This is a genomic window from Mesorhizobium sp. M1050 (assembly GCF_040318715.1).
In the GTDB taxonomy this organism is placed as follows: Bacteria; Pseudomonadota; Alphaproteobacteria; order Rhizobiales; family Rhizobiaceae; genus Mesorhizobium.
In genome coordinates, this window is sequence record NZ_JAMYMV010000049.1 from 1 (window position 1) to 47,710 (window position 47,710).

Here is a 47,710-nt window from a genome sequence, read left to right on the forward strand (position 1 = left end):
TCCTCGCCCTGATTGACGATGACCGTCTCCGCCAGATAGCGCTTCGGCGTGAATCCCAGCCTTTTGATTAGCGCCGCATCGTCGTAATTAAGCCCGACATACGAGGGTCGATCTTCGTCCCCGCGTAAAAATGGATGTGAAGTGTACGTCATTCAGAAGCAACCTCGCCCAACCACTGCCCGAACTACCTCCCTTGCTGAGATCCTACATTAAAATTGATGCGAAGAATATCCTCAATGGCAACAATCGATGGCATGGCGACGGCACTTTTTCGTTGAGAATTACAGGTCCCACCGCCTGGCCGACGGCGACAGGCGGCACGGCTAAGTGTTGTTCCTCTTGAAATCTTCTCGCATTGAATCAACTATTTCGCTGGCGATGAGGCAGCTGCGATTGTCCACTTGCTCGGCGGCATTTCGTAGCGTCGTCGACGCGTCCTTGAGCAGCCCTCTGATCTGTGATGCTGACAACAGCTCGGATGCTTCGAGCTCCAACAGCACCGATTCACTCACGTGCAGCGCAGCAAGCGCCACCGCTCTGGGCCTTGTAGCAAGCAGCTTTAGAAGGTCACCGCTGGGCTTGGCACGAACTTTTTTTTTGGCCATCATTGCGTCTCAACCGTTCGGACAAGAAGGTTCACGTCTCAAAGTTACAGCGCCTCGACGAATTAGCCGCATTCTTATGTTTGGGAGAGGTCGTTCAGTGCCTCTTCAGGCATTTTCCAGGAGCATACTATCCCGCTTTGCGGCCGCGACACAGAGGCAAGGGATACCGACTTCGCCTTAGCTACTAATTCCCTATCACCTCGGGTACCCTGCTCATAAGCGGCGCAGGAGAACGCAATCCTACGGCCTGAACCAAGTAGCATGATGGCAGGAATACGCATCTGCGGGGGCTAGCGCGGGCAATTTGCTTTTGGTGGTGAGCCGGCCTGGCTACTCCCTAAGGGTGTCTGGAGATAGACACACCCTCAGGTGATACTGCGGCTATGAACCGGACGTTCTACGCCAAGCTCTATCACATTGACGGCCTCGCGCGAGCCATCGGCTGGAAGAAACTGGTCTCAGTACTGCTTCGCCGCGCACTTGGGATCGAATCGCCGATGAAGGTTCGCTGTGGCAATCATGATCTGCTGATCAGGCCTACCGACAGCGACTTGTTTGTCATGTCACAGGTTTTTGGGCACGGCGAATATGAAATTGGAAAGCGTGGACAGAGCGCGCTCAACCGGCTCGCGGCAGGATGGAGACAGAGGGGGATCATACCCGTTATCGTGGATGCCGGAGCCAACGTTGGCTACTCGTCGATTTTCCTCAGAGACCAGTATCCCGATGCCATGGTGATGGCTATCGAACCGGATCGCCAAGCGCACGAAGTGTTGCTATCGAACTGTGCCGGTCTGGAGCGGATCATGCCTGTTTACGGCGCCCTCTGGTGCCATGAGGGCGAGGTTGCACTTGTCAACAGCGAGTGCCCATCGTGGGCACGCGGCGTCTCAGACGGAGAAGGCGTGCCGTCGGTCACCTTACCAGGCCTTCTTTCCAAACTGCCCAGGACGAAATTGTTGATGCTTAAGATGGATATTGAAGGCGCGGAGCTGGAGGCAACGCGTGACTGCGGCAAGGTCCTCAAGGATGTGCCGTGCATCATGGTGGAACCACACGACTTTATGTTTCCCGGCCGAGGCTGCCTCACTTCCGTCTACTCGCTTTTGAGCGGCAGGAACATCGACAGCCTCGTCAATGGCGAGAACCTGATATTCATTGCCTCGGAACTCCTGGCAGCACCAGCCGCCTCCCGGCGGCCGGCAGGGCGAAAGCGAGCGTTGCCGGCGCGCACGGCCAAGGCTGTGCCTTAGCGGCCCATATCCGCCAGCAGCCGGGATCTGCGGAACCCTCGTCAACTTCAGTGCAGACGATCTACCATCTTCGCCAACCGTGGATGCGCCACGAACACCGTATCTTAGGATCGGCGGGTTAGGAGCGACTCAGTATCTGCCTCAAACCCGTCTTGCTCACGTCCACAGTTGGAAACGGGAAGGGTTCGACTTGGCCTGCGGTCTTGTCCAGATACTGCATCAACGCCGTCACCAAGTGGTAGAAGATGCTCGCGGGGACCTCCGTTGCCAGTGACCGTCCGCGCTCATCAATCTTGTCGACCCACAAGCCAAGCGGCGCGGGGTCGATATGCCATCTGAACAGGCGCGCGACACGGGCTTCGATCTCGGCTTTCAGGTCAGGCCCGCCAATACCATCCAAAGCTACGGCTGCCTTGACGGCTTCGCATTGCGGCCAGCTGCGGGAGAGCCGGTCGAGAGGGATTCCCTGCCGCGATACAGCAGCATATGCCAGACCTGTTGCCCGGTTCAATCCACTGGCGACCGCCGATGAATAGAGCTTCCTTGCGTAGGCGACCAAGTCTTTTTGGCCGCTCGCTCGTGCGAAATCAACAAGGAGCGAGGCCCACTCGAAGTGATGGCCCGGTTCGGTCCACTGTCCTTTGTCTCCCGGCAACGGCAACCAATCGGCGTCGAAATGTTCGCCAAGCGTCCAGCTTTCCTGGTCGAAGAAATGGCTCCGGAAGAGATCGATGATGCGCGCCGCCCGACGCAGATATTCACGGTCGCCCGTGGCGCCATACCAGGCAAGAAATGATTCCAGCATGTGCATGTGCGGGTTCGAAGATCGCGCACCGTTCCAGCCGGGGCTCTCGAGGAAGCCGGTCAGACTGTCGTGCTCGAGATGGGTGTCGACGAACTGAAACGTCTGTTGTGCTAGTTCCAGGGCATCCCGATGTCCGCATCGGTGAGCATGAGCCAGCGCCAGGAGCACGCAGGCATGGTCGTAGGCGTCCTCGGTCGGGTCGGCCACGCTGCCGTTGGCATTGAGAGTGCGCACCCAGCCGCCACGGTCCGTGCGGCCGTATTTTGCAATGAAGTCGATGCCATGGTCGATGAGTTTGTCCGCCGGTCCAGCCCAGCCGCGTTCCTTGGCCACCGCGAAAGCATAGATCTGGCGGGCCATCGTGCGCATGCGCTTGGGTCTGCCCAATGGCCTTGCATCGAAGCCGAGGGCCTCGTGGAAACCGCCGTATACATCATCGACACCCGCAGTGGACCACAGAGGCAGGGTTTCTTCGAAGAGCCAGTGTTCGACGCGCTTGCGCCATGAGCCGCTGACGATGACCCGGTCTTCGGAGGCGGTAAGTTTCGTTTCGAGGCGTCCGCCCTTCTCCAGCTGTTCGACGATTTTTTTTACGTCCTGGCTATGGCTGACCGGGGCGACGAATACTGCGTCCGGCGTCGCCACGATCGCCACATCCTTCATCCCGACGACAGTCAGCAATCGGCCCTGGCTTCTGAAGTAAGAGTCATGGCATTCGATGGCGACGACATCGCCCATTGTGACGTTGCCGTTGCTGTCCGTCGGGGTGACCTCCATCAGTGATTGCCACGATCCAAGGTCGGTCCAGCGGAAGGAGGCCGTAACCATTGCGATGTCTCGCGCATGCTCCATGACCGCGTAGTCGATCGAGGTCGAGGGGACAGCCAAGTAGAAGCCCTGTGGCAAGTACAGACCGGAGACGTCGGTCCGCGCGCTCTTGTGGGCCCGTTCCGCAGTGTCCCATATGTCCGGCTGGAATTCGAGAAAAGCCTTCCGCATGGTGTCGGCACGAAAAAGGAAAATCCCGGCGTTCCAGTAGAATTGCCCCGAAGACATGTATTTGCGGGCCGTCCTGACGTTTGGCTTTTCGACGAAGCGCGAAACCGAGGCTACTCCCTCAGCATTTGCCGTGGCCTCGATGTACCCATATCCGGTTTCGGGATGCGTCGGCTTGATGCCGAACACGATGATCCTTCCGGAAACCGCGGCAGGCACGCCCGTCTCGACGGTTTCCCAGAATTGCGTTGCGGTCGATATCTGATGGTCGGAGGGGACCACGAGCACAAGCGCGTCCGCCCCATGTTCGGCGATCGTCTGCAGGGTGGCTATAGCGACGGCGGCGGCGGTATTGCGGCCGACCGGCTCGAAGATTGGTCTGCCGCCGTTGAGGCCGAGCGGAGCTATGTCCGAGATGACGCGGTCGGCATGACGTTCGGAGGCTATCAGGTAGATCGGCGTGTCACCGTCCGGCCGCGCCTTGAGGCGGCGAACAGTCTTGGCAAGCATGGACCCGTCACCGGAAAGATCGTGGAATTGCTTGGGATTGTCTTCGCGCGAGAGCGGCCACAGCCGTGAGCCGACGCCGCCGCTCATGACAAAACTTACGATCCGGTCCGACATGATCCAATTCCCCTCAGAATGTCTGGTTGTAGGCTCCGACCTCTGGATTGCGGCGCAGCACGGCATCGAGAGCCTCGAACATCTCGCGACGCCGCTCTGGCGACACGGGGCTTTCCACAACGACCACGAGCTCCGGCTTGTTCGACGACGCCCTGACCAGACCCCAGGTGCCGTCCTGGGCAACGACACGCACCCCATTGACGGTGACGAGATTTGCCAGCGGCTGGCCGGCGAACTCGGTCCCGTCCCCCTTCATTCTCGTGAATTCCCCGACAACTTTCGCGACCACGCCGTATTTCATCTCGTCCGGGCAGTGGGGCGACATGGTCGGGGTCCCGAAGGTCAGCGGCAGATCGCGGTAAAGGTCTGCGAGTGTCTTGCCCTGGTTACGGTCGAGCATCTGGCAGACGGCGATTGCGGTCAGGAGCCCGTCGTCGTAGCCGCGTCCGATCGGCGGGTTGAAGAAGAAATGTCCCGACTTTTCGAATCCAGCGATGGCACCGAGTTCGGCAACGCGCCTCTTGATGTAGGAGTGCCCGGTTTTCCAGTAATCCGTCCTGGCGCTGTTTTGCAGGAGAACGGGATCGGTCATGAAAAGGCCTGTCGACTTGACGTCGACGACGAAGACCGAGTTCGGATGCAGCGTGGAGATGTCGCGTGCCAGCATGACACCGACCTTGTCTGCGAAAATCTCGTTGCCCTCGTTGTCGACCACGCCACAGCGGTCGCCGTCGCCGTCAAAACCGAGCCCGATATCGGCACCTGTCTCCAGAACCTTGTCCCGGATCGCGTGCAGCATCTGCATGTCTTCGGGATTGGGGTTGTGACGCGGAAACGTGTGGTCGAGCTCTGTGTCAAGCGGGATGACTTCGCAGCCGATGCCTTCCAGCACCTGCGGTGCAAACGCGCCTGCTGTTCCGTTGCCGCAGGCGGCCACCACCTTCAGCCTTCGGCCGAGCTTCTTTCCGGCAGTCAGGTCTTCGATGTATCTTTCGCGAAATCGGGGCACGAATTCGTAGCTTCCCCCGCCAATGAGATCGAAATCGCCGTCCAGCACAAGCGTTTTCAAAGCTGTCATCTCCTTAGGCCCGAAGGTCAGAGGCCGTTGCGCCCCCATCTTCACCCCTGTCCAGCCGTTCTCGTTGTGGGAGGCTGTCACCATGGCCACTGAAGGAGCGTCGAGCGCGAACTGGGCAAAATAGGCCGTGGGAGAAAGCGCAAGGCCGATGTCCTTGACGCGCGCGCCGGCCGCCATCAAGCCACAGGTCAGCGCCATCTTGATCGCCATGGAATAGCTGCGGAAATCATGGCCAGTAACGATGTCGGGGCCAACACCCATTCGGCGGATCAAGGTGCCGAGCCCCATGCCGATCGCCTGCACGCCCATCAGGTTGAGTTCTGGTTCTTTTTCCGAGCCTGGCTGTCCGAACCACCAGCGCGCGTCATATTCCCGAAAGCCTGTGGCTTTGATCAGGGCACTGGTTTCGAAGGCGAATGTATTTGGCCTGGCTTGTCCGACTATGTTCACGGTCACGGCTTCCGCTCCGCAGTTAGCGCCAGCAGTCGTAGCACGCGCCGGACGCGGCCGCGTTCATGAATTCGAGGAGCCCTAACGCCTTAGCCGCCACCCCCTCATCCAATAGGAGCATGCCCGCCGGTGACCGAAAGAATGTCTCGTCCAATCATGAGGGTCTTGTATTCTGCAAGGTGCCTCCGGCTCGGGCGCAGAGAAAGGTGGGCTGCAACATGCCGCTGACCGCATTCCGATTCCCGTTCGGCCAGGATCTCGTCGAAAGGCGGTTCGGTCGCCTGCCCCGCCTTCTCGAGGGCATTCAGGTGGACATCGAGAAAGAAGTAGCGGCACTGCGTCCGTCCCTGGAAAGGATGACGGACTGCGCGGCGTTCACCCTGGAGGCGATGGAAAATGACGAGAGCCCCGAACGAATGTCCGCGCAGATCAATACTCTCGAACAGAACCTGGCACTCAGCCGCAGACGGCAGGCCTTGCTGGCATAGCAGACATCATGAGCAGCGGTGCCGCGCATTCTACCGCCCCACAGGACATAAGGTCCGCATACGCCAATTGGCGGCGTTTACCTTCCGGAGCGCGGGCGTAATCTTCCCCAGCAGTCTGGGATCGCGGGGCCTTGGCTTTCAACGAGAAGATCGGCCGAATGCAATCGCCTGCCTGCAAGGGGCGGGCTGCGCCATGCCTGCGGGAGAGACTGAATGAATCGCATGTTCTCCCGTCAATGGCCTTCGACAACGGACCGGCAGGCTTCCGCCGGCCAGGAGTTCATTGGGCTCTCCGATATCATCGAATTTCTGCGCCGTTATGCGGGAACCATCGTAGCCTGCCTTGCTGCCGCTCTCTTGTTGGCCGGGTTCTACAATTCGAGCACCGACCCAACTTTCATCGCCAGCGCACAGATTCTGATCGAGCCGAAATTGCCGCAACACCTGCAGGAGGGCGGCGAAGTGAATCTGTCGTTGGATACCGCCCAGGTGGAAAGCCAGATCGCGGTGATGCAGTCGGAAAAAATCGCGACAATGGTGCTTGACCAGTTGAAACTCGTCGACGATCCGGAGTTCAATCGTTCGCAGTCTCCGACTTTGCGGGACAGACTCAGGAAGACCGGAGCAGTCCTGCTTGACACCTTAGGGCTTCGGAAAAGCGCCTGGCTGGAGCATTTCGCCTTTAGCGTGCCTGCCGCACCTGCGATGCTGACCGATTTTCAAAAGTTCCGCCGTAGCATGTTGGTTTTCCGCAACGGCCTCGACGTCCGCAGAGTCGGCGTTTCCTACGCGATTGACATATCCTTCACCTCTCCTGATCCCGAGGGCGCAGCCAGGATTGCGAACGCCACGGCCGATGCCTTCGTGCGTGAGCAGATCGAAACCAAGACCGACGCCGCAAAGGAAGGAGGCGCATGGCTGGAAATGCGGCTTCAGCAGCTGCGCACCCAAATGAATGAGGCTATGGCGAAAGCGCAGCAGTTCCGGTCACGGCACGACTACAGCGTCGGCAATGAAGCCAAAGGAGACGGGACGAGTGCTGAGCCGACGCTCGAAGAACTTGAGGTGACGGCTGAAACCTACCAGAAGATGTACGAGAGTTTCTTGCAGGCCTACACCAACTCGGTTAGCCAGCAGTCGTATCCGGTTGCCGATGCAAGGGTCATCACGGCTGCGACGGCGCCGCTCAATGCGAGCGCTCCAAGGCCGAAGTTGATGCTGGCCTTCGCCGTGGTTGCCGGTCTCATTTCCGGCATCGGACTTGCGTTTGTAAGGCACGCGTTTGACTGGTCCATAAGGTCGCCGCGACAGATCCGCGACACTCTTGGTGTCGAATGCGTTGGGGAACTGCCGCCGATCGGCAGAAGATCGGGCCTTGTCGACGAGGTGGCAAGATCTCCGCAATCCCGATACAGCTATAGCCTGAGAAAAGTGCGAACCGAAATAAGTCTCGCGGAAACCAGCCGCCCGATCAAGTTCCTTGGATTGACCGCCGTATCCAACGACAGTTCGAAGAGTTCCGTCGCCAGCAATCTTGCCACGCTCTACTCGATGTCCGGCTTGAAGACGCTGGTGATTGACGCCGACATCCGGCGCCCGATCATGACCACGCGGCTTCTGGGCCAGTTTGGAGCCCTCGAGCAACCGTGCCAGGACCCTGTCCGTCTCAACATCGTTCGTGCTCCGGGGCGGCCGTTCGACATACTTTCCAGTTCGATCGTGGACGCCAGACACCTCCTGACACCGAGCAAGATAGAGGCATTCCTCTCGGAGCTTACCGCTAGCGACCTTGCCGCCAACAAACTTGCTCCCTACGACATTGTCATATTCGACTTGCCGACGCTTGCCTCGGGTGCCGACGAACTGATTGTCGGCACCGTCCTGGACGGCGTGGTGATTGTTGCCGAGTGGGGCAAGACACAGGTCCAGACGCTGCAGGAACTTGTCAGGACATTGCAGGCCAGCAGGACGCCGATACTCGGCGTACTCTTGGCGAGCGCCCGCGGGACGACGGCCAAGCGGCACAAAGCATGAAACCGTAGCGGGACCTTCTCCTTCGGACGTTGCAAGAAGTTTAGGGGATCATTCCTTGGGATTAGGGGGATAGCCCCAGCGCGTCATGCTACTTCCTTTGCCCTTCTTGCCGACAACCTCTACCCTTGGAAGAGTGCAGCGAACAAGTCGAAACAGCGATTGTTCCATGACAACGAATGCCTTCGAGTCACATCAGGGAACCCCGAGCTGGGCTCAGCCATCTTTGCCTATCCCGGCCGACAGCCGAGCGGCAGTCCTGCACGTTCTTCCCGCGTCCGACAACAACAGTGCCGCGGCAGTGTTGACGGATCTGTCGCCCGTCGTCAGGTCGGGACCGACGAACCCTCCTGTGGGCGGTCTCCTGAAGCGGATCATGGATCTGGTCGTAGCAATCACCGCGCTTATGGCAGCCGCGCCGGTGATGATTGTCGTTGCCCTGCTGATCAGGATGACGGCAGGAGGCCCGACAGTGTTCTCGCACAGCCGCATCGGCTTCGGCGGAAAGCCATTCGATTGCTACAAGTTCCGCTCAATGGTCGCCAATTCGGACGAAGTTCTGAAGGCATATCTCGACAGCAACCCTCAAGTCAGGGTCGAGTGGGCCGAGACCCGCAAGATCAGGAACGACCCCCGCGTCACGCCACTTGGGTGGATGCTGCGTAAGTCGAGCCTCGACGAACTCCCGCAACTGTTCAACATCATCCGCGGCGACATGAGCTGTGTAGGCCCAAGGCCCATCGTCAAGGACGAACTCAAATGCTACGGCGACCAGTTAGGGGAATACCTTCGGGCAAGGCCGGGGCTCACCGGTCTGTGGCAGGTGAGCGGAAGAAGCAGCATGGATTACGCCGACCGCGTGGCGCTGGACAGCCATTATGTGCGGAACTGGTCGATCTGGCTCGATATCGTGATCCTGTTCAGGACGGGTATCGCAGTGATGCGCTTCGACCGAGCTTCCTGAAGTCCCGCCTTGTCACCTTTCCGTCCGCTTCCGTCGGGCAGACAGGAACAGACCGATGATGTACGCGCCAGCCAATACGAATGCCATGATCAGGAATTGAGTGACGGTCACGTGGCCCGGCAACCCGAGCCCGTTCCAGGCAAAGCTTCCGATCACAAGCAGCGCCGTTGCCGCGATCAGCGCCGGAGCCTTGAAGCGCAGTCCCATCAGAACGCCTGCCGCCGATATTGCGATTACACTCATGAGCACCGACATCTCCACTGATACCCGCAGGACTGATCGCCTCACTGCGGCAGGGAAGTTATCGTCAGCGTGTGCTCACTGGATATGCGGCCTCAAAGTGCAAGGCAAGTGGCGCCCGGCATGCTTGGAAGGTCCGCCTGACGAACTTGAAGCAATTCCGGGAAAAGCGCCCGGCGGTTTTCCGCCTGGAATTGCAAAAGAACCAAGCACTTGCAGCGCGTCGGCAGCTCCATCGGAGGCTGAACCGCTCAGGCCTTACCGCCGGCTTTAAACCGGCTACCAACGGTCTCGCTATCGGAGGCCCAAAGGCGTTGCGAGCTGGCGCCCTCGCCGAATCATGAGGCTTGTCAGTTGGTACCCTGAACAGGAAACGTCCCTGCCTGGAGGTCGCCCTCTACAGGTAGGCCAGCCAAACCTGACTGCGGCGGGGGGATCTCGATCTTCACGGTATCGCCTGGTTCGATCGGCGTCGTTTCGGCGGCCGTGAGTTCTTCCGTGCCGGTGTCCGTCGTCCTTACGATCTTGAAGATCGGTTTGGCGCTTTCGGAGCGTTGCTTAAGGGCGAGCAGGGCGGGCGCCGTGACAGCGGTCTCGTGCAGCAACTGCGCCGCGGTGTCGGCTTTGCTGGTGACTTCATTTAGCTGGGACTGGGTCTCGCGCAAGGTTCCGGCAACCTCGTTGGCGTGCTGGTTGTTGAGATTGAGGATCTCGATGTCGGTCTTGCTTATCTCCTGCCTGACCCGCAAGAGCGAGGTCTCGGCAGCCAGCTTGTCGCCCTGCATCTGCGCGACCGTGCCCTCCAGACTGAGCTCCCGTGGTGCGACCGCCAGCCCCTTCTGGACAAGGGCTGATACACCCGCCAATTCCTTCTGAATGAGTTCTATCTGTTTGTCGCGGAAGATCAGCTGCTGCTCAAGCGAGTCCAGTTCCTTTTCAAGGAATTCCCTGAGTTCGCGCAGCGAGCGCAGTTGCGTCGTCATCGCGTCTTTGCGGACAGCGAAGATCCTGCGCTCCTGCACCATTGCCACCGCGACCGTTGCATTCGAAGCCCTATCCTGCAGGTCCGCAGGGAAAGTGACGTCCTCGGCGCCAGCGAGTTCGGACTCCAGTCGAGCTTTGCGCGCGAGCAGAGTGACAGTAGTCATCGCCAGCAAACCCACGTCGCCTTGGCCGGCGATGACCTCGCGCTCTAGCCTCGGGATGTCGTCTTCGTGCGTTCGCAGGCCGCCGGCGATCCCCAGGGCCTGCAGCACCGTCAGTCCCGGCCTGTAGGGAAACTCGCCGGGTTGTGTGACGTAGCCGACGATGTAGAAAGGCCTGTATTGGGTAATCTCGACGGCGACATCCGGCTGGCGGCCGAGGCCCATGTGCTGCATCAGCCGGTCGCCGATCGCGCGGGCGAGATCGCCAGGTGCGGCGCCCTCGGCACGAATCTGGCCGACAAAGGGAAGAAAGAGCGTCCCGTCGGCGCCGACGACGAAATCGTCGTTGAGAGCCGTCCACTCAAAGATGACGTCGCGTGACGCGCGCCATTCATAAACCTTGAGCCTGATTTTGTCCTGAGGACCGAGCAGATACTCGGCAGCCGCCGACGGCAAGGTGAAGGCGGCTGCGACCGCGAATGAAGCCACTACCGTTACACGCCATTTCCGCATTGTCTTGCCCGCCGTCAGATCTTCAGGATGTATTCGGGTTCGATCCGTCCCGTGGCAACATGCAGGATCGCCAGCATGTTTCCCCTAAGCCTACCCCTGCGATCGACATACGGCTCTGGCCGCAGGCTCTTTGCAAGATTGGCTGCAATATTCCTGAGCATCAGCGGGATCGCGAAAGAGGCCGGAACGGAGCCCTTCCTGACCAGATAGATCGCATTTGCGACCTGGGAGTAGCCGAATCGCTCTCCGCTGACCCGCCCGGACTTGATGCCGAGATGGACGCCAGTGATTGAAGTCACGCAGACCACCCGGCCTTTTGATCTCATCTGGCTGGTGAAGTCGATGTCTTCCTGCCAGCCGTAGAGGACGAGGCGCTCGTCGAAGCGCAAATCGCCTACAAGAGAGGAACGCAAGGACATGTTGCAACCGTATGCACCGACATGGTCGACCACTGAGGGCCCATGATTTTTCTTGCCCTTGACTTCCAGCAGGGCGGCTTCGGCCTCTTCCCAGCTCAGGCCCGCAGTCTTGGCACCATCCTTGATGACCGTGCCCATCGCGACAGCCCATTCGTCATTTTGCGCGAAAGCTTTCTCGATCTGCTCTAGGTATTGGACGGACGGAACAAAATCGTCGTCGAAGAAAGTGACGATATCGAACCGCCCCAACGAAGGTGCGAGAGCCCTGTTCCGCTGGGCGGCAAGTCCCTTGGATCCGAAAACGAATGACACCTGGAAAGGACAGCTTTCCGGCAGGTCGACATGCGCGGCGTCGGGCGCCGACACCATGACCTCATCAGGAAGCCTCGTCTGGCCCCCCAAATATCCGAGCAAACGCGCGACCTGTCCGCTGCGGCCAAGGGTCGGGATGATCACTATTAGTCTCATGCTCGATCCAGCTTCGGTTTCGTCGAACCTAGATTGCAGAGTGGACCGAAACAGCCTGCATAAAAGGAGATGGGAGGAGCCTGGCCTACCGCCAGACACAGACATTCGGAGTATCCCCGGTGACGGACCACATCCACAAGGTGCGTAACCGATCGGACAGCTTGCTGAAGCTACGACATGGAATGGAGACTGCCAGCCCTAGAGGTTAGGGGGAACCATGCTCCACGAACGCTCTTCCGATTTGGCCGTCGCTGCCAAGATCGATGTATCCATCCCGGAATTGCCGGCCGCGCCTGGCGTCGACAGTCATGCCAGGATAGCGATCGTTCATGACTGGTGCCCGAATTTCCGGGGAGGAGAAAGGGTCCTTGCGCAAATCTGCAAGCAGTTCCCCAACGCCGAGGTCTTCACGATTTTCGATTTCCTGCCGCAAGAGGTGAAGGAGCAATATTTCCACGACGTGGAATTCCATACGTCTGCGGCCAACCGGATTCCGATGGTCCGTAAATTCTATCAATCCCTCTTCTTTTTCTGTCCGTTCCTGATCGAGCAGTTCGACGTAACCGGCTACGACGCGGTGATCTCGTCTTCGGCCGCATTTTCGCGCGGCGTCATCACCAGGCCGGACCAGCCGCATCTCTGCTACGTGCACAGCCCCGTCCGCTACGCCTGGGATGAGCAATTTTCCTATCTTCAGCAAGGACGGCTTGGCTTCGGCCCCAAGGGAATGCTCTATCGCTACATGCTCCATCGCCTGAGGACGTGGGATACGAGAACCGCGCACGGTCCAGACCTGATGCTGGCGAACTCGAATTATGTCCGCTCCCGTATCCAGCACATTTACGGGCGCCAGGCGCGCGTCGTTTTCCCGCCGGTCTCACTGGCGGAACTGCCCTGTGTTGAGGACAAGGAAGACTACTACGTTTCGGCTTCCTTTCTCACCCCCTACAAGCGCACCGATTTGGTGATTAAAGCTTTTAACGAGATGCCGTCCCGGCGGCTGGTCGTCGTTGGCGAAGGGCAGCAATCAGCCAGCTTGCGGGCGCTTGCTGGCCCCAACGTCACCTTCTCGGGTTACCTGCCCCGCAAAGACTATGTGGACACCGTGGCGCGAGCGCGGGCGATGGTCTTTGCTGGCTGCGAGGATTTCGGGATAGCGCTGGCCGAAGCGCAAGCTTGCGGAACCCCGCTGGTCGCCTTCGGCCGCGGCGGAGCCGTGGACATCGTCCAGCGCCTGGGATCATCCCCCGAACCGACAGGCGTACTATTCAAGGCGCAGACCGTCGATCACCTCAAGGAAGCAGTCGCACAGTTCGAACAGAACAGCCATGCCATCGCGCCCCGCGCCTGCGCCAGGAATGCAGCTCGCTTTTCCGAAGACAAATTCGACCGCGCTGTCCTGGAATCGCTAGGGGCCGTCCAGGCTCTTCACGAGATCATGTGAATTCGCGAGCCCTCACGACCTTCGTGTCCGTCTCGACACCGTCTGCGGCGGCCATTGCCTCGAGATAACGCAAGGCCGTCGCTCTCCAACTATAGGCCGAGGATCTCGCCCGTCCCTTGCCTATCATCTGCAGCCGCAGGTGCTGAGAATTGCGAAGCTGCACGAAACAGTCGAGCCATGCCTCCGGATCGTCGGGAGGAGCAAACAGTGCTGCGTTCCCGCAGACTTCAGGCAGGCTGGCTCGGTCGGAAACCACCACCGGGCAGCCGACCGCCATTGCCTCGAGCGCGGGAAGACCGAAGCCCTCTGTCAGCGAAGGGAAAGCCAGGCATAGCGAGTCCTTGAGGAGGGCCGCCAATTCGCCATCGGAAATGCGGCCGAGCCAGTGGATGTTTCGAGCTTCGGTCCTGGCTGGTCCTGACCTGAAGACGCGCGAACCCGACATGCCGACGATCGCGATTCTGAATCCGGCTTCGGCAAGGCGATCAGCCATGTTCAGGAGCAGTCCCATATTCTTATGGGGTGCGGCACTGCCGATCATAACAATGGTTTCCGGCGATACCGCCAGTCGTGTCCTGACCGAGTGTTCTGGCGTCCATCGCAAGGCATGCTCACGGCCGTTGGGGGCTACGAAGGCCCGTTGCGCGGTGATGACGCCGCGGCGGACCAGCTCGCCCAGCGAGTAATCGGAAACGGTCGAAACACGCCATGCCGTCTTGCCGAGGCATGGCAACAGCATTTTGTAGAAATTCCTGAAGGCACGGGAATAGCTCTGTGGCGCATTCCAGACGTTTGCGTCGTGGATGCAGACGATATGCTTCCGGGAAAGCAGTGGTCCCGTGTTGCAGAGGCTGAGCAATCCGCCGCTGTCGAGTGATAGCGGGAGCCGGGTCTGCTCCCAGATATGTCCGCTCGTGCGGCCGATCTCGTGGCGTTCGATGAAAGCGAGGGGGATCTGATCGGATCCGGGCGGGCAGTGCAGTCTCACTTCAAGCCCGCGGGCGAGGGGCCCCTGTTCCGCGATCAAGGTGTCGAGCGAACCAACGAGCTCGCGCGCATAGCGCTGGACGCCTGTTGTCGGCTGGGAAAGAAAGCGCCCATTGATTGTCCAACGCCGTGTCATGCCGACCCCCTTTGACACCTTCAGTGTGGGGCAGCAAAGACGCCTGGTCACGATGGCCATCGGTTCATCCGGCTAATCGCGAATCATCCGGATAGCCGAGGCTGGACAGTGTGCCTACCTCAAACGTTTGAGGGCCTGAGTGCCCCCGGCAATGCTAGTCTCGCACGGGGTGCAAAAGGGCTGGGGAAGTGGACATGGGCAAGCTCGAGTTCGGCACGACGGAGTCGCCACCGCTAAGGCCGCCCGGACGGCTGAATAGCCGCCGCGCCGAGACAGCGCTGGCGAGATCGCTTGCCGACGGTGCCGAATCCCCGATCGGGCATCCCGCTCGGGCATGGGCGAACCAGGAAACGCCGAGGCGACGCTGGACGATAAACGGGGATTTCACGACGCTTCGGCCGAGCGGCGTAGCCCGTTACGCCCGCGAGGTAACCCTGGCCCTCGACGCTCTCATTTTCGAAGGGCATCCCCTCGGTCGCGACCTGGAGATCGATCTCGTGGTGCCGCGCCCGCTTTCGGAACCTCTCCGCCTCAATGCCATCTCCGTGCGCGTCGTGCCCGAATTCAACAAGCCGCGACTTCCCCAATTCTGGGTGCAGGCGCAGTTACCTTGGCATGTGCCCGGAGGATTGCTGAGCTTCTGCAATCTCGCTCCGGTCGTGCTGAGGCGCCACATCGCTTGCATCCACGACATGCACACCAGGCTCATGCCGTCGAGCTACGCACGGGGGTTTCGGTGGGCGCACCGGCTGATCCTGCCGGCACTTGGCTGGCGGGCCGCGCGCATCACCACGGTCTCCCAACTGTCGCGCAGCCATCTTGTCGAGTTCGGGATCGCGCCAGAAGAAAGCATCGTCGTAACCTACAATGGAAGCGATCATGCGAAGAGATGGGATGCAGCGAGATCGTCGTTGGCCGTCGATCGCGGCAGGCCGTATGTCCTCTGTCTTGGCAGGCGGGGCCAGGAATACAAAAACATGGGACTTCTCGCCAGATTGGCATCACGCCTCGATGATATGGGCCTCGACCTCTGGATGCCAGGAGATGTCGACGAGGCTACGGTTCTACGGTACGTTCCGCAAATGCCCGGAAACATCGTCCTCATCGGCCGCATAGAGGATGACGACTTCAAGAAGGCGCTCGAAGGCGCCCTGTGCTTCCTGTTCCCGTCACGGATCGAGGGCTTCGGGCTGCCTGCCGTCGAGGCGATGGCTTCCGGCTGCCCGGTCGTGGCCTCGACCTCGCCATGTCTCCCTGAAATCTGCGGGGATTCGGCTCTCTATGCCGATCCCGACGACGTGCAGTCGTGGGCCGAGGCCGTCCGCCTGCTGATGCTTGCCCCGGACCTGCGGCAGCGCTTGGTTGCCAAGGGGCACGCCAGGGCGAACAGTTATTCCTGGCGATGGATTGCCTGGAAATACCTCGAACTCATGATCCAGGTCGACGCCGATTTCGCCGAGTTCGGCAGTTGACCCGCGACCAGACTGCGGATTGATCCCAAGGAGAGGGCGATGAACGGACGGACCGACCCCCTGGGCCTACACGCCGCGGTCGGACGGGCCTGCGGCAACATGCTTGTTTTCGACAACTCGCTGTCGATCCTTAACCGGACCGGAGCATACCACATTGCCAAGGACCTGACCCGAGAATTCGTCCCGGGCTGGGCAGGAGTCCGGTACTGGCGGCTGGGTTCCTTCGCTCCTGAGGGCCTTGTCCGGAAGATCGTCGCCCGGCTGATGATGCTGGAGATCAACTGGCTCCGGGATAGCGAAGCGTTCCTGATCCGAGACAAGGTTGACGGACCCGCCTTCCGATTGTTTCTGGATCCGCTCTACGTGCTTAGGTCACGTCTGACGAAGAACGATATCGTCCTGTGCCACGATGTCGGCCCGCTGACGCATAGCGACCTCTATGACGAACGGACCTGTTCGAACTACCGTCTGGCCTACGAGAAAATCCGGCGCGTGAGGCCTGGCGTGGTTTTCGTCAGCAATTTTTCGGCGAGCCACTTTGAGTTGCTTTTCGGGTCCGATTTTCGGTTCCTGAAGACAATCCCCCTCTACCTGCGCACCGAACTGTTCGATGGCCCGGCGGAGGCAGTCCCAAGCGTAAGCGGTGCGTTCTTTCTTACCGTCGGCGCGTTCGAAACCCGAAAGAACCAAATCGCCGCCTTGAAGGCGTATCGGGACGGCGAATTCCATCGCCAGGGGGTCGGATATATCCTATGTGGATCGCGCGGTGCCGGCCATGCAGAGATCGCGGAACTTGCAGGGACCGTGCCCGGCGTGAGGCTCATGGGGTACGTTCCCGACGCGCAGCTGCGCTGGCTCTATGCAAATGCCGAGGCATTTGTCCTGCCAAGCCTTCTCGAAGGTTTCGGGATGCCGGCACTCGAGGCGGCTTACATGGGGCTGCTGCCCATAGTATCTGCCGACAGTGCTCTCGTGGAGGCCGTCGGAGCCAATTGCTTGCAGGTGCGACCGGACTACCCCCCTGCGATCGCGGACGCAATGTGGAAAGCGCTTTCCCGGAGCCCTGCGGAGAAAGCGCCAACAAGCCGCTTGCTGCGCGACACTGCGTCAGCCGCAACCAAGGAGCGGTTCCTGCAGCAATGGAGGGAGCTGCTGATTACGGGCAGCTAGAACTGAATGTGCGAACGTTCTGCGGGCATGAAGCCGAGTTGCAACGCAATCTGAGTATTCGGTCAGCACCGACAATCATGCCGCCGCAACTGCATCCCGGAAGGTTCGGCCGGCATTCACGATTTCGTCGAACAGCGGGTGGCGGGTCATGAAAACTCCAGCCAGCCAGCCGGCCGCTGCAAGGCCCCCGGCGAATATCGCCTGTCCCGGGGATAGGTCGAAGCGGAAGCCGCCAGCAATGACCGTGGCCAACGAGCCGAGCGTCGTCAAAGCGGCAACGATGCTGCTCTTTCGGACGGCAACAGCTATTTCGTCCCACCCCACCGAGAGCCTGCGACGTACGAAACCCAAGGACACAAAGGCTTGGAACGGCACAATGACCATCAGGCTCAAAGCAGCTCCCATGAGTCCGGCAAGCAAGACCGCGGCTGTCATGATGACTGCGGAGACAGGAATGACGATCAGCGATCGCACGAACATGTCCCTGATGGAACCCATCGCCGTCATCACGGGATTGTTCAGTTCGAAGCTAAAGGTGAAGAGCGACGCGAGGGCCATGACTTGCACCAACGGTGCAACTTGTCGCCATTGATGGCCAAGCAGGATGTCCACGGTAGGATAGGACAGTGCGGCGAGGGCCAGCAGTGCTGGCCAGTGCAGTCCAGTGATGATCTCGAGGGCATGCAGATAGGATCGTTTCAGGTCGCCGCCCTGCCTGGCCGAGGCAGCAAAGGCGGGAAGGACGACTGACATGGCTCCGCCAAGGATCAGTTTGTCAGGTGTCTGGCACACGGTCAGCCCGCGGCTGAAGAGCGCCGCCGCATGTGGCGACAGGACGCGGCCCAGCAACAGTAGCGGCAAGGCCTCGTACGCCCTGTACAGGAAAACCATCGCGCCATTGTAGCCGCCGAAAGCTGCTATTCTGCGCCATTGTTTATACGTCGGCCTGAACATCCAGAAATCTGGACGGAGCGAGAGCGCCAACAGGGCAGTGACCGCACTGCTCGCCAGCCAGGCCCAGGCAAAGCTCATATAGCTGAACCCCGCCAGCGCGAGTGCGATGGTCGACAATCCGCCCGTCGCCGCCCCGGCAAAGTTGATCACGGCAACCTTTCCGAAAGCCATTTCACGACGCATCAGGGTGATGATTTGGATGGGAACCAGCTCAATGAAGAGACACACGGATACCAGCCGAAGATAGGGAACAAGTTTTTCTTCATGGAAAGAGGACGCCAGTGCCGGAGCGGCGGTGACCAGAAAGGCGGCAATTGCCGCCGTGAGGGCGAGCATCATGCTGAAAGTCCCGCGGATGTCCTCCCTGCTTAGGACCGGACGCTGGATCATGAAGCTTGAGCTGGCGAATTCCCGCGCCGACAGGGCGATGCCGAGGATTGCCAAACAAATCACGGAAATCCCGATTTCCTCGGGGGTCAGGATGCGGGAAACAGCTGCGATGGTGGCAAAGTTGAAACCGATCACGATGTAGCGATCGCCCGTGCTAAGCAGAAGTGCGCGTTTGACGCTCATGATGATCCTGAATGCCGGCTCGGGGTGAACAAATGCCGACGATGATGTCTGGGTTGGCCTGGCGTTCTCAGGGCAAGAGAACATAAGCAGGAGGTTCGAAGTAGAAGCCAAAAGGAGGTAGGTCCGTCCCGCGTTTGGTTGAGACGCAGGGTCGCCAAGCCTCTCTGTTAGATGGCCTCGAAAGCAGTCGCCCTGTACTGAGAGCACCGTCCTGCGCGGCGGCCGAAAGGCTATGAACCGCGTTCAAAGGAGGTAGCCGGGTAAGGGGCGGTCTCCCAATAGCCAAATTGTTCCGGTTTCCGACGAGGGTAGTGTGGCAGCCTGATGAAAATCGGGACTCTGACATGTTGAAATGCGCATTGATAGGGGCGGCCTGGCTGCTTGCCACGGCCTCGTCGTCCGCTGGCGATATTGTGTGGGGCGCTAACGGCCACCCCATAACAGCCTATCCAGGCATCGCGATCGAGCGCCAGTTCGACTACCTCGAAGATCTGGGGATGAAGTCCTACCGCGTGAACGTCGCCGACGTTTCTTCAGCGGACCGCTTGGCTGAACTCGTGGCGCAGGGCAAGAAGCACGGGATCGAGGTGCTGCCCGTGATCACGCCCGGCAACATCGACCTGGACAAAGACGGAATCGAAGAACTCTACGGCAAGGGGCGCGCGCTTGCGGTCGCATTCGGGTCCCGGTTCAAGGACGATATCCCTGTCTGGGAACTGGGCAACGAGATGGAGAATTACGCCATCATCAAACCTTGTGAAAAGCGCGACGACGGCTCCACCTACCCCTGCGAATGGGGTGCGGCGGGCGGGACCGGAGTACTGGACTACTTCGGGCAGCGCTGGGCCAAGGTCAGCGCCGTGCTGAAGGGACTGTCCGACGGCATGAGCGAAGTCAGCCCCGGCAGCCGCAAGGCCATCGGTACTGCAGGTTGGGGCCACACCGGGGCATTCGAACGAATGAAGCAGGACGGCATCAAGTGGGACATCTCGGTCTGGCACATGTACGGCCAGGATCCGGAGGCTGCCTTCAAGGTGCTCGCCAGCTACGGCAAGCCTATCTGGGTCACTGAATTCAACAATCCTTACGGCAGCCAGCGGAGCGAACGACAGCAGGCCGAAGGATTGATGCAGGCTATGGTGCGGCTGCGCGAGCTGCAGGCCAAGTACAAGGTGGAAGCCGCCCAGATCTATGAGCTTTTGGATGAAACCTATTGGGCGCCCGACTTTGAAGCATCGATGGGGTTGGTTCGTCTTGTCGGCTCCGCGGAACGCGGCTGGAGTCCGGCAGGACCCAAAGCCGCCTACGTTGCGGTCAGGGACCTGATCCGCGGCCCGAGGCCGCAGCCAAGGCCGCAGCGGGATTGCGATCTGGCGGACGGTCAGAAAATCGTGACCGTGACGATGCGCCAAGCGAGTTTTGCCCATTGCCTGATATTGGGGCGCAAGGCGAGCGATGAAGACATCGAAGCATGGTCTGCAGCCCTGGACGACAACTTAGCCGATGTCCCCAAGATGATGATCGAACTCATGCATTCGCGGGAATTCATGAGGAAGTACTCCATCATCGGCTTGAGCGATCGTGCCTATGTCGGCTTCCTATACCGCTTGCTCATGGACAGGGACGGCGACGGGTACGGGCTGGACATTTACTCCAAACAGCTAAGGGAGGGGTCGATGTCGCGGGATACCATTGCCCGCGGCATGATCACCTCCAGCGAATTCACCAACAAGTATTCTGTCCACCTTGGCGCGAACGCGAAGACGGATCCCGGCACCAGTGCGGCAAACTAGCCTACGACGCAGATGGAGGTCTGGACCGCTATGAATATACGCTTCTGTGGTTTCGCCTTTTGCCTGCTGGCCGTGATGACATTCGGCGGCCAGGCTTGCGAAACAGCGGTAGCGACCCAAACCGAGAGGCCGTTCCCTCTGCGCGTACAAGCCGGCAAACGATATCTGCAAGACGCTTCTGGTTGTGCCTTTCTGATGAACGGCGACACCGCCTGGTCGCTGCTCGGCGATTTGACCCGCGAGGAGGCAGATCTCTATCTTCGTGACCGACGCGCTCGCGGATTCAACACGGTGCTGATCAACCTTGTCGAGCATCGTTTTGCCCGCAACGCCCCGGCCAACGCCTATGGGGACCGACCTTTCGTTCGCGATGGCGACTTCAGCACGCCCAACGAAGTCTATTTCAGGCACGTCGACTGGGTCTTACGCAGGGCACGCGATCTCGGTTTGGTCGTGCTGCTTGCCCCTGCCTACCTCGGCTACGGAAGTGGGGACCAGGGCTGGCACAGGGAGATGGCCGCCAGCGGGGAAAAAACGCTCCGGGCTTACGGTCGATTCGTCGGACAGCGCTACGGCAGCCTCGGAAACATCGTTTGGGTGGAGGGTGGCGACTTCAATTTGCCGGACAAGGGCTTGGTCAGGGCTGTCGCCGAGGGAATCCGGGAAACTGACCCGGATGCCCTGCAAACTGCCCACAACGCGCCTGAAACGGCGGCTCTGGACTACTGGCGGAAGGAACCCTGGCTCTCGATAGACAATGTCTACACCTATCAGCCGGTCCACGCGGCGGCCCTGGTCCAGCCCGCTTTAGGCGAAATGCCTTATTTCCTAATGGAGAGTGCCTACGAAAACGAGTTCGGCGCAGACGCGCACCGCGTACGGATGCAGGCCTACCAGGCAATACTTTCCGGGACTACTGGACACCTGTTCGGCAACCACCCTATATGGCACTTCGGCGGACCCGGGCTGTGGCCAGCGGAAACAGCCTGGCAGAAGGCGCTCGACAGCCCAGGGGCGAGGAGCATGCAGGTCCTCCACGATTTCTTTTCGTCGATCACCTGGTGGCAGCTCGAACCTGATACGGGAAACGATTTCCTTACCGCAGGACAAGGCAACTACAATGCCCGGACAATGTCCGCGCGGACGACAGACGGGGCGCTCGCAGTCGTCTATCTCCCCAATGGGAGGGGCATTACCCTTGACCTTGCAAAGCTCGCAGGGCAGCAGGTATCGGCTCGCTGGGTAGATCCCTCCACGGGAAGGAGTGAGGCAGCTCCCGGGTCGCCTTTTTCGGCGGATGTCCGCTATTTCGCGCCGCCAACGGGCGATCACGCCGATTGGATATTGGAACTCCATTCGCACCCGGTACAAAGCCAATGACCGCCAGGATTGACGCCGCAGACAAGTTTGACAGCCTCGCAAGCGCCAAGGCAATCAAGGCGGCATCTCATGATCCAAGCGAGCATCGGACTGGCCTGCGTAGGGGGCCTCAAAAGATAGCGTTGTTCGGGCTCTTCGGCAGCGGCAATCTCGGCAATGATGGTTCGCTCGAGGCCATGGTCGGGTTCTTGAGAAGAGAGAGGCCCGAGGCGGAACTTTTGTGCATCTGCGGCGAGCCCGGCGTCGTCAAACAGACATTCGGGATCGAGACTTTGCCAATTCGCCGGAATGGACCGGCGCGCGGCCTGTCGGGAACGATCAACAGGCTATTCTTGAAGATCCCCGGAAAACTCGCCGATTTCGCGCATACGGTCTGGCACGTCCGCAAGGCTGACGTGATGATCTTCCCTGGCACCGGCATCCTGGACGATTTCGGCGAAAGGCCAGCGGGAATGCCTTACGACATCCTCAAATGGTGCCTTGCGGCCCGGTTGGCTGGGACGCGCATTGCCTTTGTCAGCATCGGTTCAGGACCGATCAGGAACCGAGTGAGCCGCCTTCTGATGATTTCGGCTGCCCGGTTAGGCCATTACCGGTCCTACCGAGACCTCCAATCCAAAGAATTTATGGAGAGTGTCGGCTTCGACACCCGTGCAGACGCGATCTATCCGGACCTCGCCTTCGGCCTGCCGGCGCCGACATCGCCTCTTCGCGGTCGCCCCGAGGCGCTGAGGGTGGGTGTCGGCGTCATGGCCTATCGCGGCTGGTACGGCTTTGCCGAAGGCGGCCAGTCAATTTTTTGCCAGTACGTTGGCAAGCTGGCAAATTTCGTCGTCCGTCTCTTGGACTGCGGGCACGAGGTCCGGCTTCTTACAGGCGACGCCGAAGACCGCATCGCCATCGATGCGCTCCAGGCGGCAGTGAGAAACTTCCGGCCCGAAGCAAAGCTCGCATATGAGCGGGTCAATTCGCTGAGCGACGTCATGGGTCAGATGGCGCTTACCGACATCGTCGTCGCAACGCGCTTTCATAACATCGTTTGTGCATTAAAGATGTGCAGGCCGACCATTTCGCTGAGTTATGCTAGGAAGAACGACGTGCTGATGGAAGAAATGGGCCTGGGCGAGTTCTGCCAGCATGTCGAAAAATTCAATGTCGAAACGTTAGTCGCGCAGTTTTCGCAGCTAACGGCAGCTAGGGAAAAACACGAACAGGCGATCAGTGAGCGGCTAGCCGCATTGCGGGAACAGGTCGGTAGGCAGGAGGCGCGCCTGCTCTTCAGCGCGATCAGTTGAAGCGCAACGCGCGGTGCTTGGGAGACACGGCTTGACAACAACAGCACCCAAAGAGTTCCGTTGCGCGCACGATCACCGCGTTCGGATGCGCGCTCTCGACGACCAATCCGGATAGGGCGACAGCCTCAATTTGCCCGCCATGCGCTGGTTACCTCATGGTGACCCTGGCAAACCGGCATTCATCCGAAAGTTGAGGACCAGGGCAGAGGCTACACCCATCGTCTGAAGGTCAAAAACGACGCCAAGATGCTAGCCTGCTGCCGGTCCGGCTCGTACGAGCGGCAAACCATTTCGATGGAGACGATGCTGAAGAAGCCCAGGAGGACGTAAGCGATCTTGGCAAATCCTCCCCCTCATTGGAGATTCTGATTGATGGCTAGCGTCGACATCGTCATCCCTTGCTTCAATTACGCGCATTTCCTGCCGCAATGCGTTCAAAGCGTTCTCATCCAGGGGATCGAGGATGTTAGGATCGTCATCATCGACAACGCCTCCACCGACAACAGCGTCGAGGTGGCACATCGGCTGGCGGCGAGCGACGACAGGATCGAGGTCATTTGCCATCAGGCAAATCTAGGCTCCCATGCCTCATTCAACGAGGGCGTGGATTTGGCGCGCGCCGATTATTTCATGATCCTCTGTGCCGATGATTTGCTCGTACCAGGTGCCCTTTGCCTTGGGGTGGCGCTGCTCGACCGTTTCCAAGAGGTGTCGTTTGTGCTGGGCAAGCACAGTGCACCGTTGGCGGGGAACGACATTCCTGCCTTCGTTGCGAATGCCGACGGCTGGACCCTGACGGATGGGGACCGGTTGATCGAGATGTGCTGCCGGAAGATGAAATTCAACTTGACTGCCCATGCAATGCTTGTGCGTACATCCGTGCAGAAAGCAGTGGGCCACTATCGGCCGACCGTCCCACTGCTCGATGATCTGGAAATGGCGCTGCGCTTGGCCCGCCGCGGATCCGTTGCGGAGCTATCCGTGCCGCTGGCGATAATACGGGAACACACGACCAATATCTCCCAAGTCATGTGGCAGGACGCACTCCGCAGACTGCAGGAGTATGAAACCGTGTTGGACAGCTTCTTTGCTCACGAAGGTAGCACCATGCCCAACTCACCAAGGCTTTATCGCACGGTCCGTCGCCATTTGGCTGCAGCCGCCTACTGGTCGGCGATATCGCATCTGATGCGGGGCAAGCGCACAGCAGGCATGGACCTTTTCAAGTTCGGCCGAAGGCTCGATCCGGCTTCCATGCTTTTGCCGCCGATCGGTCATCTGTTCAGGACAGACGGTTCCCTCAAACGTGCGAAACGGTTCATTTTAGAGGCCCTCGGGGGTGCACGCCAGTAGCCGTATTTTCGAAGAATTAAACATTGACTGGGGGCTGGGAATGCCGGATCTAATCGACTCTTCACCAATCGCAGCACAACATACATGCCCGAAAACTACCGGAAAGGCCGCAGTAATTCTTGTCACCGACAAGAATTACTTTCTGCCGACGTTTGCAGCAGCATTGTCCGCAGATGCACACACCTGGGGGGATACCTCTATCTATCTGTTCGTCGTCGATGCGGAGGAAGCGTGGTTACAGCAATTTGGCGTGGCTGTTTCCGGAACGAAAATTTCAATCAGAGCGGCTAGCTTCCCGCAGTTGGCCGAACTCTCCCGACTTCATCGCGACGTCGTTCCCCCCATCGCGCTGGCACGGCTATGGATCGGTTCACTGTTGGGGGAGGATATCGAACGTTTTCTGTACATCGACGGCGACACCATGGTGGATGACGAGCTCGAGACCTTATTGGCCATCTCGCCACCCGAGTCCGGTCTGATGGCGGTGTCGGACTTCATGAGAATATACGTAGACGAACTAAGTTTTTCTAAGCGCAGGGATATGGTGTATCTCAGAGATTTGGGATGCAATGCGATCTCTTATTTCAATTCCGGTGTAATATATGCGTCAAAAAACGCATGGAATTCTATCGCGGCGTCGGCAATTGGTTTTCTACGCGAGCACCCCGACTGCTGCATCGCATCCGACCAAAGCGCGCTCAATCACGCGGCTCGGGGAAACGTCAACTTACTACCTCTGCGCTACAACTATCAGAGCGAATATATGATGGCGCTGGACCCGCGCGAGCGAGGAATCAAGCCGACGATCTGGCACTTCGTTGGCGCACCTAAGCCCTGGGACGCACCGGGCTGGCCCTGGGATAACTATTTCAACAGGTTCTACCGCCAAGCAGAAGCATTGCTCGAAAACTGCAATATTACACTTCCGATCCCCCCAAAGGCGCAGATGGTCGCGGGTCTTTCTCATCGGGAGCGCAACAGATTTCGCATGAAGTGGGTGTATCCCTGGCGAAGACTTACACGCAGGCAAAAGATCCTGTCCTTGCTATTACAGTGACACGTGCGGGCCATGCGGAGGTCGGTACGGACGGCGCTACTGTCAGGGAAGCTCTTGCCGACATCGATCTTATCATTGCCGTCGATCCTCTCGAATGGTTCTCTCAGTCCGCAGGGGTCATCCCACGCACAGCCATGGCCGCCTACCGGAGCATGGCGGCGCATGGCACGTGTTGAAGCGTTGCAGACACCCTGGGGGACCGACGTTCCTCTCGCTGCCTTCCCTGCGCACCGCATGACCAAGAGACCTCCGGATTGCGGGCCGTCGGATACCATCCGCCGTGGAGCCGGCGTCGCATGGAGCAGCCCCGTTGCTGATCGGAAACAGTCGAGCAGCCTAACGGATGTATGGCGATACTCCAAAGGATGGTGCGCTCAACCTTGTCGCCGTCCTGTTACTCCCATTGTTCCGCTTGTCGGTCAGGCATTATTTCCTGAAAAGGTAGGCATCGTGCAACCGCCCGGAACCAGGACGAGTGGTCGCCGGCAGGAAGTGACATGCATATGGGTGCGCGGGGGAACCAGCCGTATGAAGGAAATACCGGGCTGCCGCCTGCCCGAGCAGGTCTGAAAACAGATGCAGGTCTCTCCGGTTGGTCTCATCGTCTGCGCAGGAGTTCTGCTGACGGCAATTTACTGCCGGGCGCCGTTAATCATAGGACTGCTCGCATCGCTGGCTTTCGGCTCTACAGCCCTGATGACGCTCAGTTCTCTGGGAGGGTCGTCGCCGCTTATCTACACTTTCTTCGGGTTCCTTTTGTTGGCGGGGGTCGCCGCCAGGAGGCGGATCTGGCAGGACCTCGGCGACGCATTCGGCAAGATCCGGCCCATATGGGTACTCGTTGGCCTCATGTTTTATGCAGTGGCAGGCGCGTGGCTGTTCCCGCGCCTGTTTGCGGGACAGACTAGTGCGTTCGTCCAATCCAAGACGCGCCACGGCGTCGTCATTGAGGCGTCGCTCGAGCCGGTCTCGTCCAATATCTCGCAAACCGGATATTTCATTCTTGGCGGCCTCACCGTCATTGCCCTATGCATCCTGCTCCTGAACAAGGACAGGATGGACGAAGTTCGGCGAGGGTTTTTCATCTGGTGCATCCTCCATGTCGCCATGGGATTGCTCGACTTTGTGGGCAAGCTCGCGGGAGCTGGGGACCTTCTGCTGGTGATCCGAACTGCCAACTACGCGATGCTCACAGAGCAGGTCCAGGCAGGCTTTTTCCGCATTGCCGGAGCCTATTCCGAAGCATCGGCCTTCGGCGGCGTCTCCCTGGCGTGCCTTTCGTTCTGCTACGTCTACTGGCGCAAGACAGGCTCTCGGCTGGCCCGCTGGCTGTCCGCGGTGCTGCTAGTCTTGCTGCTTCTTTGTACGTCGTCGACAGCATATGTCGGCTTGGCCGTATTCAGCGTTCCCGTGGCTTTTTCCCTCGCTCGTTCGTTTCTGGCCGGTCGAATTACCACTGACGAGATCCTGATCGTCGGGCTCCTATCGGCCGGGGTCTGTGCTGTAATGGCAATCATCCTCTACAACGAACGCCTCCTCGACCCGGTCATTGAGCTCATTGACTCGACCATTATAAACAAGGGCAGCACAGACTCCGGCCATGAGCGGGCTTACTGGAATATCAAGAGCCTCCAGTCCTTTGCCGACACCAGCGGCCTGGGCATCGGATTCGGCAGCTCGCGCGCTTCCAGCTGGCCGATTGCTGTGGTCTCGCAACTCGGCTTGGCAGGCAGCCTGATGATGGCGGCGCTTCTGGTCGTCTTAATCCGCGGACTTGGCGAGCTCAGGTCGTATGTCGACCGCGAAACGGATGCCGTGGTGTCGTCCGTACGTGCATGCGCCTTGGCCGCAATCGTTGCCGCTTCCATTTCGAGTGGGACCGCGGACCCAGGCATCGTGTTCTTCATCGCTCTTGCCGTCATCGCCGCAACCAGGGTCCGCGCCCGCAGGAACAGGCATGCCCTGGCCAGGCAATTGCCTGGACAGCAGGAATCATCGATCGACGATCCGGCTGTCTTGCGACCAGCGACCAATCCAATCGACCAGGAATTCATCAGCCTGTCCGACATTACAGGTTTCCTGAAGTTGTATGCTCGTTCAATCATGGGTTGCCTAGCGGTGGGCATCCTCGCCGCAGGAATCTACGTTATTACCACTGAGCGCATGTACAGGGCGAGCACCCAAATTCTCATCGAGCCGAACCTCTCCAAACTCCTCCAGCAGCAGTCCGGCAAAGTGAACCTGTCCCTGGATACGGCGCAGATCGAAAGCCGGATCGCCCTGATGAGGTCCGAAAAGAACGCCCTGATGGTCATAGACGAACTCAACCTGCGGCACGACGCGACCTTCAATCGGCCGCAAAATCCTACCTTGGCTGAACGCTTCGACAGGTTCAGCGCGTTCACGCTGAAAGCGCTCGGCTTCCAAACAACCGAGAATGCCTACGCTTCCGAATCGACTGGCGAGGGGGTGCCGCCCCTGGACGGTGCTGACAGCACAACACCCGAGAGCGCAGAATTCAAGCGCAGCCGCCGTACCATGCTGACTTTTCAGAACGGGCTCGACATTCGTCGGCTCGGTGGCTCGTACGCGATCGAAATCTCGTTCAGCTCCCATGATCCCGAATTGTCGGCAAAGATAGCCAACGCCACCGCGAACGCCCTCGTGCTCGAACAGCTGGTGACCAAGGGAGCGGAGGCTCACGAGGATGGCGCATGGCTCGACAAACGTCTGGGCGCGCTGCGGAGCCAAATGAACAATGCCACGCAGATCGCACAGGCATTCCGCGCCCGGCACGACTACAACGTCGCCAGACCAAGCGGCAAAGGTAAGACGAAATGGGACGCAGGCGAGGACACCCAAGAGCCTACGCTCGAGGAACTCGACCTCACTGCCGACATCTACCGCAAGATGTACCGCAATTTTTTGCAGGCGCACGCCAGTTCTCTGAACCAGCAGTCTTATCCGATTGCAGACGTCCGGGTCATCACACCTGCTGCGCTGCCGCTGTCAGCCGGCCATCCGCGGCCCGAGCTGGTGTTGGCTTTTGGCGCTCTGTTCGGCATCATGGTTGGAGTGGGCCTGGCCTTCGTCCGCAACCTGTTGGACAGGAGCATTCGTTCCTCGCAACAAATCCGCGAGGGGCTCGGTCTGGAATGCCTGGGCGAGTTGCCGCCATTGGGCCGCAAAGGAGGCCGAACGGATGAAGTGACAAGCTCGCCGTATTCGCCCTTCAGCCATAGCCTCAGGCGCGTCAAGACCGCGATCAGCCTTGCAGGAGCCGGCCATTCCATGAAATGGCTCGGCATTACGTCAACAGTGGAAGGGGAGGAAATTTGCTCGACGGCAACCAACCTCGCTTCGCTCTATTCGATCTCTGGCCAGCGCGTGCTGATCCTCGACGCGGACGCCCCCAACCCGGAGCTGACGAAGCTGCTGGTGGCGGGATCGCCTGCCGCTGGCGAGCACGCAGCTGGCCCCGCCGCGCCAAGAATAGTGCCCGTGCCGAACCGGAAGTTCGACATGCTTCTATGCTCGTCGTCTGACGCCTATGAACTGCTCGTCCAGGAGAAGGTGCGCAGCGCCTTCAAAGGATTGGAAGCGTACGATACTGTCATCGTAGTGCTTCCGTCATTCACTTCTGGACCTGCCAAGTTGACGGTCAGCCCGGTTCTGGATGGCGTCATCTTGGTCGTCAAATGGGGCAGAACCTCCATGGACGCGCTCAAACAACTCGTGCGGTCGATGCAAGCGAGTAAGGCGCCGATAGCCGGCGTATTGATCACCGGGGCCCCTGTTCAGTCACGAAAGTATCTCGCTGCCTACGGACTGCCCTCGGCCAGCCGGCTTTTCCTCCGCAAGTTGCGACTCTTGGCTACGCGGATCGGCAATGCTGCTAGCCGTCCGTTCTTGGGGCTTAGGATTTAACCTCACGAGCGGTGGGTTACTCCTTTTGTCCCTCTTGCGGGCAAGCCCCGCTTGCTGGGAAAATTCCTTTGACAAGCGTCAGGCGTCCGACTACCCGGATCGGGGCGACTACACACGAATGTTCCCGGTGGTCCCTCTCGCGGGTTGGCTGGAAAAAGTGCCGATATTGCCTCGCTCGTGTGAAATGCGCTCCAAGCAGGCCAAGTGCCGAAATAGCCAAATGCCACATTCCATTCATCGAAAAAGACGTAGGTTACGAACTATTTATGTTGCCATAATTTCTGTTGTCGCCGCTGTGATGTCGGGAGCTCTGTTTTATAATAATATGCCTCAGCCGTTGGACGAGGCGAAGAGTACAAAAATCTGGCACTCTTTCACGTGGCGAATACAACTCTATACGCGCAAGGCGCTTGGGGGAGTTCCCGACTTATCCTGGCCGGAACTGCTCCAGATGACGAACCCGTCGAGCGGGTTCGTCTTGACTCCGACGGTGACGGAGGGGCGATCCCTAGATGCCGCAGTCATTAATCCTCATGTCGGCGCGGAGGACCGCGCCAGCGGCGCCGAAATATTTCGCAGGCGCTGCGCGGCCTGCCACGACGGATCCGGCGCGCGCGCTCCCCTGCTTGACCGGTCACTCACACATGGCGACAGCGACCTGGCCATTTACAAGGTCTTGCGCGATGGCATCGCGGGCACGCCCATGGCTTCCAACGCCGACCTGTCCTTCGGCGATCGTTGGAGGGTTGTAGGCTATATCAGGTCGCTGCAGACGGAGGATTCCGCCAGGAACGTAGACCGCGCGGCTCACCTCGATCTCCGCGTGAGCGACGGCGACCTGCTGGCGGCGAATGCAGACCAATGGTTGACCTATTCTGGTTCCTTGGACGGTCGGCGCTATTCGGCGCTTGCTGAAATCACAAAGGAGAACGTGTCCCGACTGCAGGTCCGCTGGATTCATCAGTTCGACACTTCCGACCGAATTCTTGAGGCAACGCCTCTCGTCGTCGCCGGAACGTTGTTCACCACCGAGCCCCCAGCCAACATCATTGCCTTCGACACTCGGTCGGGTAACGTGATCTGGAAGTACCAAAGACCTGTCCCCGACAACCTACCGATGTGCTGCGGGCGGGTGAACAGGGGGCTTGCTGTTCTGGGCAATACTCTCTTTTTGGGCACCTTGGACGGGATTTTGGTCGCCGTCGACGCCAACACAGGAAAGGTCGTTTGGGAAACCGAGGTTGCCAAACCTTCCGAGGGCTTCACGATGACCGGAGCGCCACTGGTCGTTAACAAGGCTGTCGTGGTTGGAGTTGCCGGCGGCGAATTTGGCGCTCGTGGATTCCTGGCCGCCTACGATGTGACAAGCGGCCAACAGCTGTGGAAGTTCTATACGATACCTGGCCCTGGCGAACTGGGGCACGACACATGGGAGGGCGAAGGCTGGCAATCCGGCGGCGGCCCAACATGGATCACCGGCAGCTACGACCCCTCGCTCGATCTTCTTTACTGGGGAGTGGGCAATCCAGCTCCTGACTATGCCGGCGAGACACGCCTCGGCGACAATCTCTTCACTAACAGCGTGATCGCGTTGCACGCGAAATCAGGCAAGCTGGCATGGCATTTTCAGTTTACGCCGCATGACGAACATGACTGGGATTCCAACCAAACGCCGATCCTTGCCGAACTCAAGGTCCATGGCGTCGATCGCCAGGTGATTTGCTGGGCAAACAGGAACGGCTTCTACTATGTGCTCGACAGGGTCACAGGGGAATTCCTGACTGGAGTGGCCTTCGTGGAGCAAAATTGGGCCGACGGTCTCGATTCCGCAGGACGGCCGATCATGTCTCGCGGCGTTTCGGCTTCGGGACGCCTGACTAAGCCAGGTGGCGGGGGAACGAATTGGCAAAATCCGGCCTTCGATGCGAGCCAGGGGCTGGTCTTCGTGCCGACGACCGAGGGGGCATCCATTTTCTCAAAGACCAGTGGCAAGGAAGTCGCGCAGGGGCAGGGAGGGCTGTACGTTGGGAGCGGGGCCGCGTGGGTCACCCCACCCGTCGCGGCGGTGCGAGCGCTCGATGCAGCGACTGGTAAAAGGATGTGGGAATTCCGCTCGCCCTCGGCAAAGGACACAGGCTACAGCGGCTTGCTCGCGACTGCCGGCGGCTTGGTGTTCGGCGCCTCCGGAGAAGTCCTGTTCGCGCTCGACTCCGCCACCGGACGGGAGCTCTGGCGCGCACGGCTTGGCGGGGAAACGAAAGCGGCTCCGATCTCGTTTATGGTGGACGGTCGGCAGGTCATTGCGATCGCAGCCGGGCGGGCACTGTTTGTCTTGGGACTGTGAGACCGCCGGAGGCCATGTCTGGGGTGACGAGAACCAGCCGACAGATTTGCCGGGACTCCAAATCCGATCTGCCAACATCGTGGAGCTCCAGGTCCGCCGCCTGGTCGCCGATCGAGGAAAACCAAAGTTCGGGCGACGCGTGACAGTGAGGCAAAGCCCTCGAAAGGACTAAGAGCGTACCACTCGAAAGAGGTAGTGGGCGCCAAGGCTTCGTCCAACGGGGCATCCTGGCCGCCTAATGGCGTTCTCCCGCACTGCTTTCTGCACAAGTAGCCTCTACGATCATATCTGCGGAGAGGTGCGCGATGAAAGTCATGGTAACCGGCCATCAAGGCTATATCGGCTCCGTAATGGTGCCTATGCTGCTCCGCGCCGGGCATTCGGTGACGGGTTACGACAGCGATCTCTACCGCCGCTGCACCTTTGCCTCGGGCGGAGCGCAGGCTTCCGTTCCATCGATCCAAAAGGACGTCAGGGATGTGCATGCGCGCGACCTGGAAGGCTTCGACGCCGTCATCCACCTGGCGGCTCTTTCCAACGACCCGTTGTCCGATCTCGATCCGCAAATCACCTATGAAATCAACCACAAGGGCAGTGTTCGCTTCGCGAACGCCGCGAAGAAGGCCGGCGTGTCACGGTTCCTTCTCGCGTCATCGTGCAGCAACTACGGGCAGGCGGGAGAGGAAATGGTTGACGAAACGGGCGAGCTGAACCCGGTCACGCCCTACGGCTGGTCCAAGGTGCTCTCGGAACGGGATATTTCCGAATTGGCCGACAGCAGCTTCTCTCCCACCTATCTCAGGCCCGCCACAGCCTACGGCGTGTCGCCCCGGCTCCGCTTCGACATTGTGCTCAACAATCTGGTCGCCTGGGCCGTCACCAAAGGCGTGATCCTGCTGAAATCCGACGGAACACCGTGGCGGCCGATCGTCCATATCGAAGACATTTCCAGGGCGTTCATCGCCGGACTGGAAGCGCCGCGCGAGATCATCCACAACGAGGCCTTCAACGTGGGACGTACGGACCACAACTACAAGATCCGCGAGATTGCCGAGATTGTCGCCGAAGTCGTACCGGGCTGCCGGCTTGAATTCGCGTCGGATGCTGGACCCGACAAACGGTCCTATCGCGTCAACTTCGACAAGATCGCGCGCGCCCTTCCGGCCTTCAAGCCGCAATGGGATGCGCGCACGGGCGCCGAGCAGCTTTACCGGGCCTACAGCGCGTCGAATGTCACACTCGAGGAATTCGAGGGGCCACGCTTCCAGCGCATCGGCCATATCAGGTATCTTCTGGCCAACCGGCTTTTGGACGAGCGGATGCGCGTTACTGAACCTTCGCGAAAGCTGGAGGGAGTGGCAGGTTAACGGGAATGGAACACATAAGTCCCTGGGGACTCGGCCCGCTTGCGTCTTCCACCACTCTCGGCCAGGAAATCCATGCCCTGGCCGAACGTCTCTTTCCGATTTGCAGGAGCATCACCGGGGACGGTGTGCGACAAACGCTTGATATCCTGTCGGGGCACATTGACCTAGAGCGGCATGAGGTACCCACCGGGACGCAGGTGTTCGACTGGACCGTTCCAAAGGAATGGGACATTCGCTCGGCGAGCATCACAGGCCCGGACGGACAAACGGTCCTGGATTTTGCCGACTCCAACCTGCACATCGTCAACTACAGCTTGCCATTCAAGGGGACACTGCCGCTCAGCGAGCTGAGGTCGCACATCCATACGTTGCCAGAACAGCCGCAAGTGATCCCCTACCGCACCTGCTACTACGCTCCGACATGGGGCTTCTGCGCAGACTACGACCGTGTGGCCAAAATGCCTGACGGTCTCTACCGGGTGGAGATCGATGCCGAACTCAAAGACGGGAGCCTCACTTATGGCGAATACCTGCACCGCGGGCAGACAGAGCGGGAATTCCTCCTTTCGGCACATATATGCCACCCGTCATTGGCCAACGACAATTGTTCAGGCCTGGCTCTGCTGGCGACCCTTGCTAGAAGCCTGGAGGCAAGGAAAACACGATACAGCTACCGCTTCCTGTTCGCTCCGGGCACGATCGGCGCGCTCGCGTGGCTGTCCCGCAACCAGGACCGGACACATCTCATCGACCACGGTCTGGTGCTTTCATGCGTGGGTGATGCAGGACGGCCAGCATACAAGCGCAGCCGCCGCGGCGACGCCTTCATCGACCGCGCCATGGCCCACGTGCTCGGGCGCGAAACCGGGGCAAAATTGATGGATTTCTCCCCTTACGGCTATGACGAGAGGCAGTATTGTTCGCCGGGCTTCGATCTGCCGGTCGGCATGTTCCAGCGCAGCGTCCATGGGACCTTCCCCGAATACCACACGTCTGCCGACAATCTCGACTTCATTGGACCCGAGCACCTGGCGGATTCCTTCCGGATCCTGATGGACGTGATCGAGATCGTCGAAGAAGACTGGACGCCATTGAACCTTTTTCCCAAGGGCGAACCACAACTCGGCACGCGGGGCCTATACGCCGCGCTGGGAGGGCAGAAGTCTTCGGGGGCAACGTCGATGGCCCTGCTTTGGGTGCTCAATCTTGCCGACGGCCGGCATTCGCTTTTGGCGATGGCCGAGCGCTCGGGCCTCCCGTTCAGGGAACTGGCCGCAGCGGCGGGGCTACTCTTGGATCACGGCTTGTTGGCCGACGCGGCGCCATGAACGCTATCCTGCACTAGTGTCGAACCGAATATCACGTCTGCTATTTCGATATTCCTAAGGAAATCAGGGGGAAGCTAGTGGGAATTGAAGTGTTCGTCCCAAAACTCTTTAGAAATCCATACCGGCGTCTACGATCCGTTTTGAAGAATGGAAGATTGTCTGGGTCCAATACTGAGATTTTCAATTTGATTTACAAAACTTCGATCTGGGGCAAATCGGAGAATGGAGTTGCTTACTCGGGATCCGGCTCCTACGATCCATCAGTTGCGACTTATGTTGCGTTCGTGCGGAATTTTATCACCGAGAAACAGGTTGAAAGTATCGTTGAGATTGGGTGCGGCGATTTCGAAGTCGCGCGGAAGTATGCCGACCATGCAAAACGCTATTTAGGAGTTGATGTTTCGTCGTTCGTGATCGAGCAAAACCGAGAAAAATTCGCACGCGAAGGAATTTGTTTCGAGCACTTCGATGCGAGCAAACAGGATCTTCCTAAATCCGATCTGTGCATCATCAGACAAGTTTTGCAGCACCTCGACAATGACACCATCGGTGAAATTTTGGCACGCACGGCTATACACAAATTCGTCCTGATTACGGAGCATTTGCCTGCACCGTCCAGACTCAAAAAACCAAACCTCAACAAGTGGACGGGTCCGGACACCCGCGTTGTATTCAATTCCGGTGTGTACGTTGACCTTCCACCATTTGGGCGGAAAGGAACAACGATGCTGAGTCTACCCGTAGCAAATCCGCAAGCTGGTCCCGGAGAAGAGATGAGGACGATACTTCTTGTAAACTTTTAAGGGATGGAGCCTCCGAGGCTAGAATACCAGCTTCTTCAGCAGCGGCCAGTTGATGTCCCTCTCCGACATCGCCGTCGGCATCAAGGGCCAGCCTATCGAAAAGGCAGGGTCGTTGTAGCGGACACCCCTTGACGCGTGAGGCGTATAGAATTGCGATATGAGATACGAGACCTCGGCATCATCCGTAAGGGTCTGGAGCCCGTGCGCGAACCCGGCAGGTATATAGACCTGCCTCATGTTCTGGGGCGTCAGCTCGAAGCCCAGCCAGCTGTAGCGTGTCGACGAGTTCGGGCGCAGATCCACCACCACGTCGAAAATCGCCCCGCGGACGCAGGAGACGAGTTTAACTTCGGCATAAGGGTCGTTCTGGAAATGCAATCCCCGCAGTGTTCCCTTTTTGACCGAATGCGCGCGGCTGTGTTGGACAAAGCGCGTCGCCAGCCCGCAATCGGCCATCTCCTTTTCACAGAACACCCGCGTAAAGGAACCGCGATCGTCAACCACGGGCGTCGGCTCGATCAACCAGACGCCATTCAGCTCCGTTTCGGTAAATCGCATGCCTCTAAATCCCTGCAGCCGGGCAACGACCGGCAATCTGATTGTCGCCACCGCCTGCGAGGGTGGAAGAGAGACCTAAGCCTTAGCTGGCTTCTCCGATCGCCGTATGCCGGGCCCACGCTTCCCTATAAGGATTAAGGCACCCAACGGATTGGCAAATCGAACACGGGGGGCACCCCCCCTAACCTGGGTCCAAATGCGTCCTGCGGAGCGCGGCGGACAGGTCAGCCACCCGCGTCTCCGTTTTTCAAACGGGCAGAGGGGTACGGGATGAATATTCAGGCTATCGAAATCGCTCGCGATCAGCATATGGCACGCTTGAATGTCAGTTGCAGGCTGTGCGGATCGCGCCTGCGACACAGTCTGGTCGACCTGGGCATGTCGCCTCCTTGCGAGAGCTTCCTGCAGGCCGACCAGCTTGACCAGATGGAACTCTACTATCCGCTCAATGTCCTGGTCTGTGAATGCTGCTACCTGGTGCAGCTCAAGGAGTATATGAGCCCCGAGACCATCTTCAGCGAATACGCCTACTTCTCTTCCTTCTCGACAAGCTGGGTGGCCCACTCCAAGGCATATTGCGAGGCGATCGCGAAGCGACTGGGGCTTGGCGCCCACAGTTTCGCGGTCGAACTCGCAAGCAATGACGGTTACCTGCTGCAGCACTTGCTGGCACTTGGCGTTCCCGTGCTTGGCATCGAGCCTGCGGCCAACGTCGCGCGCGCTGCAGTCGAAAAGGGCGTGCCCACGCGGGTCGACTTCTTCGGGGTGCGGCTGGCAATTCAGATGGTGGCCGAAGGGCTCCACGCCGACCTTATTATCGGCAATAATGTCTTGGCGCAGGTGCCCGACCTCAACGACTTCGTCGCGGGAATTAAGATCCTGCTCAAACCCGAGGGCGTGGTCACCCTCGAGTTTCCGCACGTCGAGCGGCTGATGGCAGAGAACCAGTTCGACACAATCTACCACGAACATTTTTCATATTTCTCGCTGCTGACGATCAATTTCATGGCGACCCGACATGGGCTGCGGCTGATCGACGTCGAGGAACTGCCCACCCATGGCGGCTCGCTACGGGTCTATCTCGCCCACCAGGGCAGCGACCGGGCCACGCGTGACAGTGTCGCCGAACTGCTCGATCGCGAAAAGAGGCATGGGCTGACGGAAATGACGACCTACGCCTCTTTCGGTTACAAGGCTCAGCGCGCGAAGCGCGATCTCCTCGCGTTCCTGATTTCGGCCAAGGAAGAGGGTAAGACGATTTGCGGTTATGGCGCGCCTGGCAAGGGCAACACGCTGCTCAACTACTGCGCTATCGGCACCGACTTCCTCGATTTCACGGTTGACCGCAATCCTTACAAGCACGGCCGCTACACACCGGGCATGCACATCCCGGTCAAGCCGATCGAGGCGATCGAGCAGGCCAAGCCAGACTACATCCTGATCCTTCCGTGGAACCTGAAGGACGAGATCATTCAGCAGATGCACCATGTCGCCGCTTGGAACGCGAAATTCGTGGTGCCAATTCCTTTCGTAACCGTGATCGATCCATCGGAGTTGAGAAAATGAAAGTCGTCCTTTTCTGCGGCGGCCGTGGGACCCGCATTCGCGATTATTCCGACAGCATACCGAAGCCGATGATACCGCTCGGCCACCAGCCGATCCTGCGCCATGTGATGCAGTGGTACAGCTACTACGGGCACGACGAATTCGTCTTGTGTCTGGGCTACAAGGCCAATGTCATCAAGGACTTCTTCCTGAATACACGGCCGCAGACCTTTTCCGATTGCGTCGTCACGCATGGAGGTCAGGAGGTAAAACTGCTCGGTGACACGATCAAGGACTGGAGCATTACCCTTCTCGATACGGGCATCTGGCGTAACATCGGAGAACGCCTCTGGGCAGCGAGGGACCACGTCAGGAATGAAAAGATGTTTCTGGCCAACTACTCTGATGGCCTGACCGACGTCGACCTTGACGATGTGATCGCGAAGTTCGAGGCCAGCGACAAGATCGGCTGCTTCCTGGCTGTGCGCGCGCCGCTGACGTATCATTTGGCCGACATCGCTGAAGACGGTCGCGTGCGCGAGTTTCGCACCACGGAGACGTCCGAGATCTGGATCAACGGGGGGTATTTCGTGTTCCGCCCCGAAATCTTCGACTACATGCGTGACGGCGAGGAACTCGTTCTCGAACCTTTCAAGCGATTGATCGACGACAACATGCTGATGGCATACAAGCACGAGGGGTTCTGGCGCTCGATGGATACGCTTCGCGACTGGCAGTCGCTTGAAGATATGGTCGAAAAGGGTGACATGCCCTGGAATATGAGTGTCACCGCCGGGAAGAATAGGCGCAGCGTGGTGTTGGCTGCATCATGAGGGGGCTTGGCCTCGCACGTGGCGGGGAGGAACTTTCGATCCTCTGCCTTGGGGCCCATTCCGATGACATTGAGATCGGCGCGGGCGGCACGATACTCGGTCTGATCGCGTCGGGGGTCAAACTGCACGTTTCCTGGTGCGTCCTGAGCGCCGGCGGCCAGCGCTCGGCCGAAGCCAGGGCTTCGGCCGAAGCTTTTCTCGAAGGATCACGCTCGTCCACAGTCGAGATTGCGGATTTTGAGGACAGCTACTTCCCCGCCCATAGCCGATCGATAAAGCAGTGGCTGATGGACGTAAGATCAAGGATACGTCCGGACGTGGTGTTGACCCACGCCAAGTTCGATGCTCATCAGGATCACCGGGAGGTCAACCAACTGACCTGGAACGTCTTCCGCGATCATCTCGTGCTCGAATACGAGATTCCGAAATGGGACGGCGATCTCTGCCAACCCAACGCCTACGTGCCGCTTACGGCAGACCTGCTGGAACGCAAGCTCGGACTGCTTTATGAGCACTTCGGGTCGCAGCGCTCCAAGGACTGGTTCGATCGCGAGACATTTGCCGGACTTGCACGGTTGCGCGGGATGGAATGCCGGGCGCCCGAGCATTATGCCGAGGCCTTCACGCTAAGGAAGGTCAAGATTCTGTAGCGGCTCGCGCGCATTTTTCGCGGAGAAATGAGCAGTGGATGACCGGATGAAACAGATTGAACTGACCGCGCGATCTGTTAATTAATTCGCTGCCGCTGGTCGAAAATACCCACAGAAAAGCCTACGGCGTTCTTTTCTACCATTTTATTTTGAGGTTGAAGGGATTTTTGTCAAAATGGGCAATGCCAACGTTGCGCCTGGATTTACTTGCAGCGAAGCTCGAATTGGAACCGTCGATGGGGGAGAAGACGGGGTTCTGGTGTGGAAATCCGACCAGCTGGTCGCCGTCCTTACCCAGATTGACGAGGAAGCCTACTGCATGAAAGGCAAATGGTTCCTCGAGACAGGCTTTGGACTGCTGAGCGGGTTGCACAAGAACTTCGATACCATCGAGGAAGCCGTTATTTGGGTGAGAAATCACACGTTTCCCGAGCTTGTTGCCACTGCAGATTGATTAGGCGGTTTCCGCAGACCCGCACGAGCCATCGATGGCTTCGACCTTGTCCTGCACCTCTGCTCGCCCTCATGGGGTGATAGCTTGTGCCTTGTTGTTTCCCGCAACCGACGAAGTGAGATCCTGTCCTATGGCCCAAGGACCAGCGCGGGATTGCCGCGATGGTCCTTGTTCGATAGGATAAGGAAGGCCTCAGACGCGTCAAGATGTTGCCGCGGGCCGGCTTTCGGATTGCCCCATGGCCATAGCATTCGGGACTTGAAAGGTCTCTGGCGTTCTCGTTGGTTCAGCTCGGCCATCACCAGTGTTGAAACGGCGGAAGACAACCTGTGACGGGCGGCCTACCAAGAAGCGGCTCGTTCCCGATTCCAGGGCCTGCGCATACACGGCCAGTGCACCATCGATGGCCTCAATCGTCTTCATGACGGCCGCGTCGTCATGCGTATAGCTGACGACGAGAGACGGCATAAGCACTCCACGCCTGATCGTCTCCTGCAGGAACAGCGAGCGATATGCCTGCGACGGCTTTCCGTCAGGGTCGAACGTGGCAAATGCTAGGCAGCAGGGACGGCCGACTACCTTGAAGTGCCTATCCACCCCATGCCGACTGGCGGCCTCTGTGATCCCCTTCTTCAGTTTCGTCCCCTGACAGTGCAGGTGTTCGATCACCGGCTCGTTTTGGTAAGTCCGCATGTTTGCGATCGCCGCCGCAAGGGCGTGGGTCTCCGCGCCATGCGTGGTCGACAGGAGAAACACCCTTGGGCGGTCCGTATGCTCGAGACCGCCGAGCCGCATATATTCGCGTTTGCCGGCGAGGGCCGAGACCGAAAACCCATTGCCAAGCGCTTTGCCGAACGTCGACAAGTCCGGCTCTATGCCATAGAGCTTCTGCGCACCGGCCGCATGCCATCTGAACCCGGTGATCATCTCATCGAATATGAGCAAAGCGCCCTTTTCCCTGCAGAGACGCTGGACTTCATGAAGGAACCCGTCCACCGGATCGTCGCCGCGGGAGGGCTCGAGGATGAGGGCTGCCAACTTGCCGGGGTGCCTGTCGAACAATTCCTTCACGCTTCCGATGTCATTGTACCGGAAAGAAACGGTGAGCTTTCGGACTGCTTCCGGAATGCCGGCATTCATAGGTGTGGTTCCGATAAACCAATCGTCCGTCGAAAAGAACGGATGATCGGAGCAGAAGGCAACGAGATCGCGACCTGTATAGGCGCGGGCAAGGCGAACTGCTCCGGAGGTCGCATCGGATCCGTCCTTGCAGAACTTCACCATCTGCGCCCCGATAAGCTCCAGGAACGTCTCGGCGCAGTCGATTTCGATCCTGGCAGGCCGCGTAAAATTCGACCCCCCTTGGAGGACCCTTTCCACCGCTCGAACCACGGGCGGGTAGGCATGCCCCAGCCCGACCGAACGATTGCCCATGCCGTATTCGATGTACTCGTTGCCGTCGACGTCCCAGACGTGGCACCCTGAGCCACGTTCGATGAAGCCAGGCGCCAGGATCGGATACTGGTCCTCCCCTTTCGCGTAGGTGTGGCTACCGCCGGGGATCAGTTCGCGACCGCGTTCCTGTAGGCGGGCGGATTTGCGAAAACGAAGGCTTTGCTCGGACATGCCAACCACTCCATTCCGGCGACAAGTCTACATGCTCGGCTCAGGTTTGCGCTTTCGCCATAAGGTTAGGAGCTAGCACTTATGGTGGATAGCCAGACAGGCACCGACTTTGCTGCCGCGCAATGGAACAGCCTTTGAGGGGGCCGCAGAACCAGATTATCGCGACCAATCGAGCGAATCGGAGCACTCCGTGAATATCTACCTGCAGCACGCGGTCAGGAGTTCGGGGCAATGAAACGATCAGAAGGAGCCATTTGTCTCGAGTGGCTCCCGGTAGCGCGACAACGCGAAATCTGTGAATTGGCGTGCAAAATTTGGACGCCGATCTGGAGTGCGCCCCTCAGACCGGACAGGGTCAAGTCGCAGCTTTGACCATCTGCCGGGCGTGTTGGTCCTCGAACTGTTGCGGGCTGAAAGAGCCGAGGGCTGAGTGCAATCGGCGGGTGTTATAGACCTCATCAATGAAGCGGGGAAAAGCGACGTCGGCCGAGCTTTCGTAAGCTATCGGATAGACGGCTTCGACCTTCATCGTCTTTATGAAGCTTTCCGCTTTCGCATTATCGTATGGATTGCCGCGCCGGCCCATCGACCCAAGAAGATCGTGCTCGGCGAGAACATTGCGGTAGATGAGTGCGGCATATTGGGCGACCCTCGGTCCGAGTGATGGACGCAGCCCGGCGGGGGTTTTCGTCGGACGTGGCGCGCTTTTCAGGGCCCCCGCGAAATCGACCGTTCACTGAAATGCTCCGTCGATGGAAAAAATACGACCCGCCGGGACTGAACCGGGTCGGGCCGTCTTGTTGATGCGATTTACTCTTAGCCCAGAGGTCTTTCCACGAAGAGATCGTTCACCTTGTAGGCCACCTCCGTGCGGTTAGTCGCCTTCAATTTCTTCATGATGTTTCTAATGTGAACCTTCACGGTGCTTTCGCAAAGATTCAGTTCGTGGGCGATAATCTTGTTCGCCTTACCGCGTCGCAGCGCCTGGGCGACCTCTGTCTGCCTGAGCGTGAACATGCCCGTCAAAGGTCGGGGGTCGCAGTCGCCTGATTTTATCAAGTGCCGCATGGAAAGGACGCTGCTGGCCGGAACGAAGATGCCTCCCGCCGCCGCCAAGTTGATCGCCTCGACACACACATCGATACCGACCGAAGTCGGAATGTAGCCGCGTGCGCCGCATTCGAGAGCCGTCAGCACCTGTGCAAGGTCTTCGGTGTCGGCCAGGATGACCAAGGGGACTGCCTTGAACTCGGACGAAATATGCCTGATTTCGTCTGCGATGCCATGATCGGTCATCTTCCGGCCGCCAAGGTTGAAGAGTATGGTTGCAAGGGAAGAGGCCTCCCCCTTCCTCACGCGCCATTCTTCGATCGAACCCATGGCGACGACCGCCATGCCCAGTTCATGGTCCTCAAGGGCCGATGCGAGACACTCTCGGTCCAAAGCCCTTCCGTCCAGCATGAGCAGGTATTGCTTGCCTGCTTCTAGGTGGAGATTTTCTGTGCCGCTGGACGGAACTCTTGTTTGATTTGTCGAACCGTAATTGTGCAGTCCTGCAGTGGAAACCATACCTACACTCACCCTTCCCCAACGAAAGCTGCCTACGGAGCCCGATAGGCACCCTCATTTCTATAGAATTGGAAGTTTGTTACCCCGCCCCATTTCTACGCTCAAGGCTGATTACTAGCCTCAAGAAAGTGGCTGCTGAGCTAAAAGCAGCTTCGGCAGTGTATGGGCTATTTATAAGAGGTCTCTAACATAAGTTAATTTTAGGTAAATTTTTGCGTTCGAGTACGACGAGGTCCCAAAACGCTTCGACAGGCTGGAGCGGGCCGAGCCTAAGACGCAGACCCCGTCCTGCACTAGGCTCTAGAATATCCTGAGCTACCGCGCCGTGTTGGAGGCACCTCCTACAGACTAGCTTCATCAGCCGGCAAATCACCGAGCTTGCGATTGATTCCGGCCGGTCTCATCCCATAGAAGGTAGTGGGGTTCGCACGCACCTCCTGACAACGTGGCATCATGCCTCCAAAAGCTTGGTTGACGACGTATGGGCCACGCTGAACACTGGAAGGCCGGCGTCTGCGCGAGCTTACGCGGCCTGTCTGCGAACAAAATGCGGAGACAGGATAGGGGAGCCACCGCCGCCCAACCCCATGGCTCCCCTATCGCTCTGCATGGCGACCCACTTCCCGCACTTGATTCTGGAACGGCAGGATCCGCCGGCAGGGCACGTGACCTTGCCCCTCTGATCTAATCCGGTTTGAAGTTCGTTCTGGCCCATCGAGAGGACCAGGACATGAAACGTAGCCGCTTCTCTGAAGAGCAGATCATCGGAATTTTGAAGGAACACGAGGCCCGCAAGCACGGGGTCAGCGACGCCTCGATCTACAACTGGAAGGCCCGCTTCGGCGGGATGGATATCTCCGAGGCTCGGCGACTGAAGGCGCTGGAGGACGGCTCAAGCGGCTTCTGGCCGACGCCATGCTCGACAATGCCGCGTTGAAGGATCTTGTGGGAAAGAAATGGTGACGCCCGCGGCCAAGCGGAAAGCTGTCGCTCGCCTGAAGGAAGGCTTCGGGATGAGCGAACGGCGGGCGTGTAAAGCCATCGGCTGTTGCCGCATGACGGTTCGCTACGAGACCAGCAGGCCGGACGACCGCGAGGTTCGCGAGCGGATGAAGGCGATCGCGCAGGAGCGACGCCGGTTCGGCTACCGGCGTCTTCTCGTGATGCTGAGGCGGGAGGGCCTGGTCGTGAACCACAAGAAGCTGTTCCGGCTCTATCGGGAGGAGAAGCTCGCCGTTCGCCGCCGTGGCGGCCGCAAACGGGCGATCGGGACAAGGGCGCCGATGTTGCCGCTGAGGCCCGACGAGCGCTGGTCGCTCGACTTCGTATCGGACCAACTCACCGACGGGCGCCGCTTCCGCATCATGGCCGTTGTCGACGACTGCACGAGAGAGTGCCTGGCACTCATCGTTGATACGTCTCTCTCGGGCATGCGGGTTGCACGCGAATTGGACCGGCTCATTACCGAGCGCGGCCGGCCGAGGATGATCGTCAGCGACAATGGCAGCGAGTTCACCTCGAACGCCATCCTCTCCTGGGCGGATCAGAACCGCGTCGAATGGCATTACATTGCGCCCGGCAAGCCGATGCAGAATGGCTTCATCGAGAGCTTCAACGGCCGACTGCGCGATGAACTGCTCAACGAGACGCTATTTACCTCGCTGGCTCAGGCGCGCGTAGCCATCGCCCTGTGGCGCGCCGACTACAACACCGCGCGGCCGCACTCCCAAATCGCCTGGCAGACGCCGGCCGAGTTCGCCAGCACCTTCAATCCGCGACGGTCGCTCGCGCTGCGCTATGCCAAAGGCTCCGCGCCAGCGCCCGTCGCTTCACCCGCCCAGCAGGGCACAACCCACGCCGGAAACGAACTCAAAACTGGATAGAAACTGGGGGCAACGTCACACGGCTGACGTCGGCAGATGAAGCCGTTCATCGTTAGGATTCGCCAGACAAGGGCATGATCTCAGGCGGTCCCTAGGGGGGTGGCCTCGCTTAGCCGCTGAATATCCAGAACCGTCCCGTCAGCTTGGATCTCGGCTTCGAAAGCCTCGATCAGTCTTTTGGCGGCTTTGCTGGCAATGTGCGACTCGGGGTAATTTGCCTGCACTACCCGCGCACGCTCGTAGATTTCCCTGAATTGCCTGATCTGGTTGGGACTGAATGCGCGATGTACCACCTGTGTGGTCATACCGCCTCTCCTCCTGGTGCCGGAACCTAAACAACCCCCCATTGCCCAGCGCTCCCATGATTTCATCATCGACACAGGATTTGCAACTGAAATCGCAACAAGCCTGGGCCGGTATTGTAAGATACTATTTTCTATGGTCGAGGCGTTCCTTAGTAGGCGTTCGCCCGATTGCGAGTTAGCCGTTTGCAGGAGGGCAGGGAAGCATAGTGAAGAACGCCATCACGAAATGGCTCAGGAAACCACTGACCAGCGCCGGTGACGCTTCGCTCGGAACAAAGGGCCGGGAGCGTTTCGCCCCACCCGAGAGAAGTGCGCAAAGCCGACCCCGTCATGAGCCGGTCGGTGCTGATCGCGGTTGACATCGACTGGGAGGAGGGTCTCAAGTCTCGATGGCATCGATCGCGACCTTGAGGTCATATAGGCCCTTGAGGGCATCGTGGGTTCCCCTTCCAGGCGGTGGCATCGTCGAAGTGCCCCTCAGATTGAGATGGGGCATAGCCGCGCGACACCATCAGCTCGGTGCGTTCATCCGCAATAGTCAGCTGACCCAAGAAGTGTGCCGAGGGATTTTGCCCTCCTGCCGCAGCAATCCTTATAGGGTAGGTGCCGTTGGCCGGCTATGGTGACAACCCGTATGCTCAAAAAAGAGAGGGCGACCGACGATTGGTTGGGGGTTGGGGTTGGGGGCACCGGTCACCCACAGGGCAAGGGGCCATGGTTGCTACAGTATGCTCAGGCCCTGCCACACTGTGCCCATTTCTGATCGTTGAAGCGAACCGAGTTTCGGTTAGCAGACCGACATCGTCAGCTGACGGCTCAACGAAGGTCCAACGAGAGCGATTAGCAGGAGGTCAAGGATCCGTTTGGTGACGTGTGGAGGCAATCAGAGGCAAAAGGAGGCCGTTAGTCATATCGATTGACACTACATCGCACGGGCAAGCCCATATGTGAAAGGCGTCAGCCCGCCCGCATCGGCGTCGAAAAACGGAGGCTCGGTTGAAATGGGAATCGCTCACCCGGGCCCGGTTCCGCGCGTCCCGTTTGACGTGCATCCGTCAAGAGCACACCGTGATCGGGGCTAACTTCACCATTCTGGGAGCGGTCACAGGGCTTAATCATAGTGGAGGAGCCGACACAATCGACGTGAATGTGGTAATTTATCTACTGGGGTTGCGCAAAGGAGCGGGTGAGTGGACCATGCTACGACGTGGCGGACTAGTCAGCCAACGGAAGGACGCCAAAGGACTCGCTCCAATCCAACAACAGCGGTCAACGATGGCTGTACTTGAGTCCGAGCGCGCCGAGAGACATCCCAAGGCTTGTGGATTGAGACGGCTTCGGTCCTACGCCCAGTGGCTCGTGCCAGATGATCTGGCCGTGTTCAATGAAGAGATCGATTGTTCCGCAATCTTCGGCGTGGCGGCAAGTCGCTGGGGAAGAGGTATCCATGGTCTCGGACAGACTAAGGGCTAACGCCCAACGAGCGGCCGAATTTCTGGAGGTGCTGGGAAATGCGCGGCGGCTGCACATTTTGAGCTTGCTGCACGACAATGAATTGCCGTTCCGGAAAATTCGCGAACGGCTCGGTATTAGCCGGGCCGCCTTGTGCCAGCACATGGCCAAGCTCCGGACAGTTGGGCTCGTGAAGGTCCGATACGAGGGCCGGAAGATCTATTATTCCTCCGAAAATCGAGCGGCGCGCGATCTGCTTTGCAAATTGAATGTCGTGGATGCTGGCCAGCAGTCTGCACAACCGGCTGCGCCCAATGGCGCTGATGTGTCAGGACCTTGTGCACCAGGCCACAGTCGGAAAAAGCTGAGCTTGTCAAAGCTTCAGCAATTCCCAGAAGACGAATGATCATCCCCAGGGATGCCAGTTTGACTCCGTTGGATCTAGAATCTAGAAGCTCACCCGCGCGATTGTTGAAGGTTTGCAGGCGTGGCCATCGATGAATTGCTTGCCATGCGCTTTTCGCTGAAGCCCAGCGCGACGCTCCAGAGACCCGCCATCGCCTCGATGTATCTCGGTGTCGATGACGTGGATGCCTTCGCCGTCATCGATGATAAGGGAGCCGTACGCATCCGGTGAAGACCGCAGACGTGCGTATCCGGCGGCCTTGAGCACCGCGGTGCTGGGGTCAAGCTTTCGATGGGGAGACGCGATGATATTCTTCGAGGAGGAGTTTGACCTCCTCGATGCCTTCATCGGTGAAGGCCAAGATTCCGTCGTCATCGTTGGCGCCGTACACCCAGATGACGCCGTCCTCGGGCTCGAGACCGAGGGTCAGGTCCTGGATGAGCGCTTCGCTGACGCCGAGGTCCCTGGCGACACGTTCGACGGTGTAGACGTGATGCACCTTATTGCGCTGCATGATCAGGCCGCCGCTGGTTGGGTCCGCAGTTTTGCGGATCTCCAATTCCACGGCAGCAAATCATCGATCCGATGGGCCGGATAGGCGGGCAGTCGGGCGAGGACGTCGGCGAGCCAGGCCTGAGGGTCGACGTCATCCAACTTGGCGCTGACGATCAGGCTGTAGAGAACGGGAGCGCGCTGTCCGCCGCGATCGGAACCGCAGAACAGCCAGGACTTTCTGGCTCGCTCGGCTGCATTGTTCGATAGGCAGATCCGCCCATCGTCGAGGAACCGGGTGAAGGATGACCAGCGGCGCAGCATGTAGTTGAAGGCCTTGGTCAGATCGTGTCCGCGCGAGAGCTTGTCGCGCGTCTCGATCATCCAGCGCTCGAGCTCGGTGACCAGCGGCACGCTCCGCTCCTGGCGCACGGCGTGGCGTTGGGCCGGCGACAGGCCGTTGATCGCGCGCTCG

At 59.2% G+C, this 47,710-nt stretch carries 38 protein-coding genes and 1 pseudogene; 24 read left to right on the plus strand and 15 right to left on the minus strand.

Annotated features, from left to right (window positions below; translation table 11 throughout):
* Positions 1 to 323 precede the first annotated feature (323 nt).
* A complete protein-coding gene (locus NKH57_RS23390) occupies positions 324 to 605 on the minus strand; it encodes a hypothetical protein (RefSeq protein WP_352947652.1) in 282 nt (93 codons plus the stop codon).
* Positions 606 to 988: 383 nt separating this feature from the next.
* On the opposite strand from NKH57_RS23390, the gene NKH57_RS23395 reads away from it, so the two are divergent.
* Entirely contained in the window at positions 989 to 1,858 is an 870-nt protein-coding gene (locus NKH57_RS23395; RefSeq protein ID WP_352947655.1) for an FkbM family methyltransferase, read from the plus strand.
* 118 nt (positions 1,859 to 1,976) lie between these two features.
* Here NKH57_RS23395 and NKH57_RS23400 read toward each other — a convergent pair whose 3' ends face one another.
* Positions 1,977 to 4,283, minus strand: coding sequence for a mannose-1-phosphate guanylyltransferase/mannose-6-phosphate isomerase (locus NKH57_RS23400; RefSeq protein ID WP_352947727.1), 2,307 nt, complete (start codon positions 4,281 to 4,283; stop codon positions 1,977 to 1,979).
* Positions 4,284 to 4,296: 13 nt separating this feature from the next.
* Complete coding sequence (locus NKH57_RS23405) at positions 4,297 to 5,817, minus strand: phosphomannomutase/phosphoglucomutase (RefSeq protein WP_352947658.1); 1,521 nt, start codon at positions 5,815 to 5,817, stop codon at positions 4,297 to 4,299.
* Between the two features lie 212 nt (positions 5,818 to 6,029).
* Here NKH57_RS23405 and NKH57_RS23410 point away from each other — a divergent pair, with 212 nt between their 5' ends.
* From NKH57_RS23410 to NKH57_RS23420, 3 genes are all read left to right on the plus strand, one after another.
* The gene (locus NKH57_RS23410; RefSeq protein WP_352947661.1) at positions 6,030 to 6,299 is read left to right on the plus strand and encodes a hypothetical protein; all 270 of its coding nucleotides are present in this window, start codon (positions 6,030 to 6,032) and stop codon (positions 6,297 to 6,299) included.
* A 213-nt stretch (positions 6,300 to 6,512) separates the two neighbouring features.
* Positions 6,513 to 8,333, plus strand: a complete 1,821-nt coding sequence (locus tag NKH57_RS23415; protein ID WP_352947664.1) for a GumC family protein — start codon at positions 6,513 to 6,515, stop codon at positions 8,331 to 8,333.
* Positions 8,334 to 8,499: 166 nt separating this feature from the next.
* Positions 8,500 to 9,294: a sugar transferase gene (locus tag NKH57_RS23420; protein WP_352947666.1), complete on the plus strand. Its 795-nt coding sequence runs from the start codon at positions 8,500 to 8,502 to the stop codon at positions 9,292 to 9,294.
* Between the two features lie 12 nt (positions 9,295 to 9,306).
* Here NKH57_RS23420 and NKH57_RS23425 read toward each other — a convergent pair whose 3' ends face one another.
* The 3 genes from NKH57_RS23425 to NKH57_RS23435 all read right to left on the minus strand — a co-directional run bounded on the left by NKH57_RS23425 (position 9,307) and on the right by NKH57_RS23435 (position 12,079).
* Positions 9,307 to 9,537: a hypothetical protein gene (locus tag NKH57_RS23425; protein ID WP_352608024.1), complete on the minus strand. Its 231-nt coding sequence runs from the start codon at positions 9,535 to 9,537 to the stop codon at positions 9,307 to 9,309.
* Positions 9,538 to 9,884: 347 nt separating this feature from the next.
* The gene (locus NKH57_RS23430) at positions 9,885 to 11,135 is read right to left on the minus strand and encodes a polysaccharide biosynthesis/export family protein (RefSeq protein WP_352947669.1); all 1,251 of its coding nucleotides are present in this window, start codon (positions 11,133 to 11,135) and stop codon (positions 9,885 to 9,887) included.
* A 71-nt stretch (positions 11,136 to 11,206) separates the two neighbouring features.
* The gene (locus tag NKH57_RS23435; RefSeq protein ID WP_352608045.1) at positions 11,207 to 12,079 is read right to left on the minus strand and encodes a glycosyltransferase family 2 protein; all 873 of its coding nucleotides are present in this window, start codon (positions 12,077 to 12,079) and stop codon (positions 11,207 to 11,209) included.
* A 217-nt stretch (positions 12,080 to 12,296) separates the two neighbouring features.
* Here NKH57_RS23435 and NKH57_RS23440 point away from each other — a divergent pair, with 217 nt between their 5' ends.
* The gene (locus NKH57_RS23440) at positions 12,297 to 13,523 is read left to right on the plus strand and encodes a glycosyltransferase (RefSeq protein ID WP_352608019.1); all 1,227 of its coding nucleotides are present in this window, start codon (positions 12,297 to 12,299) and stop codon (positions 13,521 to 13,523) included.
* Here the strand turns inward: NKH57_RS23440 and NKH57_RS23445 are convergent.
* Entirely contained in the window at positions 13,516 to 14,646 is a 1,131-nt protein-coding gene (locus NKH57_RS23445) for a glycosyltransferase family 4 protein (protein ID WP_352947671.1), read from the minus strand. The two genes, NKH57_RS23440 and NKH57_RS23445, sit on opposite strands and share 8 nt — an antisense overlap.
* Positions 14,647 to 14,840: 194 nt before the next feature.
* On the opposite strand from NKH57_RS23445, the gene NKH57_RS23450 reads away from it, so the two are divergent.
* Positions 14,841 to 16,118: a glycosyltransferase family 4 protein gene (locus tag NKH57_RS23450; RefSeq protein ID WP_352947674.1), complete on the plus strand. Its 1,278-nt coding sequence runs from the start codon at positions 14,841 to 14,843 to the stop codon at positions 16,116 to 16,118.
* Between the two features lie 39 nt (positions 16,119 to 16,157).
* Positions 16,158 to 17,288 (plus strand): glycosyltransferase, encoded by a 1,131-nt coding sequence (locus tag NKH57_RS23455; protein ID WP_352947677.1) that lies wholly within the window; start codon positions 16,158 to 16,160, stop codon positions 17,286 to 17,288.
* Between the two features lie 75 nt (positions 17,289 to 17,363).
* Here the strand turns inward: NKH57_RS23455 and NKH57_RS23460 are convergent, their stop codons facing one another.
* The gene (locus NKH57_RS23460; RefSeq protein WP_352947680.1) at positions 17,364 to 18,815 is read right to left on the minus strand and encodes an oligosaccharide flippase family protein; all 1,452 of its coding nucleotides are present in this window, start codon (positions 18,813 to 18,815) and stop codon (positions 17,364 to 17,366) included.
* Between the two features lie 344 nt (positions 18,816 to 19,159).
* On the opposite strand from NKH57_RS23460, the gene NKH57_RS23465 reads away from it, so the two are divergent.
* From NKH57_RS23465 to NKH57_RS23510, 10 genes are all read left to right on the plus strand, one after another.
* Positions 19,160 to 20,608, plus strand: coding sequence for a DUF4214 domain-containing protein (locus NKH57_RS23465; protein ID WP_352947683.1), 1,449 nt, complete (start codon positions 19,160 to 19,162; stop codon positions 20,606 to 20,608).
* A gap of 30 nt (positions 20,609 to 20,638) precedes the next feature.
* Entirely contained in the window at positions 20,639 to 21,988 is a 1,350-nt protein-coding gene (locus tag NKH57_RS23470) for a glycoside hydrolase family 140 protein (protein ID WP_352947685.1), read from the plus strand.
* A complete protein-coding gene (locus NKH57_RS23475) occupies positions 21,985 to 23,283 on the plus strand; it encodes a polysaccharide pyruvyl transferase family protein (RefSeq protein WP_352947688.1) in 1,299 nt (432 codons plus the stop codon). Before NKH57_RS23470 ends, NKH57_RS23475 begins: the two co-directional genes overlap by 4 nt.
* A gap of 372 nt (positions 23,284 to 23,655) precedes the next feature.
* Positions 23,656 to 24,636, plus strand: a complete 981-nt coding sequence (locus NKH57_RS23480) for a glycosyltransferase family 2 protein (RefSeq protein WP_352947690.1) — start codon at positions 23,656 to 23,658, stop codon at positions 24,634 to 24,636.
* 40 nt (positions 24,637 to 24,676) lie between these two features.
* Positions 24,677 to 25,693 (plus strand): glycosyltransferase family 8 protein, encoded by a 1,017-nt coding sequence (locus tag NKH57_RS23485; protein ID WP_352947692.1) that lies wholly within the window; start codon positions 24,677 to 24,679, stop codon positions 25,691 to 25,693.
* Positions 25,694 to 26,269: 576 nt separating this feature from the next.
* Positions 26,270 to 29,620 (plus strand): GNVR domain-containing protein, encoded by a 3,351-nt coding sequence (locus NKH57_RS23490; protein WP_352947694.1) that lies wholly within the window; start codon positions 26,270 to 26,272, stop codon positions 29,618 to 29,620.
* A gap of 451 nt (positions 29,621 to 30,071) precedes the next feature.
* Entirely contained in the window at positions 30,072 to 31,964 is a 1,893-nt protein-coding gene (locus tag NKH57_RS23495) for an outer membrane protein assembly factor BamB family protein (RefSeq protein WP_352947696.1), read from the plus strand.
* 305 nt (positions 31,965 to 32,269) lie between these two features.
* On the plus strand, positions 32,270 to 33,331 hold the full coding sequence (locus NKH57_RS23500; protein ID WP_352947698.1) for an NAD-dependent epimerase/dehydratase family protein: 1,062 nt from the start codon (positions 32,270 to 32,272) through the stop codon (positions 33,329 to 33,331).
* A 5-nt stretch (positions 33,332 to 33,336) separates the two neighbouring features.
* Positions 33,337 to 34,659, plus strand: coding sequence for a DUF4910 domain-containing protein (locus NKH57_RS23505; RefSeq protein WP_352947701.1), 1,323 nt, complete (start codon positions 33,337 to 33,339; stop codon positions 34,657 to 34,659).
* Positions 34,660 to 34,844: 185 nt separating this feature from the next.
* Positions 34,845 to 35,462, plus strand: a complete 618-nt coding sequence (locus NKH57_RS23510; RefSeq protein ID WP_352947704.1) for a class I SAM-dependent methyltransferase — start codon at positions 34,845 to 34,847, stop codon at positions 35,460 to 35,462.
* 18 nt (positions 35,463 to 35,480) lie between these two features.
* On the opposite strand, the gene rfbC is transcribed toward NKH57_RS23510, so the two are convergent.
* Complete coding sequence (gene rfbC, locus NKH57_RS23515) at positions 35,481 to 36,020, minus strand: dTDP-4-dehydrorhamnose 3,5-epimerase (RefSeq protein ID WP_352607991.1); 540 nt, start codon at positions 36,018 to 36,020, stop codon at positions 35,481 to 35,483.
* A 270-nt stretch (positions 36,021 to 36,290) separates the two neighbouring features.
* Here rfbC and NKH57_RS23520 point away from each other — a divergent pair, with 270 nt between their 5' ends.
* The 4 genes from NKH57_RS23520 to NKH57_RS23535 all read left to right on the plus strand — a co-directional run bounded on the left by NKH57_RS23520 (position 36,291) and on the right by NKH57_RS23535 (position 39,502).
* Positions 36,291 to 37,586 (plus strand): methyltransferase domain-containing protein, encoded by a 1,296-nt coding sequence (locus tag NKH57_RS23520; RefSeq protein WP_352947707.1) that lies wholly within the window; start codon positions 36,291 to 36,293, stop codon positions 37,584 to 37,586.
* On the plus strand, positions 37,583 to 38,398 hold the full coding sequence (locus NKH57_RS23525; RefSeq protein WP_352947710.1) for a sugar phosphate nucleotidyltransferase: 816 nt from the start codon (positions 37,583 to 37,585) through the stop codon (positions 38,396 to 38,398). Before NKH57_RS23520 ends, NKH57_RS23525 begins: the two co-directional genes overlap by 4 nt.
* Positions 38,395 to 39,048 (plus strand): PIG-L deacetylase family protein, encoded by a 654-nt coding sequence (locus NKH57_RS23530; RefSeq protein ID WP_352947712.1) that lies wholly within the window; start codon positions 38,395 to 38,397, stop codon positions 39,046 to 39,048. Before NKH57_RS23525 ends, NKH57_RS23530 begins: the two co-directional genes overlap by 4 nt.
* Positions 39,049 to 39,223: 175 nt before the next feature.
* Complete coding sequence (locus NKH57_RS23535; protein ID WP_352607983.1) at positions 39,224 to 39,502, plus strand: hypothetical protein; 279 nt, start codon at positions 39,224 to 39,226, stop codon at positions 39,500 to 39,502.
* Between the two features lie 201 nt (positions 39,503 to 39,703).
* Here NKH57_RS23535 and NKH57_RS23540 read toward each other — a convergent pair whose 3' ends face one another.
* The 3 genes from NKH57_RS23540 to NKH57_RS23550 all read right to left on the minus strand — a co-directional run bounded on the left by NKH57_RS23540 (position 39,704) and on the right by NKH57_RS23550 (position 42,697).
* Complete coding sequence (locus tag NKH57_RS23540; RefSeq protein ID WP_352947715.1) at positions 39,704 to 41,128, minus strand: glutamate-1-semialdehyde 2,1-aminomutase; 1,425 nt, start codon at positions 41,126 to 41,128, stop codon at positions 39,704 to 39,706.
* Positions 41,129 to 41,483: 355 nt separating this feature from the next.
* Positions 41,484 to 41,714, minus strand: coding sequence for an integrase core domain-containing protein (locus NKH57_RS23545; protein ID WP_352947718.1), 231 nt, complete (start codon positions 41,712 to 41,714; stop codon positions 41,484 to 41,486).
* Positions 41,715 to 41,944: 230 nt separating this feature from the next.
* Positions 41,945 to 42,697: a LuxR C-terminal-related transcriptional regulator gene (locus NKH57_RS23550; RefSeq protein ID WP_502907331.1), complete on the minus strand. Its 753-nt coding sequence runs from the start codon at positions 42,695 to 42,697 to the stop codon at positions 41,945 to 41,947.
* A 730-nt stretch (positions 42,698 to 43,427) separates the two neighbouring features.
* Here NKH57_RS23550 and NKH57_RS23555 point away from each other — a divergent pair.
* Positions 43,428 to 44,580 (plus strand): annotated as a pseudogene (locus NKH57_RS23555) (IS3 family transposase).
* An 80-nt stretch (positions 44,581 to 44,660) separates the two neighbouring features.
* Here the strand turns inward: NKH57_RS23555 and NKH57_RS23560 are convergent.
* A complete protein-coding gene (locus NKH57_RS23560) occupies positions 44,661 to 44,885 on the minus strand; it encodes a hypothetical protein (RefSeq protein ID WP_352607977.1) in 225 nt (74 codons plus the stop codon).
* A 1,447-nt stretch (positions 44,886 to 46,332) separates the two neighbouring features.
* Between NKH57_RS23560 and NKH57_RS23565 the strand changes: the two genes are divergently transcribed.
* Both NKH57_RS23565 and NKH57_RS23570 read left to right on the plus strand, forming a co-directional pair.
* Positions 46,333 to 46,743 carry an ArsR/SmtB family transcription factor gene (locus NKH57_RS23565; RefSeq protein WP_352947721.1) on the plus strand — a complete coding sequence of 137 codons (411 nt, stop codon included), beginning with the start codon at positions 46,333 to 46,335 and terminating at the stop codon, positions 46,741 to 46,743.
* A gap of 81 nt (positions 46,744 to 46,824) precedes the next feature.
* Entirely contained in the window at positions 46,825 to 46,974 is a 150-nt protein-coding gene (locus tag NKH57_RS23570; RefSeq protein ID WP_352947735.1) for a hypothetical protein, read from the plus strand.
* 49 nt (positions 46,975 to 47,023) lie between these two features.
* Here NKH57_RS23570 and NKH57_RS23575 read toward each other — a convergent pair whose 3' ends face one another.
* Both NKH57_RS23575 and NKH57_RS23580 read right to left on the minus strand, forming a co-directional pair.
* Positions 47,024 to 47,257 carry a hypothetical protein gene (locus NKH57_RS23575; RefSeq protein WP_023778258.1) on the minus strand — a complete coding sequence of 78 codons (234 nt, stop codon included), beginning with the start codon at positions 47,255 to 47,257 and terminating at the stop codon, positions 47,024 to 47,026.
* A gap of 2 nt (positions 47,258 to 47,259) precedes the next feature.
* Positions 47,260 to 47,710, minus strand: a 451-nt coding sequence (locus NKH57_RS23580; protein ID WP_352947724.1) for an IS66 family transposase, incomplete at its 5' end; no start/stop codon positions are given.

Coding starts and splice junctions, on each gene's coding strand:
- NKH57_RS23440 (WP_352608019.1), top strand. CDS start 12,297: ATGCTCCACGAACGCTCTTCCGATTTGGCCGTCGCTGCCAAGATCGAT.
- NKH57_RS23490 (WP_352947694.1), top strand. CDS start 26,270: ATGCAGGTCTCTCCGGTTGGTCTCATCGTCTGCGCAGGAGTTCTGCTG.
- NKH57_RS23435 (WP_352608045.1), bottom strand. CDS start 12,079: ATGAGACTAATAGTGATCATCCCGACCCTTGGCCGCAGCGGACAGGTC.
- NKH57_RS23540 (WP_352947715.1), bottom strand. CDS start 41,128: ATGTCCGAGCAAAGCCTTCGTTTTCGCAAATCCGCCCGCCTACAGGAA.
- NKH57_RS23525 (WP_352947710.1), top strand. CDS start 37,583: ATGAAAGTCGTCCTTTTCTGCGGCGGCCGTGGGACCCGCATTCGCGAT.
- NKH57_RS23410 (WP_352947661.1), top strand. CDS start 6,030: ATGCCGCTGACCGCATTCCGATTCCCGTTCGGCCAGGATCTCGTCGAA.
- NKH57_RS23465 (WP_352947683.1), top strand. CDS start 19,160: ATGTTGAAATGCGCATTGATAGGGGCGGCCTGGCTGCTTGCCACGGCC.
- NKH57_RS23535 (WP_352607983.1), top strand. CDS start 39,224: ATGGGCAATGCCAACGTTGCGCCTGGATTTACTTGCAGCGAAGCTCGA.
- NKH57_RS23530 (WP_352947712.1), top strand. CDS start 38,395: ATGAGGGGGCTTGGCCTCGCACGTGGCGGGGAGGAACTTTCGATCCTC.
- NKH57_RS23550 (WP_502907331.1), bottom strand. CDS start 42,697: ATGGTTTCCACTGCAGGACTGCACAATTACGGTTCGACAAATCAAACA.
- NKH57_RS23520 (WP_352947707.1), top strand. CDS start 36,291: ATGAATATTCAGGCTATCGAAATCGCTCGCGATCAGCATATGGCACGC.
- NKH57_RS23450 (WP_352947674.1), top strand. CDS start 14,841: ATGGGCAAGCTCGAGTTCGGCACGACGGAGTCGCCACCGCTAAGGCCG.
- NKH57_RS23425 (WP_352608024.1), bottom strand. CDS start 9,537: ATGAGTGTAATCGCAATATCGGCGGCAGGCGTTCTGATGGGACTGCGC.
- NKH57_RS23575 (WP_023778258.1), bottom strand. CDS start 47,257: ATGCAGCGCAATAAGGTGCATCACGTCTACACCGTCGAACGTGTCGCC.
- NKH57_RS23445 (WP_352947671.1), bottom strand. CDS start 14,646: ATGACACGGCGTTGGACAATCAATGGGCGCTTTCTTTCCCAGCCGACA.
- NKH57_RS23395 (WP_352947655.1), top strand. CDS start 989: ATGAACCGGACGTTCTACGCCAAGCTCTATCACATTGACGGCCTCGCG.
- NKH57_RS23470 (WP_352947685.1), top strand. CDS start 20,639: ATGAATATACGCTTCTGTGGTTTCGCCTTTTGCCTGCTGGCCGTGATG.
- NKH57_RS23485 (WP_352947692.1), top strand. CDS start 24,677: ATGCCGGATCTAATCGACTCTTCACCAATCGCAGCACAACATACATGC.
- NKH57_RS23460 (WP_352947680.1), bottom strand. CDS start 18,815: ATGAGCGTCAAACGCGCACTTCTGCTTAGCACGGGCGATCGCTACATC.
- NKH57_RS23480 (WP_352947690.1), top strand. CDS start 23,656: ATGGCTAGCGTCGACATCGTCATCCCTTGCTTCAATTACGCGCATTTC.
- NKH57_RS23400 (WP_352947727.1), bottom strand. CDS start 4,283: ATGTCGGACCGGATCGTAAGTTTTGTCATGAGCGGCGGCGTCGGCTCA.
- NKH57_RS23545 (WP_352947718.1), bottom strand. CDS start 41,714: ATGGGCCGGCGCGGCAATCCATACGATAATGCGAAAGCGGAAAGCTTC.
- rfbC (WP_352607991.1), bottom strand. CDS start 36,020: ATGCGATTTACCGAAACGGAGCTGAATGGCGTCTGGTTGATCGAGCCG.
- NKH57_RS23500 (WP_352947698.1), top strand. CDS start 32,270: ATGAAAGTCATGGTAACCGGCCATCAAGGCTATATCGGCTCCGTAATG.
- NKH57_RS23390 (WP_352947652.1), bottom strand. CDS start 605: ATGGCCAAAAAAAAAGTTCGTGCCAAGCCCAGCGGTGACCTTCTAAAG.
- NKH57_RS23420 (WP_352947666.1), top strand. CDS start 8,500: ATGACAACGAATGCCTTCGAGTCACATCAGGGAACCCCGAGCTGGGCT.
- NKH57_RS23475 (WP_352947688.1), top strand. CDS start 21,985: ATGACCGCCAGGATTGACGCCGCAGACAAGTTTGACAGCCTCGCAAGC.
- NKH57_RS23415 (WP_352947664.1), top strand. CDS start 6,513: ATGAATCGCATGTTCTCCCGTCAATGGCCTTCGACAACGGACCGGCAG.
- NKH57_RS23560 (WP_352607977.1), bottom strand. CDS start 44,885: ATGACCACACAGGTGGTACATCGCGCATTCAGTCCCAACCAGATCAGG.
- NKH57_RS23505 (WP_352947701.1), top strand. CDS start 33,337: ATGGAACACATAAGTCCCTGGGGACTCGGCCCGCTTGCGTCTTCCACC.
- NKH57_RS23495 (WP_352947696.1), top strand. CDS start 30,072: ATGACGAACCCGTCGAGCGGGTTCGTCTTGACTCCGACGGTGACGGAG.
- NKH57_RS23455 (WP_352947677.1), top strand. CDS start 16,158: ATGAACGGACGGACCGACCCCCTGGGCCTACACGCCGCGGTCGGACGG.
- NKH57_RS23565 (WP_352947721.1), top strand. CDS start 46,333: ATGGTCTCGGACAGACTAAGGGCTAACGCCCAACGAGCGGCCGAATTT.